The organism is Micromonospora sp. PRAS1 (genome assembly GCF_059553435.1).
This window is the reverse complement of record NZ_JCANNB010000024.1, coordinates 57,672-107,179: the sequence shown is the minus strand read 5'-3', so window position 1 is coordinate 107,179 and position 49,508 is coordinate 57,672. Positions and strand designations below refer to the sequence as shown.

At 72.6% G+C, this 49,508-nt stretch carries 44 protein-coding genes, 1 tRNA gene, 1 pseudogene and 1 riboswitch (1 of these 47 only partly in view); of the genes and pseudogenes, 24 read left to right on the top strand and 22 right to left on the bottom strand.

Annotated features, from left to right (window positions below; all coding sequences use genetic code 11):
- Positions 1–6: 6 nt before the first annotated feature.
- On the top strand, positions 7–768 hold the full coding sequence (locus AC507J_RS21795) for a sulfite exporter TauE/SafE family protein (RefSeq protein WP_496291028.1): 762 nt from the start codon (positions 7–9) through the stop codon (positions 766–768).
- 64 nt (positions 769–832) lie between these two features.
- Here the strand turns inward: AC507J_RS21795 and AC507J_RS21790 are convergent, their stop codons facing one another.
- The 5 genes from AC507J_RS21790 to AC507J_RS21770 all read right to left on the bottom strand — a co-directional run bounded on the left by AC507J_RS21790 (position 833) and on the right by AC507J_RS21770 (position 5,712).
- The gene (locus AC507J_RS21790) at positions 833–2,059 is read right to left on the bottom strand and encodes a bifunctional RNase H/acid phosphatase (RefSeq protein WP_496291023.1); all 1,227 of its coding nucleotides are present in this window, start codon (positions 2,057–2,059) and stop codon (positions 833–835) included.
- Positions 2,060–2,062: 3 nt separating this feature from the next.
- Positions 2,063–2,800 (bottom strand): zinc ribbon domain-containing protein, encoded by a 738-nt coding sequence (locus AC507J_RS21785; RefSeq protein ID WP_496291022.1) that lies wholly within the window; start codon positions 2,798–2,800, stop codon positions 2,063–2,065.
- Positions 2,790–3,740, bottom strand: coding sequence for a Nif3-like dinuclear metal center hexameric protein (locus AC507J_RS21780; RefSeq protein WP_496291021.1), 951 nt, complete (start codon positions 3,738–3,740; stop codon positions 2,790–2,792). Before AC507J_RS21780 ends, AC507J_RS21785 begins: the two co-directional genes overlap by 11 nt.
- A gap of 117 nt (positions 3,741–3,857) precedes the next feature.
- The gene (locus tag AC507J_RS21775; protein WP_496291020.1) at positions 3,858–4,466 is read right to left on the bottom strand and encodes a flavoprotein; all 609 of its coding nucleotides are present in this window, start codon (positions 4,464–4,466) and stop codon (positions 3,858–3,860) included.
- A 16-nt stretch (positions 4,467–4,482) separates the two neighbouring features.
- Positions 4,483–5,712, bottom strand: coding sequence for a helix-turn-helix domain-containing protein (locus tag AC507J_RS21770; RefSeq protein ID WP_496291019.1), 1,230 nt, complete (start codon positions 5,710–5,712; stop codon positions 4,483–4,485).
- Positions 5,713–5,959: 247 nt separating this feature from the next.
- Here AC507J_RS21770 and AC507J_RS21765 point away from each other — a divergent pair, with 247 nt between their 5' ends.
- On the top strand, positions 5,960–6,631 hold the full coding sequence (locus AC507J_RS21765; protein ID WP_496291018.1) for a bifunctional DNA primase/polymerase: 672 nt from the start codon (positions 5,960–5,962) through the stop codon (positions 6,629–6,631).
- A gap of 553 nt (positions 6,632–7,184) precedes the next feature.
- Positions 7,185–7,442 carry a DUF3040 domain-containing protein gene (locus tag AC507J_RS21760; RefSeq protein WP_341717056.1) on the top strand — a complete coding sequence of 86 codons (258 nt, stop codon included), beginning with the start codon at positions 7,185–7,187 and terminating at the stop codon, positions 7,440–7,442.
- Between the two features lie 7 nt (positions 7,443–7,449).
- On the opposite strand, the gene AC507J_RS21755 is transcribed toward AC507J_RS21760, so the two are convergent.
- Both AC507J_RS21755 and AC507J_RS21750 read right to left on the bottom strand, forming a co-directional pair.
- Positions 7,450–8,397, bottom strand: a complete 948-nt coding sequence (locus tag AC507J_RS21755) for an SWIM zinc finger family protein (protein WP_496291017.1) — start codon at positions 8,395–8,397, stop codon at positions 7,450–7,452.
- On the bottom strand, positions 8,394–11,672 hold the full coding sequence (locus tag AC507J_RS21750) for an SNF2-related protein (RefSeq protein ID WP_496291016.1): 3,279 nt from the start codon (positions 11,670–11,672) through the stop codon (positions 8,394–8,396). The genes AC507J_RS21755 and AC507J_RS21750 overlap by 4 nt, the downstream gene beginning before the upstream one ends.
- 112 nt (positions 11,673–11,784) lie before the next feature.
- Between AC507J_RS21750 and AC507J_RS21745 the strand changes: the two genes are divergently transcribed.
- Positions 11,785–12,654 carry a carbohydrate kinase family protein gene (locus AC507J_RS21745; RefSeq protein ID WP_496291015.1) on the top strand — a complete coding sequence of 290 codons (870 nt, stop codon included), beginning with the start codon at positions 11,785–11,787 and terminating at the stop codon, positions 12,652–12,654.
- Between the two features lie 128 nt (positions 12,655–12,782).
- On the opposite strand, the gene AC507J_RS21740 is transcribed toward AC507J_RS21745, so the two are convergent.
- On the bottom strand, positions 12,783–13,304 hold the full coding sequence (locus tag AC507J_RS21740; RefSeq protein WP_496291014.1) for a DinB family protein: 522 nt from the start codon (positions 13,302–13,304) through the stop codon (positions 12,783–12,785).
- 209 nt (positions 13,305–13,513) lie between these two features.
- On the opposite strand from AC507J_RS21740, the gene AC507J_RS21735 reads away from it, so the two are divergent.
- Positions 13,514–13,720, top strand: a complete 207-nt coding sequence (locus AC507J_RS21735) for a DUF8847 domain-containing protein (protein WP_496291013.1) — start codon at positions 13,514–13,516, stop codon at positions 13,718–13,720.
- 26 nt (positions 13,721–13,746) lie between these two features.
- Here AC507J_RS21735 and AC507J_RS21730 read toward each other — a convergent pair whose 3' ends face one another.
- Positions 13,747–14,892 (bottom strand): polysaccharide pyruvyl transferase family protein, encoded by a 1,146-nt coding sequence (locus AC507J_RS21730; RefSeq protein WP_496291012.1) that lies wholly within the window; start codon positions 14,890–14,892, stop codon positions 13,747–13,749.
- A 124-nt stretch (positions 14,893–15,016) separates the two neighbouring features.
- On the opposite strand from AC507J_RS21730, the gene AC507J_RS21725 reads away from it, so the two are divergent.
- Positions 15,017–15,955: a phosphotransferase gene (locus tag AC507J_RS21725; protein WP_496291011.1), complete on the top strand. Its 939-nt coding sequence runs from the start codon at positions 15,017–15,019 to the stop codon at positions 15,953–15,955.
- A 75-nt stretch (positions 15,956–16,030) separates the two neighbouring features.
- On the opposite strand, the gene AC507J_RS21720 is transcribed toward AC507J_RS21725, so the two are convergent.
- On the bottom strand, positions 16,031–16,612 hold the full coding sequence (locus tag AC507J_RS21720) for a TetR/AcrR family transcriptional regulator (protein WP_496291010.1): 582 nt from the start codon (positions 16,610–16,612) through the stop codon (positions 16,031–16,033).
- 77 nt (positions 16,613–16,689) lie between these two features.
- Between AC507J_RS21720 and AC507J_RS21715 the strand changes: the two genes are divergently transcribed.
- The gene (locus tag AC507J_RS21715) at positions 16,690–17,283 is read left to right on the top strand and encodes a dihydrofolate reductase family protein (RefSeq protein ID WP_496291009.1); all 594 of its coding nucleotides are present in this window, start codon (positions 16,690–16,692) and stop codon (positions 17,281–17,283) included.
- Between the two features lie 34 nt (positions 17,284–17,317).
- Here AC507J_RS21715 and AC507J_RS21710 read toward each other — a convergent pair whose 3' ends face one another.
- Positions 17,318–18,115, bottom strand: a complete 798-nt coding sequence (locus AC507J_RS21710) for an alpha/beta fold hydrolase (RefSeq protein ID WP_496291027.1) — start codon at positions 18,113–18,115, stop codon at positions 17,318–17,320.
- Between the two features lie 182 nt (positions 18,116–18,297).
- Between AC507J_RS21710 and AC507J_RS21705 the strand changes: the two genes are divergently transcribed.
- Positions 18,298–19,125 carry a pectate lyase gene (locus tag AC507J_RS21705; RefSeq protein WP_496291008.1) on the top strand — a complete coding sequence of 276 codons (828 nt, stop codon included), beginning with the start codon at positions 18,298–18,300 and terminating at the stop codon, positions 19,123–19,125.
- Between the two features lie 38 nt (positions 19,126–19,163).
- On the opposite strand, the gene AC507J_RS21700 is transcribed toward AC507J_RS21705, so the two are convergent.
- From AC507J_RS21700 to AC507J_RS21675, 6 genes and pseudogenes are all read right to left on the bottom strand, one after another.
- Positions 19,164–20,741, bottom strand: a complete 1,578-nt coding sequence (locus tag AC507J_RS21700; RefSeq protein ID WP_496291007.1) for an acetolactate synthase large subunit — start codon at positions 20,739–20,741, stop codon at positions 19,164–19,166.
- 205 nt (positions 20,742–20,946) lie between these two features.
- Positions 20,947–21,021 (bottom strand) — tRNA-Val (locus AC507J_RS21695).
- Positions 21,022–21,153: 132 nt separating this feature from the next.
- The gene (locus tag AC507J_RS21690; protein ID WP_496291006.1) at positions 21,154–21,618 is read right to left on the bottom strand and encodes a peroxiredoxin; all 465 of its coding nucleotides are present in this window, start codon (positions 21,616–21,618) and stop codon (positions 21,154–21,156) included.
- Positions 21,619–21,675: 57 nt separating this feature from the next.
- The gene (locus AC507J_RS21685; RefSeq protein WP_341717066.1) at positions 21,676–22,113 is read right to left on the bottom strand and encodes a DUF3052 domain-containing protein; all 438 of its coding nucleotides are present in this window, start codon (positions 22,111–22,113) and stop codon (positions 21,676–21,678) included.
- A 112-nt stretch (positions 22,114–22,225) separates the two neighbouring features.
- Positions 22,226–24,664, bottom strand: a pseudogene (locus tag AC507J_RS21680) (transketolase C-terminal domain-containing protein); the annotation flags it as partial.
- 381 nt (positions 24,665–25,045) lie between these two features.
- Complete coding sequence (locus tag AC507J_RS21675; protein WP_496291005.1) at positions 25,046–25,450, bottom strand: YjbQ family protein; 405 nt, start codon at positions 25,448–25,450, stop codon at positions 25,046–25,048.
- A 192-nt stretch (positions 25,451–25,642) separates the two neighbouring features.
- Between AC507J_RS21675 and aceE the strand changes: the two genes are divergently transcribed.
- A complete protein-coding gene (aceE, locus tag AC507J_RS21670) occupies positions 25,643–28,387 on the top strand; it encodes a pyruvate dehydrogenase (acetyl-transferring), homodimeric type (protein ID WP_496291004.1) in 2,745 nt (914 codons plus the stop codon).
- 166 nt (positions 28,388–28,553) lie between these two features.
- On the opposite strand, the gene AC507J_RS21665 is transcribed toward aceE, so the two are convergent.
- Positions 28,554–29,000 (bottom strand): SRPBCC family protein, encoded by a 447-nt coding sequence (locus AC507J_RS21665; RefSeq protein WP_496291003.1) that lies wholly within the window; start codon positions 28,998–29,000, stop codon positions 28,554–28,556.
- A 187-nt stretch (positions 29,001–29,187) separates the two neighbouring features.
- On the opposite strand from AC507J_RS21665, the gene AC507J_RS21660 reads away from it, so the two are divergent.
- The 4 genes from AC507J_RS21660 (at position 29,188) to AC507J_RS21645 (ending at position 34,128) form a co-directional block, all read left to right on the top strand.
- Positions 29,188–30,537 (top strand): GH1 family beta-glucosidase, encoded by a 1,350-nt coding sequence (locus AC507J_RS21660; protein WP_496291002.1) that lies wholly within the window; start codon positions 29,188–29,190, stop codon positions 30,535–30,537.
- The gene (locus AC507J_RS21655; RefSeq protein WP_496291001.1) at positions 30,534–31,805 is read left to right on the top strand and encodes an MFS transporter; all 1,272 of its coding nucleotides are present in this window, start codon (positions 30,534–30,536) and stop codon (positions 31,803–31,805) included. Before AC507J_RS21660 ends, AC507J_RS21655 begins: the two co-directional genes overlap by 4 nt.
- Before the next feature lie 15 nt (positions 31,806–31,820).
- Complete coding sequence (gltX, locus tag AC507J_RS21650) at positions 31,821–33,242, top strand: glutamate--tRNA ligase (protein ID WP_496291000.1); 1,422 nt, start codon at positions 31,821–31,823, stop codon at positions 33,240–33,242.
- A 241-nt stretch (positions 33,243–33,483) separates the two neighbouring features.
- Positions 33,484–34,128: a hypothetical protein gene (locus AC507J_RS21645; RefSeq protein WP_496290999.1), complete on the top strand. Its 645-nt coding sequence runs from the start codon at positions 33,484–33,486 to the stop codon at positions 34,126–34,128.
- Between the two features lie 42 nt (positions 34,129–34,170).
- Here AC507J_RS21645 and AC507J_RS21640 read toward each other — a convergent pair whose 3' ends face one another.
- Entirely contained in the window at positions 34,171–34,446 is a 276-nt protein-coding gene (locus AC507J_RS21640; RefSeq protein WP_496290998.1) for a hypothetical protein, read from the bottom strand.
- A gap of 167 nt (positions 34,447–34,613) precedes the next feature.
- On the opposite strand from AC507J_RS21640, the gene AC507J_RS21635 reads away from it, so the two are divergent.
- From AC507J_RS21635 to fabF, 5 genes are all read left to right on the top strand, one after another.
- Positions 34,614–35,858, top strand: a complete 1,245-nt coding sequence (locus tag AC507J_RS21635) for a PucR family transcriptional regulator (protein ID WP_496290997.1) — start codon at positions 34,614–34,616, stop codon at positions 35,856–35,858.
- A 78-nt stretch (positions 35,859–35,936) separates the two neighbouring features.
- A complete protein-coding gene (locus AC507J_RS21630) occupies positions 35,937–36,929 on the top strand; it encodes an ACP S-malonyltransferase (protein WP_496290996.1) in 993 nt (330 codons plus the stop codon).
- Positions 36,926–37,870 carry a beta-ketoacyl-ACP synthase III gene (locus AC507J_RS21625; protein ID WP_496290995.1) on the top strand — a complete coding sequence of 315 codons (945 nt, stop codon included), beginning with the start codon at positions 36,926–36,928 and terminating at the stop codon, positions 37,868–37,870. Before AC507J_RS21630 ends, AC507J_RS21625 begins: the two co-directional genes overlap by 4 nt.
- Positions 37,871–37,952: 82 nt before the next feature.
- The gene (locus tag AC507J_RS21620; RefSeq protein ID WP_111245448.1) at positions 37,953–38,192 is read left to right on the top strand and encodes an acyl carrier protein; all 240 of its coding nucleotides are present in this window, start codon (positions 37,953–37,955) and stop codon (positions 38,190–38,192) included.
- Between the two features lie 2 nt (positions 38,193–38,194).
- Positions 38,195–39,421, top strand: coding sequence for a beta-ketoacyl-ACP synthase II (gene fabF, locus AC507J_RS21615; protein ID WP_496290994.1), 1,227 nt, complete (start codon positions 38,195–38,197; stop codon positions 39,419–39,421).
- Between the two features lie 21 nt (positions 39,422–39,442).
- Here the strand turns inward: fabF and AC507J_RS21610 are convergent, their stop codons facing one another.
- Positions 39,443–41,173, bottom strand: coding sequence for a glycoside hydrolase family 3 protein (locus tag AC507J_RS21610; RefSeq protein ID WP_496290993.1), 1,731 nt, complete (start codon positions 41,171–41,173; stop codon positions 39,443–39,445).
- A gap of 116 nt (positions 41,174–41,289) precedes the next feature.
- Positions 41,290–41,781, bottom strand: coding sequence for a DUF3145 domain-containing protein (locus AC507J_RS21605; protein ID WP_496290992.1), 492 nt, complete (start codon positions 41,779–41,781; stop codon positions 41,290–41,292).
- A 308-nt stretch (positions 41,782–42,089) separates the two neighbouring features.
- On the opposite strand from AC507J_RS21605, the gene AC507J_RS21600 reads away from it, so the two are divergent.
- The gene (locus tag AC507J_RS21600; RefSeq protein ID WP_341717082.1) at positions 42,090–42,419 is read left to right on the top strand and encodes a hypothetical protein; all 330 of its coding nucleotides are present in this window, start codon (positions 42,090–42,092) and stop codon (positions 42,417–42,419) included.
- A gap of 132 nt (positions 42,420–42,551) precedes the next feature.
- Here AC507J_RS21600 and AC507J_RS21595 read toward each other — a convergent pair whose 3' ends face one another.
- A complete protein-coding gene (locus tag AC507J_RS21595; protein ID WP_496290991.1) occupies positions 42,552–43,193 on the bottom strand; it encodes a carbonic anhydrase in 642 nt (213 codons plus the stop codon).
- Between the two features lie 148 nt (positions 43,194–43,341).
- Between AC507J_RS21595 and AC507J_RS21590 the strand changes: the two genes are divergently transcribed.
- From AC507J_RS21590 to surE, 5 genes are all read left to right on the top strand, one after another.
- The gene (locus AC507J_RS21590; protein ID WP_496290990.1) at positions 43,342–44,277 is read left to right on the top strand and encodes an alpha/beta fold hydrolase; all 936 of its coding nucleotides are present in this window, start codon (positions 43,342–43,344) and stop codon (positions 44,275–44,277) included.
- A 111-nt stretch (positions 44,278–44,388) separates the two neighbouring features.
- Complete coding sequence (locus AC507J_RS21585) at positions 44,389–46,503, top strand: HelD family protein (RefSeq protein ID WP_496290989.1); 2,115 nt, start codon at positions 44,389–44,391, stop codon at positions 46,501–46,503.
- A gap of 149 nt (positions 46,504–46,652) precedes the next feature.
- Positions 46,653–46,784: riboswitch (cyclic di-AMP (ydaO/yuaA leader) on the top strand.
- 4 nt (positions 46,785–46,788) lie between these two features.
- On the top strand, positions 46,789–47,895 hold the full coding sequence (locus tag AC507J_RS21580; RefSeq protein WP_496290988.1) for a coiled-coil domain-containing protein: 1,107 nt from the start codon (positions 46,789–46,791) through the stop codon (positions 47,893–47,895).
- Positions 47,896–48,064: 169 nt separating this feature from the next.
- The gene (locus AC507J_RS21575; protein ID WP_496290987.1) at positions 48,065–49,045 is read left to right on the top strand and encodes a 1-phosphofructokinase family hexose kinase; all 981 of its coding nucleotides are present in this window, start codon (positions 48,065–48,067) and stop codon (positions 49,043–49,045) included.
- Positions 49,042–49,508, top strand: partial view of a 5'/3'-nucleotidase SurE gene (surE, locus tag AC507J_RS21570; protein ID WP_496290986.1) — the 5' portion only. 358 nt of this gene lie beyond the right edge of the window; 467 of the gene's 825 nt are visible here — the first part of the coding sequence; its start codon is at positions 49,042–49,044; its stop codon lies off the right edge, out of view. Before AC507J_RS21575 ends, surE begins: the two co-directional genes overlap by 4 nt.

The following is a 49,508-nucleotide window of genomic DNA, read 5'->3' as shown; positions in this document are numbered from 1 at the left end:
CGGGGTATGGATCTTGTTGACGGGGCGTTGCTGCTGGTCGCTGGGCTGGCGGCGGGCACCGTCAATGCGGTGGCCGGGGGCGGCTCGCTGATCACGTTTCCGGCGCTGCTGGCGGTTGGGCTGCCGCCGGTGGCGGCGAACGTCACCAACTCGCTGGCGGTCGCACCAGGGTACGGGGCTGCCGTGGCGGGCAGTTGGATGGATCTGCCGCGCGGGCGGCTGCTGCTCAGTCTGGTGCCGATCACGGTGCTCGGCGCGCTGGCCGGGGCGGCACTGCTGCTTGTCACGCCGGCCCGGGCGTTCGAGGTGGTCGTACCCTTCCTGGTGCTCGGGGCGACCGCGCTGCTGGCATTTCAGGGGTCGCTGCGCCGGCTGGTCGGCCATCCGCGCGATCTGGCGCCGGGCCGGCGGGCGGTGACCGTCCAGGTGGTGGTGGGGTTGGCCGCGGTGTACGGCGGCTACTTCGGCGCGGCGCTCGGGGTGATGCTTGTCGCGAGTCTGGCGCTGGTGCTGGATGCGACGCTGGCCCGGGTGAGCGCGATCAAGAATTTGCTCTCCGCCGTGGTGGGCGTGACCACGGTTCTGGTCTTCGCGGTCGCCGGCCCGGTCAACTGGGTGGGGGTCGCGCTGGTCGCGCCCGCGACGTTGGTCGGCGGGTACGCGGGTGCCCGGTTGGTCCGCCGGCTGCCGTCGGCGGTGCTCCGGAGTGTGATCGTGGTCTTCGGCACGGTCATCGGTGGCTACCTGCTCTGGCGCTCCTTCGCCTGATCCGCGTCGTGGGGTGCTGGGCTGGTCGGCGGGTTAAGAAGGGGCCCTTTTACTACACGAGGCGTTAATGGGGGGCCCTTCCTTGCACAGCGGCGAGGTGGGCGGTGTCGTTTACGGTGCGGACGGCCAGGCCGCCGTCGGGCCAGCGGTCGAAGATCGAGATGCCGGCGGCGTCGAGGTAGAGGCGGTGCAGGAAGGCGTCGCTGGCGGCGAGCGCGTCGCGCAGCAGCAGCTTGATCGGCGAGACGTGCGAGACCAGGATGACGGTCTGACCGGGGTACGCCTCGGCGAGCCGGCCGACCACCCGGGTGCAGCGCTCGGCGACCTGGGCGAAGGATTCACCCTCGGGTGGGGCGACCCGGGTGGAGGCGAGCCAGGCGTCGAGTTCGCCGGCCCAGCGCTCGCGTACCTCGGCGAAGGTGCGCCCCTCCCAGACACCGAAGTCGCATTCGATCAGGTCGTCGTCGTGGCGTACCGGCAAGTCGCCGATGGCTTCGGCGATCGCCGCCGCGGTCGCCGTACACCTGGACAGCGGTGAGCTGACCACGGCCGCAGCGTCCGGGGCGAGCGCGGCGACCCGGGCGGCGGTGGCCCGCACCTGGGCCTGGCCCTTCTCCGAGAGCGCGATGTCGCCGCGCCCGGAGTAGCGGCCCTGCTCGGTGTACTCGGTTTCGCCGTGCCGGACCAGGATCAGCCGGGTGGCGGTGAAGCTGGGTCGCGGCTCCCAGGAGACCGGGGCGGTGGTCAGGTCGGCACCGGGCGACTCGGCCCGCTCGGTGGGCTTCGCCGCGCCGCCGCCGGCCGGCTGCGGGCCGCTGAGCGTGCGCGGTGGTTCGACCAGGCGGGGCGGGGCGACGGCGGGGGCGGGGGTGCCGCCCGCCGCGGCGGCGTCCATTGCGGCGTTGGCGAGGGCGTCGGCGTGGGTGTTGCGGTCCCGGGGGATCCACTCGAAGCGGACGGCCGCGAAGCGCCCGACCAGCCGGGCGGCCTCGGCGGCCAGCGGGCGCAGCCCCGGGTGCTTGATCTGCCAGCGACCGCACATCTGCTCGACCACGAGCTTGGAGTCCATCCGGACCTCCACCTCGTCGGCGGCCAGTTCGGCGGCGGCGGCCAGGCCGGCGATCAGTCCCCGGTACTCGGCGACGTTGTTGGTGGCGGTGCCGATGGCCTCGCTGCGCTCGGCGAGCACGGCGCCGGTCGCCTGGTCGCGGACCACGGCACCGTAGCCGGCCGGGCCCGGGTTGCCCCGGGATCCGCCGTCGGCCTCGACCAGGAGGGTACGCGGTGCCACGGGCTACAGCCCGGACTCGTTGGTGCGGACCATGATCCGGCGGCACTCCTCGCAGCGGACCACCTCGTCCGGGTCGGCCTTGCGGATCCGGGCCAGGTCGGCACCGGAGAGTTCCAGCCGGCAGCCGCCGCAGCGGCCGGCGGTGAGCAGGGCCGCGCCGAGCCCGGTGTCGGTGCGGATCCGGTCGTAGAGCTGCACCAGGTCGGCGGGAAGGTCGTTGGCGAGCGGCTGCCGGGCGGAGCGTTTGAACTCCTCCTCGCGGCCGATCTCGCCGAGGCTCTCGTCCCGGCGCTGCTCGGTGGCGGCCCGCCGGTCGCGCGCCTCGGCAAGCCGCTGTTCCACCCCGTCCAGCACCGACTGGGCGGTCTCCCGCTGCTCCATCAACTCCAGCTCGGCATCTTCCAGGTCGTTCTGCCGGCGGTTGAGCGAGACCAGCTCGTGCTGGAGGGCCTCCAGTTCGCGGGCCGGGCCGGTGCCGGCGGCCAGCCGGGCCTCGTCCTTGGCCTTGCGCGCCCGCACCTGGTCGACGTCCTTCTCCATCCGGGCGATGTCCCGGTCCAGGTCGTCGACCGCCACCTGGGCGCGGACCCGCTCGTCCTCCAGGGCGGACAACTCCCGTGCCAGAGTCTCCAGCTCGGCCCGCTCGGGCAGCGTCCGCCGGCGGTGGGCGAGCTGGGCGAGCGCGGTGTCGATCGCCTGGAGGTCGAGCAGGCGGCGCTGGACCTGGGGGTCAGCCTTCACGGTCGGGCTCCTTGTCGTCCGCTGCGGGTTCGTCCGCCGTCCGGGTACGTCCGCTGCGGGGTTCGTCCGCCGCGGAGCTCTCCGCCGCGGTTTCGGCCGGTGGGGTTGAGCTGGCGTGTACGGTCCACGGGTCGGTGTCCAGGTCGGACACCAGGGTCTGCACGCCCGGCACGGTACGCAGCACCGTGGCCAGGTCGTCCAGCCAGGGCCGCTCGGTGGCCCAGTGGGTGGCGTCTAGCAGCGCCGGCCCGTCCGTGGCGAGGTGTTCGCCGGCCGGATGGTGGCGCAGGTCTGCGGTGAGGTAGGCGTCCACCCCGGCGGCGGTCGCGTCGGCCAGGAAGCTGTCTCCCGCGCCGCCGCAGACCGCAAGGGTACGCACGGCCCGGTTCGGGTCCCCGGCGGCGCGTACGCCGACGGCGGTGGCCGGCAGCACGGCGGCGGCGTGCCGGGCCAGTTCGGCCAGGGTCATCGGCTGCGGCAGCCGGCCGATCCGGCCGGCGCCGCGCCCCTCACCGGCGGCGGGCGTGCCGGGGCGGGCGGGTTGCAGCGGGCGCAGGTCGACCAGCCCGAGCCGGGTGGCGAGCGCGTCGGAAACCCCGGGCACGGCCACGTCGGCGTTGGTGTGCGCGACGTACAACGCCACGTCGGCCTTGATCAGCTGGTGGATGATCCGGCCCTTGTACGTGGTGGGCGCCACCGAGGAGACGCCGCGGAGCAGCAGCGGGTGATGCGCGATGATCATGTCGACGCCAGCGTCGAGCGCCTCCGCGACCGTCTCGGGGACCACGTCGACGACGCAGAGGATCCGGCGTACGGGGGCACACGGCTCGCCGAGCACCAGCCCGACCCGATCCCACTCCTCGGCCCAGGCCGGCGGATAGTGCCGCTCCAGCTCGGCCACGACCTCGGCGACCGTCGGCGCGGCTGCGGTTGTGCTCACGGCGGGCCAGCTTACCGGCGTCGGCGGCGTCGCGGGCGGTCACCTGGCCGACCCCGGAACACCTCGGTCCCGGACACCCAGCTGGGGTGCCCGGAGCCGAGGCGTTCGGTCGAGATGTTAGGAGGGGGCCCCTTTACTACCTGAGGCGTTAACAAGGGGCCCTTCCTTACACCCGGGGCGCAGGGCGGTGAGGGCGAGGGCCCAGGGGAAGGCGTGCTGGTGGCGTTCGCCGGTGCCGGGTGGGTGCAGCGGTACGACGTGGTCGCCGAAGAGCACGTGCACGCCCCATTCGGTGAGGCGGGCGAGGCCGGCCTGGAAGGCGGGGTGGGCGGCCATCGCCACGTTCGTGTACGGCACGGCGACCAGTGGTACGCCCCGGCCCTGCGCCTCGACCAGCAGTCCGAGGGCGAGGGTGTCGGTGATGCCGGCCGCCCACTTGTTTACCGTGTTGACCGTCGCCGGGCAGACGATCATCGCGTCGGCCGGCGGCAGCACGTCCGGATCGCCGGGGTTCTTGTAGTGCGTACGCACCGGGTGGCCGGTCTGCCGCGCCACCGCGGTCCGGTCGACGAACTTGGCACCGTCGGGCGTGGTGACCACGCAGACGTCCCAGCCGTCCTGCTGGGCCAGCTCGACGAGCCGACCCACGTCTCGGGCCAGCGGCGAGCCGCAGGCGATGAGGTAGAGCACCTCGCGGTGCCCGTCGTGGCGGTGCGAACCGGTCATCAGACCGGCCCCGTGGTCATACTCCTACTCCCATGTGCTCAGCCAACTCTGCGATCAGGGAAGGCGGCGCACCACGTGTGCGACGTAGCACGTCCGACATCACCACGTGGGCGATCGGCCGGCAGCGGATCTCGGAGGGGGCCAGCCGGTCGCCACGCAGCAGCATCTCGCCGGCGTGGGCCACGTCGCCGATCTGGGCGTAGCCCCGGGCCAGGTCGAGCAGGTGGTGCGCCCGCCGCTCGGGCAGCAGCGCGTCGAACTGCGCCGGCAGGATCCGCTGGTGCACCTCGATCGCCCGCCCGCCGTCGCCAAGTTCGACGGCGGCTGCCGCGCGGTGCAGTTGGACGTTTGTGGGACCGAAGGAGGTCCAGTAGTGGTTCTGGTCGGTGACGAGCACCCGGGCCGCCTCCTGGGCCTCGTCGAGCAGGTCGTCCACTGTGGAGGCATCGCCGATGCGGGCAGCGGCCATGGCGCCCTGCAACAGCAGCATCCCGTAGACGGAGAGGCGCTCCGGATCGTTGGCGTTGTCACCACCGGGGGCTAGCTGGTTGGCGATGTTGACGTTCAGCTCCAGCGCCGGACGGGCGCGGCCCATCGCCACCAGGGCGTTGCAGACCCGGGTGGTGGCGACCCCGGCGAGCAGCTGGTCGTTGGCGCGCTGGGCGACCGCGATGGAGCGGTCGGCGGCGAGCCAGGCCAGCTCGCACTCGCCGAGCTTGCGGAGCACCGAGGAGGCGATCTGGTAGACCTGCCCGAGCAGGTGGGCGGCGTGCCGCGCCTGGTCACCGCTGCCGTAGGCGGCGTCGGCCGCCTGGGCGTCACGCAACAGCTTGGGCAGCGCCCGGGTGAGCATCCCGTAGCGGCCGTACTGATAGGTCAGCCAGGCGTGGGTGACCGCCTTGCCGGTGTCGGCCAGCGGCGGCGGGCACGGCGCGGTGCTGAAGTACGCGCTCACCGAGTCGTACGTCTCCAGGGCCGACCGGATCTCCTCGACCTCGAACTGGTCGATGCAGTTCAGCGTGTCGGTGCGCCGCTCCGGGTCCTTGCCGAGCAGCAGTTGCACGTCCAGTTGAAGGATGTCGGCGATCTCGTAGAGCACGGAGAACTTGTCCAGCCGACGAACGCCCCGCTCGATTTTGTCGACCCAGCTTTTCGACTTGCCCAACCGGTCGGCGAAGACCTGTTGCGACATTCGTCGCCGGCCCCGCCAGTAGGCCACCCGCCGCCCGATGGGCAGTTCGTCCATCTGTTCAGTCCTCCCCTGTCGACGCTCCGGCCAGGTACCACCGGCCGTTCCGCGGGCGCGCCGATCCGTCCGTATCTCATGTTTCCGCTGGTCGCACAGGTTGTGCGTCAGCCGTACGGCTGACCCTCATACCTTTCGTGCAAGTTGCATCAGTCACTTTGCTCAGTTGAACGATCGCGAACCGAGGCAGTGACGGTGTTCTACATGTGAGCCGCACCGGGCGGTCCGGCGAGGGGAGATGGCGCCAATGTGGGGGAACGTCGGGCCGCGTGTGGCACCGCTGTCGCCGCTGGAACGGGTGCGGCTGCGCCGCGTCGCGGTGCGGTACGCGATGCACGGCTGGGAGGTGACCCCGGGTGCCTGCCTGGCGCGCAGCCGGTTCGTCTGCGGCCGGGCCGGTTGCCCGACGATCGGCTGCCATCCCGCGCTGGAGGACTGGGAGCAGGCCGCCAGCTCCGACCCGGCCCGGGTGGCCACCTGGTGGCGGTCGCGCCCGCACGGCGTACTGCTGCCCACCGGCCGCGCCTTCGACGTGCTGGAGATACCCGCCCACCTGGGCGAGCGGATGTTGGAAGCGGTGCGGGCCCATCCCGTCGGCCCGGGCGTACGCGGACCGGTCCTGGTCACGCCGACGGCGCGCTGGATGTTCCTGGTCCGCCCCGGCGACCCGCTGCGCCCCGAGTTGGAACACTGCCTACAGGTGGTGCGGCACGGGCCCGGTTCGTGGATTCCCGCCCCGCCCACCCGGCTGCCCGAGGGGCCGGTCCGCTGGGCGGTCGCGCCGGAGCAGGCCCGCTGGCAACTGCCGGACTCCTATCTGGTGCAGACCACCCTGATCGACGCGCTGCGCGACGCAGGTATCGCGCTTACCGCCGCGCTGGTGCCGGGTCACCTGCCGCTGCCCCGCCGGGCCAGGTGACCCGGGGCCGGCGTCGGCGACCGGGCCGAGGCGGCGCGGGCGACCGACGCCGGGGGAAGGTGGTCGCTCGGGGCAGCGACGCCCGGCGGCGGGTGCTCGTTGAGCACCACGACGGCGTGCCTGCGCCGGGAGCGGGGGGCCAGATGGCCACGGACGACACCATGCACCAGCCTGGCGGTGCCGAACCGCCCCGGCGGTACCGGCCGAGCCGGCGGTGGGCCGCCACCCGGCCACCCGGCGCCCGCCCCGGACGGTCCCGGCCGCCGGGCACCCGACCGGCGGGCACCCACCGCCCCGCCCGTTGAGCCTGAGCCGACCGCTGGTCCTTGGGCCGGTAAGCGCCGGCTGATCGCCCGCCGCCGACGAAGCGGACCCGGCGGCATCTCCGGACGAATCAGGTACGGACCGGGCGAACGGGACACTCGTCCGCGGCCACCGGTGTCCGGCGGAGATCCACTGCCCTGCTGCGGCAAGTACCAGCAGGAAGAGCGCGTTAGCCAGGACCCAGCGGGTATTCCGCCGCACCGTTGCTGAACGCGTGAGGGGAAGGCACATGCTCAGCAAAGAGGATCAGCGCAGATTCGAACAGATCACCCGTCACCTGCGGGAGAGTGATCCGGCGTTCTTCGCCCGGCTCGACAACCGGGCCCGGTTCCGGCGTGGCCGATGGCTGTTGCTGCTGACCATCGTGCTGTGGGCGTCGCTGCCGGCGACCACCGTGATGTTCGGCCGGTCGGCCGGGGCGGCCTGCGCCGTGGTGCTGCTGGCCAACGCGATGCTGATGTGGCGGTTCCGGCAACGCTGGCTGTAACCGCCGGTCACTCGCCGAGTTGCCCGTACGCCCGCCGTAGCCGCTCCACCAGGCCCGGCCCACCGATCGCCGGTGCCGGCGCACCGAGCTGCCGGAGTAGCAGGTCGGGCCGGCTGGCCAGCGTGGGTGGTCGGTCCGGCAGCGGCACCGGCGGCAGCCAGAACCGGTCGACCGTACCGGCGATCGGTACGGCCGGCAGGTCGGCGAGGGCCCGGACCGCGCCGACCGGCGCCACCTGCGGCCCGGCCGGACCGTCGACGGTGGGCCCGCCCGGGGCAGGATCGCCGGGTGCGGCGGAGTCGCCGCCACGTTGCGGGCCGACCACCCGGGCACCGGCCGACGACGGCCCGGGTGATGCGGTGCCGCGGAGCTGGCGGAGCCGTTCGAGCAGCTCGGCCCGGTTCCGTCCGCGCCAGTGCAGCAGGGCGAACGGGTCCGCGTCGAACGCCTCGGCCAGCAGGTAGAAGGTGGCCGCGAGGTGTTTGCAGGGCACCGCGAAATCCGGGCACGAACAGCTCTGCGCCAGCTCCGCCACGGTGGCCGGGAAGAGCGGCGCCCCGGCGGCGGCGAACAGCTCCTCCAACTCGGCCGGCAGGTCACCGGCGAGCAGCCGGGCGCTGAAGAACGCCTGGGCGGCCAGCTGCCCTTCGAGCCGGTGCCACAGCCGGGCCGGGAAGGGGCGCAGTCCGATCTGGACCCGGTACGGCTGGGTCCGCGAACCCTGCACCAGCGCACTCACCTTGCCGGGCGCGATGTCGAGGCTCAGCACCTGGCCGGCGCGGGCGTACGAGCGGCCCCGGGTCAGCCGGGTGCCGAGCGCGAACGATTCCAGCACCTCCAGGAAGCGACGCGACCACCAGGAGACCCCGATCGTGCCCCGGGTGCTGCGGGCCCGCAGCCCGCCGTCGACCCGACGCGGCGGGCCGTAGTCGGCGTACTGCCCCCAGTCGCTCACTCGGCCACCGCCCCGGCCTCCAGGGTGAACAGCTCACGCAGCTGGTCGGTGGAGAGTTCGGTGACCCACTGCTCGCCGGTGCCGACCACCGAGGCGGCCAGGCCGCGCTTCTCGGCGATCATGGCGGCGATCTTCTCCTCCACCGTGCCGGCGCAGACGAACTTGCGGACCTGCACCCGGCGACGCTGCCCGATCCGGAACGCCCGGTCGGTGGCCTGATCCTCCACCGCCGGATTCCACCACCTGTCGACGTGCACCACGTGGTTGGCGGCGGTCAGGGTCAGCCCGGTGCCGCCGGCCTTGAGGGAGAGCACGAAGAGGGCCGGACCGCCGTCGGACTGGAACCGGGCGACCAACTCGTCGCGGTCGGCCTTGCCGACCCCACCGTGCAGGAACAACACCTCCCGGCCGAAACGGGCCGCCAGGTGCCCGCGCAGCATCCCGCCGAACTCCGCGTACTGGGTGAAGAGCAGCGCCTTCTCCCCCGCCGCCAGGACCTCGTCGAGGATCTCCTCCAACCGGGCCAGTTTGCCGGAGCGCCCGGCCAGCGGGGAGTCGTCGCGCAGCAGCTGCGCGGGATGGTTGCAGACCTGCTTGAGTCGGGTCATGGTGGCCAGCACCAGGCCGCGCCGCTCGATGCCCTCGCTGGACTCGATCCGGGCCAGCATGTCGTCGACCACCGCCCGGTAGAGCGCCGCCTGCTCGGCGGTGAGGTTGCAGAAGACCTCCATCTCCAGCTTCTCCGGCAGATCGGAGATGATCGACGAGTCGGTCTTGAGCCGGCGCAGCACGAACGGGCCGGTGATCCGGCGCAACCGTTGCGCGGCCTCGGCGTCGGCGTGCCGCTCGATCGGTTCGGCGAAGCGCTTGCGGAAGGTCGCCGCCGGGCCGAGCAGCCCCGGGTTGACGAACTGCATGATGGACCAGAGGTCGGCCAACCGGTTCTCCACAGGCGTACCGGTCACCGCGATCCGGTGCCGGGCCGGCAGCGCCCGGACCGCCTCGGCCTGCCGGGTGGCGGCGTTCTTGATGGCCTGCGCCTCGTCCAGCACCACCCGGTACCAGTCGATGCCGGCCAGCACCACCGCGTCCCGGGCGGCCACGCTGTAGGTGGTGAGGACCAGGTCCGCGCCGTGCACGGCGGTGGCGAAGTCCTCGCCGCGGGCCCGCTGGGCGCCATGGTGCACGTGTACGCGCAGCTCCGGGGTGAACCGGGCGGCCTCCCGCTGCCAGTTGCCGACCAGCGACATCGGGCAGACCAGCAGGGTCGGCCCGGCCTGCGGCGGGTCGGCGGCGAGCAGGGCCAGCAGCTGCACCGTCTTGCCGAGCCCCATGTCGTCGGCGAGCACCCCGCCCAGTCCGAGGGACTGGAGGAACGCCAACCAGGCCAGCCCCCGTCGCTGGTACGGCCGCAGCGTGCCCTGAAAGGACGGCGGCTCGGTCAACGGGGCGAGCCGGCGCTCGACGGCGCCCGCGAGCAGATCGCCCAGCGCGCCGTCGGCGGTCACCTCCAGCACCGGCAGGGCGTCCGGCTGCTCGCCGTCGGCGAGGCCCAGCCGCAGCAGGTCGGCGACGGTCAGCTCGCCGGTGGAGCGCAGCAGGCGCAACCCAGCGGCGAGCCGCTTCGGGTCCAGCTCGACCCAGCGACCGCGCAGCCGCACCAGCGGGGTCTTCAACTCCACCAGCCGGCCCAGCTCGTCCTCCGTGAGCGCCTGCTCCCCGAGCGCCACCTCCCAGCGGTAGTCGACCAGGGCGTCCAGGCCGACCCGGTCACCGGAGCCGGTCACGGTGCCGGGCGCGGACCGGGAACTGGCCCGCAACCGCGCGCCGAGCCGCGCCGAGGGGCGTTGCCACCAGGACGGCAGCAGCACGGTGAAACCGGCCGCATGCAGCATCGGCGCGCCCTCGCGCAGGAACCGGTGGGCGCCCTCGGTGTCCAGCTCCAGCGCCTCAGGCGTGGCGGTACGCAGCGCCGTGTCCAGCTCGGGCCAGAGCCGGCTGGCCCGGCCCAGCTCGGCCAGGAGCGTCTCCTGTGGACTGTCCCCGACCACCGGCAGCCCCGCCCCGCGCCACACCTGACCGGCGTCGACGTGCAGGCCCGGCTCGTCGGCCGCGCGGAGCCCGAACTCCACCCGCCAGGCGTCCCCGGTCGCCACGGCGGCGTCGGGATCCACCGGCACCACGGTCAGCGGTTCGTCGACCTCCTCGGCCACCGGCTCGACCAGCCGGAAACTAGCCCGTACCGACCCGCCGGCGGCGTCGCGCTGCCAGGTGTCCAGTTCGTGCCGCAAGGTCTCCAGCGCCGCCGGGTCGGCGGTGAACTCGCGACCGGGTCCGGTCAGCGCGCCCAGCCAGGGCACCACCGCGCCGTTGGTGCGTACCCCTCGGGCCAGGGCGGCCGCCGGCAGGGCGGCCCGCACCGCCGCGTCGGTGAGCGCGTCGAGCGCATCGGCTACCAGCAGCCCCGGCGCGTCGACGACCGGCCGGGACGGTTCCCGGTGGCCCTGGCTGTTGCGGCGCGGCCGGGCGGACTCCGGTGCACCCTCGGCGGCCGACGTCCCGGACAGCTCCGCCTCGACCACCGCGCGGGTGGCCGGCGGCAGGGCCAGCGCCAGCGCCCGCGCCCAGGTGGCGTCGGTCCCGGTGAGCAGCGGCCGCCACACCGCGCGGGCGGGCACGCCCGTCTCGCCGGTCCGGCGGGCCGCCCCGGCCGAGGCAGCGTGGCGTGCCGGGCCGGCTCCGGCGTCGTGGCGCCGCCGCTTCCCCGCCGCTGCGCCGACGGCCTGGCCGGCGCGGTCGTGGTGCGCCGGGTCGGCCAGGCCGGGCAGGACCCGGCCGCGGCTGGCCAGGTCGGCGGCGAAGGCGCTCAGCTCGGCCAGGTGCCGCAGGCTGGCGCCGGCTGCGGCGGCCAGCCCGTCGAGGGCGCCGAGCAGCGACAACGCGGCGTCCGGGGCGTACGCCAGGACGGGCACCCGCCAGCCGGCCAGGGTGACCGCACCACGGGCCGGCGGCACGTCGGAGGTCCGGACCAGCTCCGGCGAGTCCAGCGGGGCGCCGGCGCGGGTGGGCAGGCTGAGCAGCGCGGTGCCCAGGTCCGTCGGTTCGGCGGCCTCGGCCAGCACGGCGACCAGCGTGGTCTGCTCGGCGGCGAACGGGTGTGGCCGTTCCCGGGGTGCCCGGCCGGGCCGGCGCACCACCTCCGTCGGCCGGGTGCTGTCCTCGGCCCAGACGGCCAGCCCTCGCCCGGCCAGCCACACCCCGTGCACGACGAGCACACACTCTCCCTGTCAGAAGGAAGGGCCCCTTGTTAACGCCTGCGGTAGAGGAGGGGCCCCCTATTAACACTCGGGTCAGGATAGGCGGCTCGTACCGGCTAGGGTCGGCGCCATGTACGACGTGTTGGTGCTCGGCGGCCTCGGGGTGGACGTGCGGGTACGCGTACCCGGCTTGCCGCTACCGGTGGTCGACTCCGTCACCGTCGAGCCGATCGACCTGCGGATCGGCAACACCGGCGCCGGTGTGGTGCTCGCCGCGCACGCGCTGGGGCTGCGGGTCGCGGTGGTCGACGCGATCGGCGCGGACCCGGCCGGTGACGTGGTCCGGGCCGCGCTGAGCCGCACCGGTGTCCGCGCCGTGCTGGCCGAGGAGCCCGCCGGCACCCGCCGCTCGGTGAACCTGGTCGATCCGGACGGCCGCCGGATGGCGCTGTACGACCCCCGGTCGGCGGGCGGGCCCGCGCCGTTCCCGGTCACCCAACTGGCGGCGCTGGCCCACGACTCGGCCCATGTCCACCTGTCGATCATGGCCTGGGTCCGGGATCTGCTGCCCGCCCTCGGCGAGGTGCTGGGCGAGGGAGTGGGCACCTCCACCGACCTGCACGACTGGGACGGCGAGAACCCGTACCATCGCCCCTTCGCCGAACTCGCCGAGCTGGTACTGGTCAGCGGCGCCGCGCTTGGCGACCGGGCGGGCGCAGTGGCCGCCGCGCTGGCGCCGCGGCCGGTGCTTGTGACCCGCGGCGCCGAGGGTGCGGACCTGCATCTGGGTGGCAGGGTCGGCCGGGTGCCGGCGGCCACGCCGCCCGGCCCGGTGGTCGACACCAACGGGGCCGGGGACGCGTTCGCCGCCGGGATCCTCGCGGCCCGGTTGCGCGGCGCGACGTGGCAGGAGGCCGCCGGGTACGCCGCCCGGGTCGCCGCTGCGGCCTGCACCCACGACGGCATGGAGTACCCGCCGGGGCTGCTGCCGACGGCCTGACGGCGCTGGTGCCCCCGCGCGCCCCGCGCCGCCGGCAAGGTGCCGCCGAACGTGTTCTGGCCGGTACCAGCGTCGACTCCGGCCTGGTCGCGGCCAGCCCGCCCGCTCGCTCTGCCGCCCGGCGTCGGTCAGAGGGCGCCGGTGGACCCGTCGGTGAGTTCGCGCAGGATGTCGGCGTGCCCGACGTGCCGGGCGGTCTCCTCGACCAGGTGCACCAGGATCCAGCGCAGCGACACCTCGCCGAGCTGCGGATGCGGCACCACGTGGTCGAGGTCGAAGCGCGCGGCCACCTCCCGGGATCGGGCACAGGCCCGTTCGTAGCCGGCTATCAGGCTCGCCACGGTGTCGCCCTCGGCCAGGGTGAAGCTGGCCAGCGCCGCCTCCTCGGTGGTGGGGAACGTCTCGCCCGGTGCCGGGTCGAGCAGGATGTGGAACCAGTTGCGCTCGATCTCGGTGAGGTGTTTGACCAGCCCGGCGAGGGTGGTGGCGGACGGCACCAGCCGGCGGGTCGCGTCGGCGTCGGAGACGCCGCGCAGCTTGCGCAGCAGCACCGCCCGGTGGAAGTCGAGGAAGGATTCGAGGACCGCCCGTTCGTCGGCCGCCCGGTTGACCACCGGCCCGAGCGTCGGATCAATCGCAATCTCCGCCATGCCGAGAGGCTAGTCAGGTTCGGCCCGCCCGGCCGCCCCGTGTGGCGCGACGGCGGGTGTGCCGGCTATCCGCTGCGGGCGCGACGGCCGGTGTGCCGGCTATCCGCTGCGGGCGCGACGGCGGGTGTGCCGGCTATCCGCTGCGGGCGCGACGGCCGGTGTGCCGGCTATCCGCTGCGGGCGCGACGGCGGGCGGGCAGGATGGGCGCATGGCAGGAACGGTTGAGATCCCTCTGGTGGGTGGTTCGGCGGACGGGCAGCGGGTCACCGTCGAGTTGGACCCGAACGGCCGGCCCCCGCTGACCCACCACCACCTGGGTCCGGCCGGCCTGGCCGAGGCGGACATCTACGAGTTGGAGTCGATCGACGGCGGCGCCCAGCAGTGGTGCTACCGCTGGCGGGGACCGGCCGTCTGAGCCCTGCCGGGGCAGCAGTCGGAAGGTCAGGCCCCTACCTCGGCGAGGGAGCGGCTGCGCAGGCTCTCCAGCACCGCCGCGGTCACCCGCGAGGTGCCCCGGGCCTCCTCGCAGACCTGCGCCACCCGCCGCGCGGTGTGCTCGGCCCGCTGGTCGCGCTCGTCCCACAGCTGGTCCACCTCGGCCAGTAGCGGGCCCTCCACCTCCCGCTCCACGCCGCGCAGCGCCGGTACCCCCAACCGCTGGGCCAGGTCGAAGACCTTGCCCGCGTACGGGAGGGGCAGGAACGGCGTACCCATCATCGCGGCGAAGATCAGGAAGTGCAGCCGCATGCCGACCGCCAGGTCGAAGTGGCGCATCAGCCCCAGCACCTGCTCCGGCGAGTAGGTGCCGTGCAGGATCCGCCCCCGCTCCGCCGCGATCATGTGCGACAGTACGCCGTGCGAGTGCCGGATGTCGTCGCGCTCCATCGGCACGAACAGCACGTGCGCGTCGATCCGGTGCACCAGGAAGTCGCCGATCTGGGCCAGCAGGCGGTGGTAGCCGTCCACGTCGAGCCGTTCGGCGGCCCGCCCCGGCTCCCGCACGCTCATCCCCACCAGCCGCTTGCCGTCCGGCACCCCCTCCTCACGCAGCAGACTCGCCGGGAACTCCGCCGGTTGCAGCAGGAACGCCGGGTCGGCGGTGACGGTGATCGGGTTGAGCAGCCCCGCCTCCTCCAGCACCATCCGTGACTCCTGGTCACGTACGGTGACCTGGGTGGCCCCGGCGAGGGTCTCGCGGACCATGCCGGTGTCCACCATCTCGCTGAGCGGTCCGACGCCTACGGCGTAGGTCAGCAGGGGCAGGCCGCGCTCCTGCGCGACCCGGACGACCCGCAGGTAGCGGCGGGCCTCCTTGTCGTAGAGGATGCCGCCACCGCCGAGGATGAGCAGATCCAACTGGGACAGTACGAGGGCCGAGTCGCTGCGGCTGACCCCCTCCCACGGCACCGCCTCCACATCCGGGTGGGCCTGCCGGGTGTGCTCGGGATTGCGCGAGAAGACGATGATCCGGCCGTTTGGCTCCTGCCGTCGCAGATCGGTCAGTAGACCGGTGAGGATCGCCTCGTCGCCGAGATTGCGCCCGCCGTACGAGCCGAGCACGCCGATGGTCAGTGCGGCACGCGTCATCCGTCGCTCCTCCCCAGGTGCGTCCGCTCCGACGTTTCCCGCTGCGGCCGGGAACACTCCTCCGCCCGGCCACAGCGGGAAACCGGGTTGCCGTGCTCGGGTTGGTCCCGGCACGGTGAACGGTGTGCAGGTGGCTACGAAGATTCGACTCCGCTGGGAGCAACTGCCCCGCGATGTCCGCTCCGCCGTCGAGGAGATCCTCGGTGACCGGGTGGTGACGGCCGTGTCGCAGCCCGGCGGCTATTCACCGGGCACCGCGGACCGGGTCCGCACGGCCGGTGGCCGGCGGGCCTTCGTCAAGGCGGTCAGCCCGGCACAGAACCCGGACAGCCCGGCGATGCACCGCGCCGAGGCGCGGATCACCGCCGCACTGCCGGCGTACGCGCCGACGCCCCGGCTGCTCGGCTGCCACGACGACGGTTACTGGGTGGCCCTCGTGTTCACCGATGTCGACGGGCGGCACCCGGCGACCCCGTGGCGGGCCGACGAGCTGACCGCCGCGCTGGCGGCATTGGAGTCGATGGCCACCGCGCTGACCCCGACGCCGGTGCCGGAGGTTCCGACCATCGCCGAGCACCTGGCGAAGGACTTCGCCGGCTGGCGCCTGATCGCCGAGGACCCGCCGCAGGACCTGGACCCGTGGGCCCGGGCGCACCTGGACGACCTCCTCGCGGCGACCGAGCACGGCCTGGCCACGCTGGTCGGCGACACCCTCTGCCACGTCGACGTACGCGCCGACAACCTGTTGGTCGACGCGGCGGGCCGGGTCTGCGTGGTCGACTGGCCGTGGGCGTCACGTGGCCCCGCCTGGCTGGATACCGCGATGTTGCTGCTTAACGTACGCCTGCACGGTGGCCACGACACCGAGGCCATGCTGCGCCGGCTGCCGGTCATCGCGGACGCCGACCCGGACGCGGTGACCGGCCTCTATGCCGGCCTGGCCGGCTTCTTCACCGACCGGGCCCGCCGGCCGCCACCGCCGGGCATCCCGACCCTCCGGGCCTTCCAACGGGCCCAGTCCGAGGCCACGCTCGGCTGGCTGGCCGAGCGGCTGGCGGCCTGACCACCCACGCCCGGTCTCGCAGCGCCCAGCACATGACCGGCGCGCTCACCGTCCCACGTCGCCGGAGCCGCCCGGTCAGCCGGTGCGGGGCGCGGTGGCGAGCCGCGACACCAGGGCCTCGACCACCCGGTCGGTGTCGAAGCCGGCATCGATCGAGGCGGTGAGCAGGTCGAGCAGCAGACCGTCGATCGCGTAGTGCAGCAGGGCCACCTCGAACGCGCCGCCGGGCAGTCCGGCGGCGGTGTGGAAGGCGACGTCGTCTCGGTAGCCGCGGCGCAGCGTGTCGCCCAGGATCCGGGCCAGGCCGGGCCGACGGGCGGCCTCCAGGCGTAACTCGATCAGGGCACGGGTCAGGTCGGGATGGCGGGTGGTCCGCTCGACGATGTAGCGGACGTAGTCGGTGAAGAGGTCCAGGGACGGCTCCCGGCCGGCCAGCCGGGCGAGCACCGCCTCGTCCGGGGCGAACCGCTCGAAGATCCGCTCGGCGAGCGCGCCGAGCAGGTCGTCGCGGGAGCGGAAGTAGTTGGAGGCGGTGCCGAGGGGTAGCCCCGCCTCGGCGTCGACCGCCCGGTGGGTGAGGCCGCGCGCGCCGGCGGCGGCGAGCACCCGCAGCCCGGCGTCCGCCAGGGCCGCCCGGCGTTGCGGGTTGCGTGCCACGGAAAAGACCCTAGCACCAACCACAACAGGTGTCGTACATTGGCAACCACGACATCCGTAGTGATTGGGGTATCCTTTTGCGCAAGCTCGTCTACTTCGTCGCCAGCAGCATCGACGGCTTCATCGCCGCGCCCGACGGCTCCTACGACTTTTTCGACCCCACCCCGGACACCCAGCGCCACCTCGTCACGCACTGGCCGCAGACCCTCCCGAGCTTCGCCCACGAACAACTCGGCATCGACCGCCCGCAGGGCCGCTTCGACGCGGTCGTGATGGGACGCGGCACCTACGAGCCGGCGCTGCGGCTCGGGGTCACCAGCCCGTACGCGCATCTCAAGCAGTACGTCTTCAGCCGCTCGCTGCCCCCGTCCCGGGATCGCGGCCCGGAGATCGTCTCGGGCGACCCGGTCGCCTTCGTCCGCGAGCTGAAGCGCCAGCCCGGCCGCGACATCTGGCTCTGCGGCGGCGGTCAGCTCGCCGGGCAGTTGCTGCCCGAGGTGGACGAGCTGCTGGTAAAGGTCAACCCGGTCGTGGTCGGCAGCGGGGTGCCGCTCGCCACCCGCGACTTCGACCCACGGAGGTTCACCCTGCTGGACACCACCGCGATCGGTCCCGGCGGCGTGGTCCTGCTGCACTACGCCAGCGGCGCCCCGACCGGTCAGGGCGCCTGAGGCCCGAGGCCCGGGACGAAGGGCTGGGCGAAGCTCAGACCGGCGGGGTGGCCGGGTGGGTGAGGAACGGCAGCACCACCGCCGGCAGGGCCGGCGAGTCGACGATGTCGTAGTGGGTCAGGCCGGGCAGCACCGCCAGCCGGGCGGCGGGGCGGTCCCGGCCGTCCCAGCCGACGTCCCGGTGCCCGCCGCCGAGCAGGCCGAAGCACTCCACCATGTGCGTCGTACGCACCGAGTCGGCGTCGGCGTAGACAAGCATTGTGGGCGTGGTCACCGCGGCCACCTCCGCCGACCAGTCGTACTCGCGGCGCAGCAGTTCGCCGGTCTTGGCCCAGAGCCTCGGCCAGTCCTGCGGACGCGGCGCGAGGCGCTGGTAGAGCTGGTGCGGCGGGGTGCCCCGCATCCGCTCGCCGGCCGCCTCGTCCGGCTCGGGCATCCCGGCGAGCACCTCGGGATACCAGCCCTGCCGCCGGCACGGCGCGGAGACCACCACCAGCCTGCGGAGCAGTTCCCGGTGCTGGATCGCCAGCCGCAGCGCCACCCCACCGCCGAGCGAGAAGCCCAGCACGTCGGCCGGGGCCAGGCCGAGCTTGACCATCAGCGCGGCCACGTCGTCGGCCATCGACTCGTAGCGCAACGGCCGGTCGATGTCGGCGGTGCGTCCGTGGCCCTGGAGGTCGACCCCGATCAGCCGCCGCCGCTCGGTGAAGGCTGGCCGGATCGCGGCGAACGTCTCCACCGCGCCGAAGCCACCGTGCAGCAGCACCAGCGGCCGGCCGCGCCCCTGCTCCTCGTACCAGAACCGAACGCCGTTGACCTCCACGTAGCCCATCCGGCCCCCGTCCGTTCGTGTCAGCACCGACATCCCACCGCCGCACGCTAGGCGACACGGCGACTCCGAGGCGTTACTTTTCGGCCAGGAATCCGCCAGGCCCCGTCCGCACGCCCACCCCGCACGTACTCCCCCGTGTCGTAACCGCGCCGCCCGGCGCGAGACCCAGAAGGGGCGTACCGATGAAAAGAGGTTCCCACCGTAGGTGGCTGGCGGCTGGCGTACTCGCGGCGGGGTTGGCCGCCACCGTCGCCGTCACCAGTCTCGCCGCCGCCGAGTCACCGCCCGGTGCGCCACCGGCCGCCGGCACGTCGCCGAGCGACAGCACGGCGCGCACACTGGCCGGGCCGCCGCCGGCGACCGGGCAGCAGTCGGTGACCGAGACGATCCGGGTCGATGGCACCTTCGACGGCGGTAACCGGCGCTTCGTCGGCAGCGGCAACCTCGGCGACGGCGGTCAGGACGAGAGCCAGGATCCGCTGTTCCGGCTGGCTGACGGGGCGGTGCTGGAGAACGTGATCCTCGGCGCGCCGGCCGCCGACGGGGTGCACTGCGCGGGCAGCTGCACGCTGCGCAACGTCCACTGGGAGGACGTCGGCGAGGACGCCGCCACCTTCCGGGGCAACAACGCGGTGGTGTTGATCGAGGGCGGCAGCGCGGCTAAGGCCGCGGACAAGATCTTCCAGGACAACCGGGGTGCCGGCGGATCGGTCACCATCACCGACTTCCAGGTCGACGACGACTTCGGCAAGCTCTACCGTTCCTGCGGCAACTGCCGTACCCAGGCCGCGCGCACCGTCACCCTGCGGAACATCACCGTCACCGGCACCGGCGACGTGCTGGTCGGCGTCAACGCCAACCTCGGCGACCGGGCCATCATCGAGGGCGTGACCTTCATCGGCGGCGGGCGTGCGGATCTCTGCGACCTCTTCGAGGGCAACAACACCGGTGCCGAGCCCCGCAAGATCGGTTCGGGACCGGACGGGCGGACGTGCATCGTCGCCGGCTGACCCCGGCTCTCTTGCCCTCCGCGCCGGCTGGCGCGAAGTCAGGCGGCGGGTGCAATCGTGGCGTCGATGAGATGGGGCCCGGGTTCCGCAAGCGCCCGGGAGAACTGCTCCGCGAGTTGCTCGGCGGTGCTTGCCCGGCTGGCGGGAACACCGAATGCCTCCGCGAGTCTCACGAAGTCGATCGCTGGGTTGGATATGTCGAGTAGTGGATTGCTGTCCGGCGACGCGGCGCCCGGAGGTCGACTGCTGAAGTACTGCCACTCCTGGCGCAGGATGGCGTAGGCGTGATTGCTGAGGATGATGGTTGTGACGTCCAACTGTTCGCGGGCCTGCGTCCAGAGGGCGGTGATGGTGTACATGGCGCAACCGTCGGCCTCCAAAGCCACGACCGGCCGGTCGGGTGCGGCGACGGCGGCGCCGACGGCCAACGGCATGCCGTCGCCCATCGCGCCGCCGGTCTGCATCAGGACGTCATGTCGGGCAGAACCTGCGGTGGCGGCTGCTAGGGCAGTGCCTGAGCTGACCGTCTCGTCAATGACGATCGCCTGGTCGGGTAGCAACGCCGCCACGACGTCGCACCAGTTCTGCAGGGTGAGCGGTCCGCTGGGCATCGATTGTCGATGAGGCTCCGTAACCCGGGGGCTCGTCTCGGGTGCCACCAGATCGGCAAGACGAACGAGCGCGGCGACGGCGTCCTGGCCGACCTCGGCGAGAGTGTGGGTTTGGGCGTCCTGCGGGACGAGGCAACTCGGGTGGTCGGGGTAGGCGAAGAAGGAGACGGGCGCTTTCGCGCCAGCAATGATCACATGGCGTACCCCGGCCAACTGTTTGAGGACCTGATCCGGGTAGAAACCGAGTCGGGGAAAGGCGGGCAGGCCCGCGCCGCGCTCGACTCTGTTGGAGTAGAGCTCCTGAAGGACGCGTACGCCACTCGCGACCGCGATGCGGCTGGCCGCGCAGAGGCCCACCGCCCGCAGCGCCGGCCCGCCGATAATCAGCGCGGTCGGCTCGCCGCCGCGGATCACGTCGGCGATCCGGGCGATCACGTCCTCGGTGACGGTCGGCGCCGGACGAGGCATGGCGGGCACGCCGAGCGTCCCCCCGTCGCTCCATGAGACATCGGCCGGCATGATCACTGTGGCGACCTGCCCGGGCGCTTGCACGGCCGCCTGCAGCGTCGCGGCTGCGTCGGTCCCGGCGCCGGCGGCGTTCTCCGGTCGGCGGACCGAGCCGCGCAGCCACCCCGCCAGCGCAGCGATGTCGGAGTTCAATGGCGGATCGAAGGTGTTGTGGTACGTGGCGTGGTCTCCGACGACGTTCACCACCGGGGAGTTGGCGCGGCGGCTGTTGTGCAGGTTCGTCAGGCCGTACGCGAGGCCCGGTCCGAGATGCAGCAGCGTGGCCGCCGGCTTGCCGGCGATGCGCGCGTAACCATCCGCAGCGCCAGTGGCCACCCCCTCAAAAAGGGTGAGCACCCCGCGCAGTTCCGGAACCGCATCGAGGGCACCGACCAGGTGCAGTTCGGTGGTGCCGGGATTGGTGAAGAGAACTTCCACGCCACCGTCTGCCAGCGTTCGAAGCAGTGATTCAGCCCCGTTCACCTGCGCCACCTCCATCAGACGCACGATCTGCCAACGTCTTGCGTGGACCACACTAACTTTCGCAATAGGTGCGAAATGCCAGTTTTGGTCAGGTTGCAGCCGGGAACACGTTGCAGTCGAGAAGATGAGGAGCTGTGCAATGAAGCCGATGACGGCCGGCTCTGGTAACCGCCGTTGCTGGCACGGCCCGGAGAACTGATCTCCGGGCCGTTGTTGGTCCTGGTGGGCGCGGCAGGTTTCGAACCTGCGACCCCTCGCTTGTAAGGCGAGTGCTCTCCCACTGAGCTACGCGCCCAGAAACGCCATTCGGCGGACCGGCGGTTGGCAGCTTACCCTGCCGCCCACCGGCCCGGCCGGACGCCTCACACCGGCCCTGCCGGACGCCGCACACCGAGGGGTCGGACGCCGCATGCCGGTCGGTGCCGGATCAGGCGCCGGCCTCCGCCAGCGCCTTGCGCCAGCCCTGCTGGTCGCGGGGCTCACCCGGCATGTTCATCTCGGCGAAGCGGACGATGCCGGCCTTGTCGATGACGAAGGTGCCCCGGTTGGCGATGCCGGCCACGTCATTGAAGACCCCGTACGCCTGGGCGACGGCACCGTGCGGCCAGAAGTCGGCGAGCAGCGGGAACTGGTAGCCCTCCCGGTCCGCCCAGATCTTGTGGGCGTAGACCGAGTCGACGCTTACGGTGAGTACCTGGACGTCGTCGTTGACGTACTCGTCGAGGTTGTCCCGCACCTCGCACAGCTCGCCCTGGCAGACGCCGGTGAAGGCCAGCGGGTAGAAGACCAGCAGGACCGTACGCCGGCCACGGAAGTCGGCGAGCCGGACCTCCTGGTTGTTCTGGTCCTTCAGCACGAAGTCCGGCGCTTCGGCGCCAACCTCGATCGGCATGTGCAACTCCTCGGTATCGAGACGGGACGGCTCAGCCTGTCACACCGGGCAGGCGGGTCACTTCCTACCCTTGGCACCTCGGCGCAGCACCAGACGGGCGCCGCTCCAGTCCTTGCCGGCGTTTACCGTCGAGGTCTGCTGAAGGCCGGCGGTGGGAGCGGACTCGGCGATCTCGCTCGGCTCGACGTGGCCCTCGCGGCCGGCCTTGGGCGTCAGCAACCACACGACCCCGTTGTCCGCCAGCGGGGCGAGGGTCTCGACGAGTAGCTCGAAGAGGTCACCGTCGCCGTCCCGATACCACACCAGAACCGCGTCGACCACCTCGTCGGTGTCCTCGTCGACGAGCTCCCCACAACGGTCGGTCAGGGCGTCCCGGAGATCCTGGTCGACGTCGTCGTCGTAGCCGATCTCCATGACGACCATCCCCGGCTCGATGCCGAACCGGTCCGCCAGGCTGCGTACCCCGTCGGCAGCCTGACCAGCGGTCGCGCTCACTGTCGCGTGCCTCCTCATCTCGGGCGAGTTCACCGGCGCCACTCGACGCCCTCAGGCAAAGTCCACACAGTCGCGGCCTCCTGCGCAAGTGGCGCACCGGGTGGAACGAAATTTACCGCGCCAGCAGCGTACGGGCACCCTGGGTGATGGCCTCCTCCGAGACCAGGACCTGACGGGCAGCCGGACCTAATGGTACAAAAGAGTCAACTGCGGCCACTCGACGTGCGGCACCGACATAACCGGCGTCGACCAGGGCGGCGAGCACGCCCTCACCCACCCCGCCGGAGCGCCGCGTCTCGTCCACCACCAGCACCCGGCCGGTCGCGGTGGCCTCCCGAATGAGATCCGCCACCGGCAGTGGCGCGAGCCACCGCAGGTCCACCACCCGGCACCCGATGCCCTCGTCGGCAAGCGTCGACGCGGCCCGCAGCGACATCCGTACGCCGTTACCGAAGGTCACGATGGTGACGTCCTCGGCCGAGCCCACGCCGTACACCCGGGCCCGGCCGACGGGGGCGTGCCGGCTCGCCCAGGCACCCGGTTCGAGATAGCCGGCCAGCCACTCACCGTCACCGTCGGTGTAGAGGTCGCGGGTGTGGTAGAGCGCGATCGGTTCGACGAACACGCAGACGCTGCCGTCCACCGCCGCGCTCGCCAGGCAGGTCCGCAGCATCGCCGCCGCGTCGTCCGGCCGGGCCGGCACGGCGATCACCAGGCCGGGCACGTCCCGCAGTACGGCCACCGAATTGTCGTTGTGGAAGTGCCCGCCGAAGCCCTCCTGGTACGCCAGGCCCGCCACCCGGACCACCATCGGGTTGCGCAACGTGCCCTGGGAGAAGAAGCCGATGCTCGCCGCCTCGCCGCGCAACTGGTCCTCGGCACCGTGCAGGTAGGCCAGGTACTGGATCTCCGGCACCGGCAGCATGCCGGCCAGCCCCGCGCCGAGCGCGAGCCCGAGGACCGAGGTCTCGTCGAGCAGCGTGTCGAAGACCCGGGCCGCGCCGAACCGATCGCGCAGACCCCTGGTCACCCCGTACGCCCCGCCCCGGGCGGCGACGTCGGAGCCGAAGACCGCCATCTGCGGCTGGTCGAGCAGCCCGTCGGTGAGCGCGGCGTTGATGCTCTGCGCGAGGGTGAGCGGGCCGGCCAACTCGGGCGGCTTGCCACCGAACGCCTCGGCCCGGGCCGCCGCACCCGCACCCGCCGCCCGGATGCCGGCGTCCGCCACCGCCCGGGCCACCCGGGCCGGCCGGCGCGGCGCCAGCGGGGCGACCACCTCGGCCGGGCTGCTCAGCTTCGGCTCATCGAGCACCTGCTCGGCGATCCGGCGGATCTGCCAGCCGATCTCGTCGTACCGGTCCAGCAGTTCCGCGCCACCGGCCAGGCCCGCCTCCACCAGCCGGCGCGCGGTGGCGACCACCGGATCGGCGGCCAGGTCGGCGGCAATCTCCTCGGCGCTGCGGTACGTGCTCTCGGCGTCCGCGCCGGCCTGGCCCATCAGCCGGACCGTGCTCAGGTGCAGCACCGCCGGGCGTCGGTGCCGGCGGACCCAGGCGACCGCCTCAGCCGCCGACCGGTACGCCTCGACCAGGTCGGCACCGTCGGCGGCGAAGTACCGGATGCCCGGCTTCGACCGCAGCGCGGTCGTCACCCAGCCCTGCGGCGACCGGACGCTGTCGCCCAGCCCGTTGTCCTCGCAGACGAAGAGCACCGGGATCCGCAGACCGGTGTGGTCGTACCAGCCGGCGGTGTTGAAGGCGGCGGTGGCGCTGGCATGGTTGATCGAGGCGTCGCCGAACGAGCAGACCACTATCGCGTCGGGCGCCCAGGGTGTCGGCACGGCCGGTTCGGGCCGGATCGGCACGCCACGGGCGTCGAGTCGGCGCAACCGTTCCACCGCCAGCCCCATCCCGACCGCCCGGGGCAGGTGCGAGGCGACGGTCGAGGTGGTCGGCAGCACGGCGAGATCGGCCCGGCCGAAGACCTTCTGCCGGCCACCGGCAATGGGCTCCTCTGCGGAGGCGACCATCCCGCGCAACACGTCCCGCGCGGCCTCGGCGTACGCCGGCGCCACCGGCCGCCGCACCGAGGCCATCCGCGCCCCGGCACCGGCCGCGCCACCGCCCCCGGCCTGATCGCCGGGACCCGACTGGTCGCCGGGACCCGACTGGTGATCGGCGGGACCGGACTGGTGATCGGCGGGACCGGACTGGTGATCGGCGGGAGCGGACTGGTGATCGGCGGGAGCGGACTGATCGGCGGCTTCGGTCTGGTCGGCGCGTCCGGGCGCGGTCTCGGTCACCGGCGCGGCGACCGCCGACGGCGCGGGGTCGACCGCCAGGGCCGGGGCCGCTGCGGGGGCCGAGGGAGCCGGCGGTACGGGGGCGGCCGGCTCGCCGTCCGCGCTCGCGGCGGCCCCGCCTTCCGGGCCCTGCGGTCCGTCGGCGTCGAAGCGCAGCCCGGCGGCCTGGGCGGCCCGGACGCAGTAGAACGCGCCGGAGCGGTAGTGCAGCAACGCGGGGTCGGTGGAGCGCAGGGCCGCCGCGAGCGCGGCGTTGCCCTCGTGCCCCGCAGAGCCGATTGTGTAGTAGCCCTCGCCGAAGCTGCGCAGCCAGCATCCGGCCAGGTCGAGCTGCCGGCTGGTGACCTGGGCGTCGAATAGGTCCAACAGTTGGGCACCGGTCAGCGCGGCACCCTCGGCCACCGGCTGCGTCGGGTCGGCGCGGTGCCGCGGCTCGGGCAGCGCGGCCAGCGACTCCCGGAACCGGTCATCGAGATCCTGCGGCGTGGTCACGTCGACAGCATTACCGACCGGAGCACACCTCGCCCACCGGAGCACCCTGGCGGCGCGGGCCGGTGGGTCCCTGTTCGACATAGGGCTGCCAGCCGACGCCAACCTCTTGATCGACACGGGTGTCGGGCGGGGTGGGTGTCAGGCGGGGAGGAACGAGAAGCGGACCTGGCGGGTGGTGTTGTCGCCGTTCGGGTCGACCAGGCAGATCGACTGCCAGGTGCCCAGGGCCAGGTGACCGTCGAGCACCGGCAGGGTCGCGTACGGGGCGACGAAGGCGGGCAGCACGTGATCACGGCCGTGCCCCGGTGAGCCGTGCCGGTGCCGCCACCGGTCGTCGGTGGGCAGCAGGTCGTCCAGGGCGGTGAGCAGGTCGTCGTCCGAGCCGGCGCCGGTTTCGATGATGGCCACCCCGGCGGTGGCGTGCGGCACGAAAACGTGCAGCAGCCCGTCGCCCTGCCCCGAGACGAACCGCTCCGCCTCTCGCGTGATGTCCCGGACCGTCGGCCGGGACCCGGTCCCGATGTTGATCACGTCACTGCGCATGCCCCGATTCTTCCGCAGGACCGTGCTGTCGAAACGCGGCTCGAGGGGCGTCCGGCGCGAGATCCACAGGATAGTTACTGGTCGGTACGTGTGTTGAGCGTCGCCCTTGGGTCGGGTGGACGTGACGGCGAGTGCCATGACGGGGCAGGATGGCGCTAGAGACCTATCCCACACACAACCGAGGGAACGCCTGTGGCTACGGAACGCAAGCGCCCGGTGATCACGGCCGGCCTGCCGAGCCAGCTTCCGGACATCGACCCTGAGGAAACCAGCGAATGGGTCGAGTCGCTCGACGGTGTCATCGACGAGCGCGGCACCAAGCGCGCCCGCTACGTGATGCTGCGTCTGCTGGAGCGCGCCCGTGAGCGCCAGGTCGGGGTGCCGTCGCTGACCACCACCGACTACATCAACACCATCCCGCCGGAGCGCGAACCGTGGTTCCCCGGCGACGAGCACGTCGAGCGGCGGATCCGGGCGTACGTGCGGTGGAACGCGGCGATGCTGGTGCACCGGGCGCAGCGCCCGGAGATCGGCGTCGGTGGTCACATCTCCACCTACGCCAGCTCCGCGTCGCTCTACGAGGTGGGCTTCAACCACTTCTTCCGGGGCAAGAACCACCCGGGCGGCGGCGACCAGATCTTCTACCAGGGCCACGCCTCCCCCGGCATGTACGCCCGGGCGTTCCTCGAGGGTCGGCTCAGCGAGAGCCAGCTCGACGGTTTCCGGCAGGAGCTGTCGCACCCGGGTGGCGGACTGCCGTCGTACCCGCACCCGCGGCTGATGTCCGACTTCTGGGAGTTTCCCACGGTCTCGATGGGTCTGGGCGGGCTGAACGCCATCTACCAGGCCCGGTTCAACCGCTACCTCCAGCACCGGGGCATCAAGGACACCTCCGACCAGCACGTCTGGGCGTTCCTGGGCGACGGCGAGATGGACGAGCCGGAGACCCTCGGCGCGATCGGGGTGGCCGCCCGCGAGGAGTTGGACAACCTCACCTTCGTGATCAACTGCAACCTCCAGCGACTGGACGGGCCGGTACGCGGCAACGGCAAGGTCATGCAGGAGCTGGAGGCGTTCTTCCGGGGCGCCGGCTGGAACGTGATCAAGGTGGTCTGGGGTCGGGAGTGGGACCCGCTGCTCGCCGCCGACACCGACGGCGCGCTTGTCAACCTCATGAACACCACCCCGGACGGCGACTACCAGACCTACAAGGCGGAGTCCGGGGCGTACGTGCGGGAGCACTTCTTCGGCCGGGACGCGCGGACCCGCAAGATGGTCGAGGGGCTCAGCGACGACGAGATCTGGAACCTCAAGCGCGGCGGGCACGACTACCGCAAGCTCTACGCGGCCTACAAGGCGGCGACGGAGCACACCGGCCAGCCGACGGTGATCCTGGCCAAGACGATCAAGGGCTGGACGCTCGGCTCGCACTTCGAGGGCCGCAACGCCACGCACCAGATGAAGAAGCTGACGCTTGAGGACCTGAAGACCTTCCGCGACCGGCTCTACCTGGACATCCCGGACTCGGCGCTGGAGGAGAACCCGTACCTGCCGCCGTACTTCCACCCGGGCGAGAAGTCCGAGGAGATGCAGTACCTGCACGAGCGGCGCCAGCATCTCGGCGGTTACCTGCCGACCCGGCGGACCAACGCGAAGTCGCTTGCCATTCCGGGCACCGAGCGCTTCGCCGACATCAAGCGCGGTTCGGGCAAGCAGAAGGTGGCCACCACGATGGCCTTCGTCCGGCTGCTCAAGGACCTGATGAAGGACAAGGAGTTCGGCAAGCGCTGGGTGCCGATCATCCCGGACGAGGCGCGTACCTTCGGTCTGGACTCGATCTTCCCGACCGCGAAGATCTACTCGCCGCACGGCCAGCGGTACACCTCGGTCGACCGGGAACTGTTCCTGTCGTACAAGGAGTCGACCGCCGGGCAGATCCTGCACGAGGGGATCAACGAGGCCGGCTCGGTCGCCTCGTTCACCGCCGCCGGCTCGTCGTACGCCACCCACGACGAGCCGATGATCCCGATGTACATCTTCTACTCGATGTTCGGGTTCCAGCGCACCGGCGACGGCTTCTGGGCGGCGGCGGACCAGATGGCCCGCGGCTTCGTACTCGGTGCCACCGCCGGGCGCACCACGCTCAACGGTGAGGGCCTCCAGCACGAGGACGGGCACTCCCTGCTGCTGGCCGCCACCAACCCGGCGGTAATCGCGTACGACCCGGCGTTCGCGTTCGAGATCGCACACATCGTCGAGAACGGCCTGCACCGGATGTACGGCGAGGAGCAGGAGAACATCTTCTACTACCTCACCGTCTACAACGAGCCGATCCACCAGCCGGCTGAGCCGGAGGGCGTGGACGCCGAGGGCATCGTCAAGGGCATCTACCGCTACTCCCCCGCCCCCTCGGTGGAGGGCGACGCGCCCCGGGCGAACCTGCTCGCCTCCGGCACCGGCATGCAGTGGGCGCTCAAGGCGCAGCAGCTGCTCGCCCAGGACTGGGGGGTGGCCGCCGACGTCTGGTCGGTGACCTCCTGGACCGAGCTGCGCCGCGACGCGGTGCAGTGCGAGGAGTACAACCTCCTGCACCCCGGCGCGGAGCAGCGGGTGCCGTACATCCAGCGCAAGCTGGCCGACGCCGACGGGCCGAAGGTCGCGGTAAGCGACTGGATGCGCGCGGTGCCGGACCTGATCTCCCGCTGGGTTCCCGGCGACTGGACCTCGCTGGGCACCGACGGCTTCGGCCTCTCGGACACCCGGCACGCGCTGCGCCGGCACTTCCACGTCGACGCCGAGTCGGTCGCGGTCGCGACGCTGCGCCAGCTCGCGCTGCGTGGCGCGGTACCGGCGCACGTACCGGCCGAGGCGGCCAAGAAGTACGCCATCGACGACATCGCCGCCGCCCCGGTCGGCGAGACCGGCGGCGACAGCTAGGAAGCGTAAGGAAGGGCCCCTTGTTAACGCCTCAGGTATAGGAAGGGCCCCTTCCTAACCGTCGACCGGCGGAGCGCCGAAGGCACGGGAAGCGGTGGCGGCCCGGGTGCACCTGGTAGGTGCACCCGGGCCGCCACCGTCGCGGGTGACGCCAGGACGCGACCGGTCAGCCGACGGCGGCCAGGTCGGTGAGCCGGGCCAGCGAGTCCTCCAGGTCGGCGCCGACCCGACGCAGCCCGAGGCGGAGCAGGGCGGCCTTGACCGGGCCGGCCGGCCAGCGTACGACGATGAGCCGCACGATCGTCCCGCCTTCGGCTTCGTCCGGGGTGAGCTGGACGTATATCTCGGTGCGCGCCTCCGCTCGGGCACCGGCGCCCTTGGCGCGTTCGCGCCAGCCGATCAGGGTCGGCTCCTGGTAGGCGATCACCTCGGCCTCATGCGCGGCACCGCGTCCGGCCTGGACCAGCTGCCGTCGACCGAAGCCCTCGCCCGAGAGGACCTCGGCCGCCCGGACCCCGGCCAGCCAGGCCGGCAACTGCTCGGCCCGCTGCACCACATCCCAGACCGCTTCCACCGGCGCCGCCACGTGCGCACTGCGTTCCACGAGGATCATTTCCGTCTTCCTCCAGTGAGGACATCCCACGATATCGGCACTGTATGCGCAAAAACGGACGTATACGGACGGGTTCCCCGAAGACACGCCGAAAGGTATTGATTCCGGCCACAGATCGGCCTATGGACCGGAGGCGAAACGCCCCCTAGAGTTCCGAACACGTTTCGCGTTTTCCTTGGGAGGGCGTATGCCGCATGCACCGATGCCCGACTTCCCCGCCGGATTCCGCTGGGGCGTCTCCACCTCGGCGTACCAGATCGAGGGTGCCGCCGACATCGACGGGCGTGGCGCGTCCATCTGGGACACCTTCGCCCACTCGCCGGGCCGGATCGCCGACGGCAGCAGCGGCGACGTGGCCTGCGACCACTACCACCGGTACGCCGAGGACATCGCCCTGATGGCCGGGCTCGGCGTCACCGCGTACCGTTTCTCGGTCGCCTGGCCCCGGGTGCTGCCGACCGGCACCGGCGCGGTCAACGCGAGTGGACTGGACTTCTACGAACGGCTGGTGGACGGACTGCTCGACCACGGCATCGATCCGGTCGCCACGCTGTTCCACTGGGACCTGCCACAGCGGTTGGAGGAGGCCGGCGGCTGGCTGAACCGGGACACCGCGTACCGCTTCGCCGAGTACGCCGACCTGGTCGCCGCCCGCCTCGGCGACCGGGTGAAGCTCTGGATCACCCTGAACGAGCCGTTCATCCACATGAGCCTCGGCTACGGCACGGGCGAGCACGCGCCGGGCCGGACGCTGCTCTTCGACGCCTTCCCGGTCGCCCACCACCAGTTGCTCGGCCACGGCCTCGCGGTCGGCGCGCTACGCGCCCGCAGCAGCAGCCCGGTCGCCATCGCCAACAACTACTCGCCGGTCCGGCCGATCGGCGACGACCCGGCCGACCTCGCCGCGGCGGTGGCCTACGAGGCGCTGCACAACCGGCTCTTCACCGACCCGCTGCTCGGCCACGGCTACCCGGCGGAACTGGGCTTCACCGACGCCGTGGTGCGCGACGGCGACCTCGACATGATCGCCGCCCCGATCGACGTGCTGGGGGTCAACTACTACAACCCGACCGGCGTACGCGCACCCGAGGCGGACTCGCCGCTGCCGTTCGAGCTGGTGCCGCTTGAGGGCTACCCGCGTACCGCCTTCGACTGGCCGGTGGCTCCGGACGGGCTGCGTGACCTGCTGGGCTGGCTGCACCGCCGGTACGGCGCGACGCTGCCGCCGATCCAGATCACCGAGAGCGGCTGCGCCTACGACGACGTGCCCGACGCGCAGGGCCGGGTGCCCGACCCGGACCGGATCGCCTACCTGGACGGCCACCTGCGGGCGGTGCACGCCGCGATGGCCGACGGAGTCGACGTGAACGGCTACTTCGTCTGGTCCCTGCTGGACAACTGGGAGTGGGCCGAGGGCTTCACCAAGCGCTTCGGCCTGGTGCACGTCGACTACGCCACCGGACGGCGTACGCCCAAGTCGTCGTACGCCTGGCTGCGTGAGGTGATCGCGACAGCCCGGCGGGAACCGGCGCGGTGACCACCGTCGACCCCACGCCGGCGTCGCTGCCGGCGGCGCTGGCCGAACCGACGGTGCCGGTGCGGCGGGGCTGGATCGCGCTGCTCTTCGCCGCGAACCTCGGCGTCTGGATGGCCTTCTTCACCCCGATCCAGGTGCTGCTGCCCCAGCAGATCGGGCAGCTCGCGCCGACGAACAAGGAGACCATGCTGGCGGTGGTCACCGGGTTCGGTGCGCTGGCCGCGGTGATCGCCAACCCGCTCGCCGGAGCGCTCTCCGACCGGACCTGCCTGCGGCTGGGCCGGTGGGAGTTCGGCCGCCGGCACGTCTGGACCCTCGGCGGCGCGGTGCTCGGCGCGCTGGCCCTGGCGCTGCTCGCGCAGGCGCGTACCGTGCCCGGGGTGGTGGTCGGCTGGGTCGCCGCGCAGGTCTGCTTCAACGCGATGCTGGCCAGCCTGACCGCCGCCGTACCGGACCGGGTTCCGGTGGTGCAGCGCGGCGCGGTCTCCGGCTGGGTCGGCATCCCGCAGACGCTGGGGCTGGTGCTCGGGGTCGTGCTGGTCACCGTCGTGGTCACCGGCAACACCGGCGGTTACCTCGCGGTCGCCGCGGCCGTGGTGCTGCTCGCGCTGCCGTTCGCCCTGCGTACGCGGGACGATCCGCTGCCGCGCGCACACCGCCCGACGCTGCGCGGCATGGTCGCCGGGATGTGGGTGTCGCCGCGCCGCCACCCCGACTTCGGCTGGGCCTGGATCACCCGCTTCCTGGTCCAGCTCGGCAACGCCTTCGGCACCCTCTACCTGCTCTACTTCCTCACCGACGAGGTACGGGTGGCCGACCCAGAGGGCGGCCTGCTGGTGCTGATCCTGCTCTACACCGCCGGGTTGATGGCCACCACGGTGGTCGCCGGCCGGCTCTCCGACCGGTCCGGCAAGCGGAAGGTCTTCGTGATCGCCGCGGGCGTGGTGATGGCGGTGGCGGCGCTGCTGCTGGCCGCCGCGCCCACCTGGCCGATGGCGGTGACCGCCGCGCTGATCCTCGGGGCCGGCTACGGGGTGTACCTGTCGGTCGACGCTGCCCTGATCACCCAGGTGCTGCCGAGGGCCACCGACCGGGCCAAGGACCTGGGCGTGATCAACATCGCCAACTCCGCGCCCCAGGTGCTCGGCCCGGCCATCTCCGCCCCGATCGTGGTGCATCTCGGCGGCTACCCGGCGTTGTACGCGACCACCGCGGCGGTGACGCTGCTCGGCAGCGTACTGGTCCTGAAGATCCGCTCCGTGCCGTGACGGTACGCTGAGGTCGTGACGGTACGTGTGCGCTTTGCCCCCTCCCCCACCGGTATGTTCCACGTCGGCGGTGCCCGCTCGGCGCTGCAGAACTGGATCTACGCCAAGCAGCAGGGCGGGGTGTTCGTGCTGCGCATCGAGGACACCGACGCGGCCCGCAACCGGCCGGAATGGACCGAGGGCATCCTGTCGGCGCTCGACTGGATCGGCATCGAGCGGGGCAGCTACGAGGGTCCCTACTTCCAGTCCTCGTACGCCGGTGAGCACCGGGCCGCCGCCGGTCGGCTCTACGAGTCGGGTCGGGCGTACTACTGCGACTGCACCCGGGAGGCGGTGCAGGCCCGCACCGGCAACCAGTACACCGGCTACGACGGTTACTGCCGCGACCGGGACCTGCCGCCCGGCGAGGGCCGGGCGCTGCGGTTCCGCACCCCGGACGAGGGTTCGACGGTGGTCACCGACCTGATCCGGGGCGAGCCGACCTTCGAGAACAAGCTCATCGAGGATTTCGTCATCGCCCGGGGCGACGGCTCCCCGGTCTTCCTGCTGGCCAACGTCGTGGACGACATGACCATGGGGATCACCCACGTGATCCGGGCCGAGGAGCACCTGCCCAACACCCCGAAGCAGCAGCTGCTCTGGGACGCCCTCGGCGTGAAGCCGCCGATCTGGGCGCACGTGCCGGTGGTGGTGAACGAGAAGCGGCAGAAGCTCTCCAAGCGCCGCGACAAGGTCGCCCTGGAGGCGTACCGGGACGAGGGCTACCTCGCCGACGCGATGCGCAACTACCTGATGCTGCTCGGCTGGGCGCCCTCGGGCGACCGGGAGATCGTGCCCTGGTCGGTGATCGAGGACGAGTTCCGGCTGACCGACGTCAACCCGTCGCCGGCGTTCTTCGACGAGAAGAAGCTGCGCGCGTTCAACGGGGAGTACATCCGGGCGCTGCCGATCGAGGAGTTCGTCGAGGCCTGCCAGCCGTGGCTGACCGGCACCGGCACGATCGCGCCGCCGCCGTGGCAGCTGGCGGAGTTCGATCCGGCGGCGTTCGCCGCGGTGGCGCCGCTGGCCCAGACCCGGATCGCCGTGCTCAGCGAGATCGTGCCGAACGTGGACTTCCTCTTCGTGGCCTCGCCGCTTATCGACGAGGCGGCCTGGGCCAAGGCGATGAAGGCGGGCTCGGCGGAGCTGCTGGACGACGCGATCGCCGCCTTCGAGGCGGCGCCGTCCTGGGACGCGGAGACGTTGAAGGCCACTCTGGAGGCGGTCGGGGCGCAGCGCGGCCTCAAGCTCGGCAAGGCGCAGGCACCGGTACGGGTCGCGGTAACCGGCCGCACCGTCGGGTTGCCGTTGTTCGAGTCGCTGGAGGTGCTCGGCGCCGAGCGCACCCTCGCCCGGCTGCGCGCCGCCCGCGTCCGGCTCTTCGCCGACCAGGGCTGACCCGTCCCGTGCCCTGGCGTTGCCTCCGCAGGGTAAGATCCGCCGCAGTTGGTCCACGGCCGCTCGTTGGTCGAGTCGCGATCGCAGATAGTTCCAATTAGTGTTCCACCAGCTGCAACCGATCGACGTTCAGCGGAGTCTTTGAGGTGGTACCTGTCCTGTGGGCACGGTCACTGCCGTCAATCTTCCGACGCGTGACCCGTGCAGCACAGCCACCCATCGAACGGGGCGAGGAGGCGGCATGGTCCGACGAGTGAGGCGACTGGCCGCGGTGCTGCTGGGTGGGCTGGCGGCCATGTTGATGGCACTGACCGTCGCCGAGCCGGCGAAGGCCGCCCCGAAGGCAGCGGCCGGGGTGGACATCACCGGGCACGGGCTGGCCGAGCCGTTGCGGCTACGGGAGGATTCCCACTCCGAGCACGTCAAGGCCCTCCTCGATCAGGTCAGCCTCCGGGAACTGGTCCGCCAGTCGGGCAAGCCGAAGGTGGAGCTCGGTCCTAAGTACACAATCGTGGTGCTGGCCGGCGACGTCGCGAAGCAGACGTACGACCTCTATCCGACGGCTGTGGGTGGGCCGCGGATCCACCGACCGGCCAAACAGCCGGACGGTCGCAAGACCAGCGCGGCCTGGTTCCTCGGCCGGATCAACATGTCCGAGACGCTGCGTACCGCAGGCGTGCCGTTGGAGCGCACGTTCGAGGCGATCAGCGGCGGGGCCGGCGGGGGTGAACGGATCATCCCCGAGGAGGCGCTCAACCCCGCCCAGGACATCAACGAGGCCTTCGGCGAGCTGCGCCGCCTGCTCCTGCTGAATGTCGCGGTGATGTTGGTGATCACCCTCGGGCTCGCCGGGATCGCCCTGCTGATCCGCCGCCGGACCCGCTGACCCGCCTGACCCGCTGACCCGCTGGACCCGCTGACCGGCTGATCAGCACCAACGGCGGGGCGGGCGTTCCTGACGGGTGTTCCGGTGCGCCGGACGGACCGGGCCGTGCCGATGGCCGCCGGCCCAGCCGGGCAACTGACTACGGCAGGCGGCGGGCTCCGGCTCCGCCGCCGGCGGCTCGGCGGCACGCGAACGCGGCACACCCGGCTCGGCGGCCCGCGAGCGTGGCACGCTCGGCTTGGCGGCCGGGTGCTCGTGCGGGCCCGGTCGACACGGCTCTCCCTGGGCGCAACCGTGCTCGGCCTCCCCGTACGCCATCGGCCCCTCCTCGCCTTCTCGCCCTCACCCGCCGGTGCCCACCCGACGTGCCCTGCCACCGTACTGGCCGGTTCCGACGCCGCGTGCAGCGCGTACCCCACTGCGGCGGCCGGGCGCCGCCGACGGCCGGCGTACAGGCCCAGGTCAGGACATGTCAGGCTAGGTGGGTGAGTGAGTCGGGCGGGACGGATCTGTCGGCCACGTTGCGCCGGATCGAACGCGCGGCCGGTGCGCTGGCCACCGCCAGCGTGAGCCGGATGGACGAGACCCTGCCCTGGTTCCGGGAACTGCCCGCCGACCAGCGGTCGTGGGTGATGCTCGTGGCCCAGGCCGGCGCCCGCTCGCTGGTCCAGTGGCTGCGATCCGACGGGGCCGCCGAGGGGACCCAGGAGGTCTCCGACGAGGTGTTCGCCACCGCGCCGCAGGCGCTCGCCCGGTCGATCACCCTCCAGCAGACCGTCGCGCTCATCAAGGTCACCATCGACGTGGTCGAGGAGCAGGTGCACGAACTCGCCGCCCCGGGCGAGGAGCCGCAACTGCGCGAGGCGGTGCTGCGGTACTCCCGGGAGATCGCCTTCGCCGCCGCCCGGGTCTACGCCCGGGCCGCCGAGTCGCGCGGCTCCTGGGACGCCCGGCTACAGGCGCTGCTGGTGGACGCGCTGCTGCGCGGCGACTCCCCGGACGTGCTGGCCAGTCGGGCCGCCGCGCTGGGCTGGACGGACGCACCACCGGTGGCGGTGGCCGTCGGCCCCTCGCCCGGGGGCGAGGTCTCCGCCGTGCTGCACACGGTCTACCGCCAGGCCCGGCGGATCGGCGTCGAGGTCATCGGCGGCGTGCACGGCGACCGGCTGGTGATCGTGCTCGGCGGAGCCGCCGATCCGGTCGCGGCCACCGGCAAGCTGCTGCCCGCCTTCGGCTCCGGACCGGTGGTGGTCGGCCCGGCGGTACCGAGCCTGGACGAGGCCACCGAGTCGGCCCGGGCGGCGCTGGCCGGCTACCGGGCAGCCCCGGCCTGGCCGGCGGCGCCGCGGCCGGTGCACGCCGGCGACCTGCTGCCGGAACGGGCGCTCGCCGGCGACGCCGAGGCCCGCCGGCGGCTGCGGCACGACGTGTACGCGACGCTCGTACGGGCCAGCGGTGAGCTGCTTGAGACGCTTGACGCCTTCTTCGCCGCCGGTGGCACGCTGGAGAGCGCCGCCCGGGCGCTCTTCGTGCATCCGAACACCGTGCGCTACCGGCTGCGGCGGATCGCCGAGGTGACCGGCTTCAGTCCGTTGGCACCCCGGGACGCCTTCGCCCTGCGGGTCGCGCTGACGGTCGGCCGACTCGACCCGGTGGTGCCGACCCAGACATTGGTCCCAGCCCCCGGCAAAAGGTCACAGCGGGATGACGAGCAGCACCAATCTTTGTAGGAAACCACCAAAGGTTCTAGTACGGTTTGGTGTCAGCCGGCACAGCGCGACCGGTGGGTATCCGGGAGAGTCATAGACGTGCTCGCCGTACTTTGCCCCGGCCAGGGTTCGCAGAAACCCGGCTTCCTGACCCCCTGGCTCGACCTTACCGGCGCCGAGGAACGGTTGCGTCGCTGGTCGACGCTGGCCGGCGTCGACCTGGTGTGGCTGGGCACCGAGGCCGACGCCGACGAGATCCGGGACACCGCCCGCACCCAGCCGCTGCTGGTCGCCGCGGCGCTGCTCGCCGCCGAGCACCTGCCGATGGCGGACGTACCCGTCACTGCGGGGCACAGCGTCGGCGAACTCGGCGCGGCGGCGCTGGCCGGTGTCCTGCCGGCCGAGACGGCGATCACCCTCGCCGGGGTACGCGGCCAGGAGATGGCGGCCGCCTGCGCGCTGGAGCCGACCGGCATGGCGGCCGTGCTCGGTGGCGACCCGGACGAAGTGATCGATGTGATCAACGGACACGGGCTGTACGCCGCGAACCGCAACGGCGCCGGCCAGTTCGTCGCCGCCGGTGCCGTCGCCGCGTTGGACAAGCTCGCCGCCGAGCCGCCGGCCCGGGCCCGGGTCATCCGGCTAAAGGTGGCCGGCGCGTTCCACACCCCGTACATGGCACCGGCGGAGGCGGCACTGGCCACGGTGGCGGCCGGGATCACCCCGAGCGACCCGAAGCGTCTCCTGCTCTCCAATCTCGACGGCACGGTGGTCGACGACGGCCGGGAACTGGTCGGGCGGCTGGTCCGCCAGGTCACCGCCCCGGTCCGCTGGGACCTCTGCATGGCCAGCCTCGCCGATCTCGGTGTCACCGGGGTGATCGAGCTGCCGCCCGCCGGGACGCTCGCCGGCCTGGTCAAGCGCGAGCTGAAGGCCACCGGAGCCCCGGAGATCGTCACCCTGAACACCCCGGACGACCTGCCCGCCGCGCGGGACCTGATCGCCCGCCTGGGCCGGCCCGGCGAACCAACAAGCAAGCTCAGTCCGAACGCGTCTCACGCCGAGACCGACCGTGGGGAAGGCTCGTCATGAGCGGTAGCAGGATCCTCTCCCTGGGGCACTACCAGCCGTCCCGGGTGGTGACCAACGACGAGATCGCCCAGTTGGTGGAGACCAACGACGAGTGGATCAGGGACCGGGTGGGCATCGCCACCCGACGCATCGCCGGTGACGAGACGGTCGCCGACATGGCCGCCGCAGCCGCCGACAAGGCCCTGGCCAACTCCGGTCTGACCGCCGCCGACATCGACCTGGTCGTGGTCGCCACCTGCACCTCGGTCGACCGCAGCCCGAACGTGGCCTGCCGGGTCGCCGCCAAGCTGGGCATCAGCGCACCCGGCGCGTTCGACGTCAACACCGCCTGCTCCGGCTTCGCGTACGCCCTCGGCACCGTGGATCACGCGGTCCGGGCCGGCGCGTCCCGCAACGCCATCGTGATCGGCGCGGAGAAGCTCTCCGAGTTCACGGACTGGACCGACCGCTCCACCTGCATAATCTTCGGCGACGGCGCGGGTGCCGCGGTGGTCACCGCCACGGCCGCGGACGAGGCTCCGGGCATCGGCCCGGTGATCTGGGGTTCGGTGCCCGAGCGCGGAGACGCGGTACGCATCGAGGGCTGGCGCCCGTACGTCGCGCAGGAGGGCCAGACGGTGTTCCGCTGGGCCACCACGGCGCTGGCGCCCCTGGCGTTGCAGGCGTGCGAGCGGGCCGGGGTCGACCCATCCGAGCTGGCCGCGTTCGTCCCGCACCAGGCCAACACCCGGATCATCGACGGGATCGCGAAGCGGCTGAACATCCCCCAGGCGATCATCGCGAAGGACATCGTCGAGTCCGGCAACACCTCCGCGGCCAGCATCCCGCTGGCCCTGTCGAAGCTGGTCGAGCGGCGCGAGGTGCCTTCGGGCGCGCCGGTGCTGCTGTTCGGCTTCGGCGGCGGCCTGACCTACGCCGGTCAGGTCGTCCGCTGCCCCTGAGACCCCCTCGGCGCCCCGGTGCCGAGGACCGACGGGCGGCGTCGCCGCCGTCGAGAAAACCCGATGAGAGGAACCCACCGCAATGACCCGTGACGAGATCACCACCGGCCTCGCCGAGATTCTCGAAGAGGTTGCCGGGGTGAGCCCGGACGACGTGGCCGAGGGGAAGTCCTTCACCGACGACCTGGACGTCGACTCGCTCTCCATGGTCGAGGTCGTGGTGGCGGCCGAGGAGAAGTTCGGCGTCAAGATCCCGGACAACGAGGTGCAGAACCTCAAGACGGTCGGGGACGCCGTGAGCTACATCGAGGCGCAGTCCTGATCATGAGTCGCACCGACGTCGTCGTCACCGGGCTCGGCGCGACCACCCCGCTGGGCGGGGACGTCGCGTCGACCTGGGACGCCATGCTCAACGGCCGCTCCGGGGTGAGTGCGCTCACCCAGGAGTGGGCCGGGCAACTCCCGGTCCGGATCGCCGCCCAACTGGCGGTGGATCCGGCCACCGTGCTGGACCGGGTCAAGCTGCGCCGACTGGACCGGTCGGAGGCGATCGCGTTGATCGCCGCCCATCAGGCCTGGGCGGATGCCGGCCTGGCCGACTCCGGGCTGGACCCGGAGCGGCTGGGCGTCAGCATCGGCTCCGGCATCGGTGGCGCGGTCACCCTGCTCGCCCAGGACGACATCCTGGAGGCCTCCGGCCCCCGCCGGGTCTCCCCGCACACCGTGCCGATGCTGATGCCCAACGGTCCGGCCGCCTGGGTGGGGTTGGAACTCGGCGCGCAGGCGGGCGTGCACTCGGTGGCCAGTGCCTGCGCGACCGGCGCGGAGGCGATCGCGCTGGGCCTGGACATGATCCGGGCCGGCCGGGCCGACGTGGTGGTGGCCGGCGGCACCGAAGCGGTGATCCACCCGCTGCCGATCGCCGGCTTCGCCTCGATGCGGGCCATGTCGACCCGCAACGACGAGCCGGAGCAGGCCTCCCGGCCGTGGGACAAGGGCCGGGACGGGTTCGTCCTCGGCGAGGGCGCCGGCATCGTGGTGCTGGAACGCGCCGAGCACGCCGCCGCCCGGGGTGCCCGGGTGTATGCGAGGCTGGCCGGCTCCGGCATCACCTCCGACGGCTTCGACATCGTCCAGCCACACCCGGAGGGGGCGGGCGCGGTCCGGGCCATCGCCAAGGCGATCGCCGACGCGGACGTGGCCAAGGGCGACATCGTGCACGTCAACGCGCACGCCACCTCGACCCCGGTGGGCGACTTGGCCGAGATCAAGGCGCTGCACAACGCGCTCGGTGACCACCCGGTGCTTACCGCCACCAAGTCGATGTCCGGGCACCTGCTCGGTGCGGCCGGCGCGCTGGAGTCGATCGCGACGATCCTGGCGATCCGCGACAGCGTGGTGCCGCCCACGATCAACCTGGACGACCCGGACGACGGCCTCGACCTCGACGTCGCCACCAACAAGGCCCGCCACCTGGACATCCCCGCCGCGCTGAACAACTCGTTCGGCTTCGGCGGGCACAACGTGGCACTCGTCTTCACCCGGGTCTGAGCGACCCCGCCACCGCCGGCGTCAGTTGTCGCAGGTGGTGGCGGGCAGTCCGGACACCTTGACCGGGGAGCGTCCGCGCGGGGCGGCCTTGCCGGCCAGCACGTCGGCGAGCGCGGTCATCGAGGCGCGGCTCGACGAGTACGTCGCCAGCAGCGTCGGCGAACTCGCCCGGGCCAGCACGTACGGGGTGTCCATGGCGACCGTGACGGCGGCGTCGGCGCGCAGGTCGCCGGCGCCGTCGCCGTACCCGACCAGGTGCACGATCGTGCCTCCGCTGGGCACCACCTTCACCCCCGCCTCGGTAAGCGCCTCGGTCAGCGCGGTCCGGGTGTGCGCCCGGCCGCCGGAGGAGGTGACGGTGACCGGGCCGCGCACCCCGCTGGTGTCGCACCGGCCACGCAGCACGGTCACCGCTGCGGCGGCAAGCGCGCCGACCGCCTCGCGGTGCTCCGGGGCGTTCAGCGTGGACAACTCCGGGTTCTGACCGCCGGCCAGGCTGAACTTCATGGTCAGCACGCGGGTGGCCGCCTCCACCAGGCGGTCCCGGGGCAGCGAGCCGTCCCGCAGCGCGGCGAGCAGCCCGTCGTACGCCTGACGCACGTTCGGCGGCATGAGGATCAGGTCGTTGCCGGCCTTGAGCGCGCGTACCGCGGCCTCACCCGGCCCCCAGCGGCGGGCCGGCGCCATGTTCATCCCGTCGGTGATCACCACGCCCTGGAAGCCGAGTTCCCCGCGCAGCACCTCGGTGAGCAGCTTGTGCGAGAAGGTCGCGGCCACCCCCGGGTCGACCGAGCGCACGTCGAGGTGGGCGGACATCACGGCCAGCGCGCCGGCCTCGATGCCGGCGGTGAAGGGCGGCCAGGCCTCGGCCGCCAGCTTCTTGCGGGACTGGCCGAGCACCGGCAGGTCCTCGTGCGAGTCGACGGCGCTGTGCCCGTGCCCCGGGAAGTGTTTGAGCGTGGCCGCCACGCCCGATGCCTGTAGGCCGCGTACCGCGCCACCGACCTGCTCCCCCGCCCGCTTCGGGTCGGCGCCGAAGGACCGGGAACCGATCACCGTGCTGCGGGTGACAAGTACGTCGGCGACCGGCGCGAAGTCGACGTTGATCCCCATCGCGGCCAGTTCGGTACCGGCGGCCCGCCAAGCGGCCTCGGTCAGCGCGGGATCACCTGCGGCACCGGCGCCGAGCGCGCTGGGCAGCAGGGTGACTCCGTCGGTGACCCGGGTGACCACGCCGTACTCCTGGTCGGTGCCGATCAGGAAGGGTGCCGGGCCGGCGGGCAGCTTCCCGGCGGCCTCCCGTAGTCCGGTGGTCAGCTCCCGGACCTGCTCCGGGTTGTCGACGTTTGTGGTCTCCTGGTTGCTCTGGGTGGGGTCGTCGGCGCTGAAGCCCACCAGGATCAGCCCACCGAGCCGGTACTTCTCCACCATCTCGGCCGGCGTGTCCACGCCGGCCAGGGCCTGGTTGCCGGCCGCCGAGCCGGCTGAGACCCGGGTCGCCCGGTCGCCGTACGCGTAGGGCATCAGCACCTGGCCGACCAGGTCCTCGTCGGCGAATCCGGCGACCAGGGCGGCGGCCCGGGTGGCCGGGTCGTCCGGCGCGGCGCTCGACGGCGGCACCGGATCCGGCGAGGCCGAACTCGGGGTCGGCTCCGCACGCGGCTCGGGGCCGGTGCAGCCGGAGACGAGCAGCGCGGACGCGGTGACGAGGGCGGCGGCGACCCGCCGGGTGGTGGTCGACACGCGGCCCATCCCACCAGCCCACCACGGATCGGGGCAACTCGACCTTGGGACGGCCGACCGGCACCGGGCGCACCGCCATCGACCGGCGCGAACACCGCGCTCGGCCGGTGAGACCGGCGGCCTGCTCAGCCCACCCGGGTGAGCAGGGTCACCGGAGCGCCGTCCCCGGCGTAGCGGTACGGCTCCAACTCGGCATCCCAGGCGGTGCCGAGCGCCTTGTCCAGGGCGTGCGCCAGCGCCTCGGGCGCCCGCGCGGCGGCCATGATGCTGCGCAGCCGGTCCTCGCCGAGCTGAATGTCACCGGCGGCGCCCACCGTGGCCCGGAACAGCCCGCGCCCCGGGACGTACATGAAGCGCTCACCGTCGGCGCCCGGACTGGGTTCCTCGGTGACCTCGAAACGGATCATGGGCCACTGCCGGAGGGCAGCAGCCAGTTCGGCGCCCGTCCCCGGACGACCGGACCACCCGCACTCGGCCCGGCGGGCGCCGGGATCGACGGGTTGAGCAGTCCACTCCAGGTTGACCGGCGCGGCGAGGACGCGCGCGATCGCCCACTCGACGTGTGAGCACACGGCGAGCGGGGTCGAGTGGACGTATACGACGCCACGCGTTGGCACGGAGACCTCCCGGAGAGCGAGGTGCGTCTTCCCCTACGACCTCACCCGACCGGGCTCTTGCTGGAACACATGATGACTGCTGTGACGGATGGTGCGCCAGGGAATCGGGAAATCCGCCGCTCGGAATACCCGGACAGGTGACTGCGGTTCCACCACGTGACGCCGCGGTGACCAGCCGGGATCGTGGGTCGTGTACAGTTCCATCGGCGGCCTGTGCCGCGTAAGCCTTCGCGGGGTCACCTCCTCCGGTGCCACCCGCACAGCCCCCGGACGTTCCGTCCTCCGTACGTCTTGCAAGGAGTACCTCCGTGGCGAGCAACACCTCTAAGACCGCGCGCGCGTCAGTCCGGGCCGGCCAGGCTGGCCAGGGTGGCGCCCTCAGCGTGCTGGGTGAGTTCAAGTACCTCATCCCGCTCAACGGCGGCAAGCACGCCTACGTCCGGAACCTGACCAACGGCAAGACCGCGCACCTGCGCACCGACTCCGAGGCCTTCGTCGAGGAGATCCGGGTGCTGGCCGCCGCCGGGCACGCCGCCAAGATCCGGGCCGAGATCAACAGCCTCAACGCCGCCCACCCGGGCGACGGCTGGGACGCCACCGAGAAGCGCCTGGTCGAGGCCGGCGTCTTCGAGGGCTGAGCCCCTCCAGGCAGTATCGCGAACGCCCGCCGGGTACGCCCGGCGGGCGTTCGTCGTCCCGGTTCAGGCGGCCGTCGTCCCGGATCAGGCGTTCGTCGTCGCGTCGGATCAGGCGTTCGTCGTCGCATCGGATCAGGGCGGGTCGAGGAGGGTGACCTCGCCGGTCGCCAGGTCGTAGAGGGCACCGCTCACGGCGACCCGACCGGCCCGCAGCGGTTCCGCCAGCAGCGGGTCACCACGCAGCGTGGCCACCGTACGGCGGACGTGCCTGCGGATCGCCAACGGCTGCACCTGCGGTTCGTCCAGCCCCACCTCGGCCACTGCCGGCGCGATCCGGTCCACCAGATGGGCCAGGGCGCCCTGCGGGCGGCGGTCGCTGCGCAGCGCATCGATCGCGGCGTCGATCGCGCCGCACCGCTCGTGGCCCAGCACCATGATCAACGGTACGCCCAACACCTCGACCACGTACTCGATCGAGCCGAGCACCACCCGGTCCAGCACATGCCCGCCGGTGCGGATGACGCAGATCGAGCCGAAGGTCTGGTCGAAGATCGCCTCCAGCGGCACCCGGGAGTCGATACAGCCGAGCAGGACCGCGTACGGCTGCTGGTCACCGGAGGCGCTCGCCGCCGCGGCGGTCACGTCGTGCCCGTGCACCGGCTGGCCGCTGACGAAGCGCCGGTTGCCGGCGAGCAGTTCGGCCAGGGCCGCCCGGGGCGTACCGCCGCGCGCCCGGCCCGACGTTCCGGTGCGTACCGCCCGCGACACCGCCATGGCTCCAGCTTGGTCGGGCCGGCCCGGGCGCGGAGACGGTTGGCGAATCTTCCGCTCGTCCCGGTTCGCGTGGTGTCATGACGGGTAGCCGGTGTTACCACCGGGTATCCCAGGTGTTACGCATCCGCGCGGCCGTGGGGAGGTGGCCATGCCAGAGCCCGTCGAGGTACGGCTCTCCGACGACGTACGCCTGCACGTGGAGGCCAGCGGACCGACCGATGCCGAGGTCACGGTGGTGCTGGTGCACGGCTGGACGTTGGACGGGCGGAGCTGGCACCGGCAGCTGAGCGCCCTGCGGGAGAGGTTCGACTCGGTCCGGGTGGTCGCATACGACGCGCGCGGACACGGCCGCTCCAGCTGCATGACGTTGCCCACCGCCACCCTGGCCCAGCTCGGCGACGACCTGGCGGCGGTGCTTGACGCGGCGGCGCCCACCGGCCGGGTGGTGCTGGCCGGCCATTCGATGGGCGGCATGACGATCATGGAGTACGCGCACCGCCACCCCGACCACTTCGCCCGCCGGGTGGCCGGACTGGTCTTCGTCTCCACCACCGCCGAGGGGCACACCCACACCGTCTACGGCCTGTCGCCACGGATCGCCCGGTTGATCCGGCTGGCCGAGACCACCGGGGCCGGGGTACTGGCCCGCTGTGGCGCCTGGCGACCGCCCCGGGCCCTGCTGCGGGCGCTGCGCCCCAGCATCCGCTGGATGCTCTTCGGCGAACGCTGCGATCCCGTCGACATCCGACTGGTCACCTCGGCTGTCGCCCGTGCCTCGCTGCGCTCGATCGGCGGCTTCCGGGCCTCGTTCGGCGCCCAGCACCGGTTGGCGACGCTGGCCGAGCTGGCCCACCTACCGGCCGCGGCCCTGGTCGGCGACCGGGACCGACTCACCCCGCCGCCGTGCGCGGAGTCGATCGCCGCCGCGCTGCCCGCCACCGAGCTGACCGTCTGCCCCGGTGCCGGCCACATGCTGATGATGGAGCGCCCCGAGGAGGTCAACGCCGCCCTGGGCGGCGTACTGCGCCAGGTCCTCGCCGCCGCACCGGCCCGCGTCGGCCCTCGCCGCCGACGCCGCCCCTGACCGGGGTCCTTCCGCCACCGCCGACGTTGCGAAGGTGCCCTTCCGGGCACCTGTTCGGCGGGGCGTAATCTCGTGCGGTTGGCCGGGCGGCGTCACGAGGAGAAGCGAGCGGTGGATCAGAGCACCCTGGATCAGGAGATCGCCGTCGAGCAACGGCATCTCGACCGGGTGTACGCGCGACTGGCCGAGCTGCGTCAGGCCGCGGTGCGGGCCGAACGGGACGGCTACCGGCTGGCCCGGGTCGGTAACTTCGGCGCCCTGGTCGAGCGGGACGCGATGGTCTTCCACGCCGCCCAGCGGCGTCATCTGCTCGACGCCGAATACGAGGGACTGGTCTTCGGCCGCCTCGACCTGCGCGACGGGCAGGTGCTCTACGTCGGGCGGCTCGGCATCCGCGACGAGGACGCCAGCACGCTTGTGGTGGACTGGCGGGCGCCGGCCGCTGCCGCCTTCTACCAGGCCACCCCCGCCGAGCCGCTCGGCGTGGTGCGCCGCCGGACGATCCAGTCCAGCGGCGAGCGGGTCACCCGGATCGAGGACGACCTGCTCGACCCGGACGCCGCGCCGCCGGAGATGCCGGTGGTGGGCGACGGTGCCCTGCTGGCCACCCTGTCCCGGACCACCGGCCGGGGCATGCGCGACATCGTGGCGACCATCCAGCGGGAGCAGGACGAGGCGATCCGTTCCCCCGGCTCGGGAGTCACAGTCGTTTCGGGCGGTCCGGGCACCGGCAAGACGGCTGTGGCGCTGCACCGGGCCGCGTACCTGCTCTACGCCGACCGCAGCCGGTACGCCGGCGGCGGCATCCTGGTGATCGGTCCCTCCTCGGTCTTCGTCGAGTACATCGCCTCGGTGCTGCCGTCACTTGGCGAGGAGACCGCCACCCTGCACTCGCTGGGCAGCCTCTTCCTCGGGGTGGCCGCCACCCGTACCGACAGGCCCGAGGTGGCGGCGATCAAGGGCTCGCTGCGGATGCGCAAGGTGCTGGAACGGGCCGCCCGGGACGCCGTGCCCGACTCGCCGGCCGAACTGCGCCTGCTCTACCGGGGGCAGCTGCTGCGGCTGGAGCGCAGCGAGCTGGACGCCATCCGGGACCGGGCGTTGCCCCGGGGCGCCCGCCGCAACGAGGTGCGCCGGGCCGGCTTCGACGGGGTGCTCGCCGCGCTCTGGACGCAGGCCCGCCGGCTGGGCATTTCCGGGCTGCCGGAGCAGCGTGCCTTCGAGGACGAGCTGATCGACCGGACCGACTTCCGGGACTTCCTCAAGGCCTGGTGGCCCCGGCTGCACCCCCGGCACGTGCTCGGCTGGCTGGCACATCCGGACCGACTGCGCCGCTACACCGCCGGGCTGCTCTCCGGTGCCGAGACCCGGCTGCTCGGTCAGGCGTACCGGGAGTCGGCCGAGCAGGGGCCGAGCGTGGCCGACGTGGCACTCCTCGACGAGTTGGACGCGCTGCTCGGCAAGCCGATGCGCCCGGCCCGCCCGAAGCGCGACCCGTACCAGCTGGCCGGCGGGGTACGCGAGCTGAGCACCTTCGCCGACCGGCAGCGGGCCGCCCGGCAGGCGGCCCGGGAACGCCCGGAAGACTACCGGGACTACGCCCACGTGGTGGTCGACGAGTCTCAGGACGTCTCGCCGATGCAGTGGCGGATGATCGGCCGACGCGGCCGGCTGGCCTCCTGGACCGTGGTCGGCGACCCGGCGCAGACCGCTTGGACCGGTGATCCGCAGGAGCTGGCCAGCGCCCGGGACCGGGCGCTGGGCCGGCGCCGCCGGCACCGGTTCACGCTCACCACCAACTACCGCAACTCGGCGGAGATCTTCGCGGTGGCGGCGGCCGAGATCCGCCGGGTGTACCCGGATCTCGCGCTGCCCACGGCGGTCCGCACCACCGGGGTCGACCCGGTGCAGCTGACGGTGCCGGCGGCAGAGCTGGCGAGCACCGTCGCGACGGCGACGAGCACCCTGCTCGACGAGGTCGAGGGCACCGTCGGGGTGATCACGCCGGTGCCGCGCCGGGACGAGGTCGCGGCCTGGCTCGATGGCCTCGGTGGGGAGCGCCTACAGGTGGTGACCAGCCTGGAGGCCAAGGGCATGGAGTACGACGGGGTGGTGCTTGTCGCGCCGGGCGAGATCCGGGCGGAGCCCGGTGCCGGGGTACGCACCCTCTACGTCGCCCTGTCCCGGGCCACCCAACGGCTCACCACGGTCGACCCGACCGGCTGACCAAGTCCGGGAAAATTGCCGCCTTAGTGGCGTTATGTCTGATTTACTGGTGAACGAGCCAGTACCAGGAGTCACAGTGGCTGCAACAGTCACACCAGCCCCGGTACGCTCGGACCCGGCCTCCGCCAGGCGGCACCCACCGGTGCCGGCGGTGGTCGCCGCCTAATCGCCCGCCAGGGCGAGCCGGGGAACCATGTTCCTGGGGTGCATCCGCACACGCGGTAGGGATCTTCCGTCCCGAACCCGTCAGCTAACCCGGTCGGCGGCTGACGGAAGGACATGTGCATGCCAGCAGTGGCAACCGTGAGACCGGCCGCCCGGATGGCGGCCCTGACCGCCGCGGGGCTCGCCCTCGTGTTGAGCGTCACGCTCGCACCGTTCAGCCCCGCGGCCGCCGCGCCACCACCGTTGCGCGCGGCAGCCCCCAGCGACGTGGACGACGAGGGTGGTACCCCGGCGCTGCGCGCCCAACTGGAGGCGGCCAGCAAGGGCTATCTCGACGCCAAGACCGCGCTGGACCGCTCGGTCAAGCGGCAGCAGGAACTGGCCAGACGGCTCGACGCCACCGAGGAGCAACTCGGCGACCGCACCGCCAAGGTGGCCGAGATCGCCGCGCAGGCGTACCGCACCGGTCGGCTCGGTGCCGCGTCGGCGCTGCTGAACAGCGGCACCCCGGCCGGCTTCATGGACCGGGCGGCGGCGCTGGACGTGGTCGCCGCCAACGAGGACCGCGCGGTGCGCGAGCTACAGGCGAGCTGGGACGAGATCCGCCAGACCAAGCGGGCGCTGGACATCGAGGTCCAGGAGGAACGCAAGCAGGTCGCCGTGATGGCCAAGCGCAAGGAACAGGCCGAGCGGGCGCTGACCGTCGCCAACGAGCGGGCCGAGGCGGCCGAGCGCGCCGCCGAGGCGGCCGAGCGGGCCACCCGGGCGCCGACGAGCACCCGGTCGTCCAGCCCCACCGCCAAGCCGGCGCCCCGCAACGCCAACGGCTCGTGGCCGAAGGAGTCGTGCAGCGTCAACGACCCCACCCCGGCCAACGGCTGCATCACCCCGCGTACGCTGCACGCGCTGAACCAGGCCAAGGCCGCCGGCTTCAAGCGGTACGTCTCCTGCTACCGCTCCGGCGGCTCGGGTGAACACCCGAAGGGTCGGGCCTGTGACTTCGCCGCACAGAAGAACGGCTTCGGCGGCGCGGCCACGGGTGGCGACCGGACGTACGGCAACAACCTGGCGGCGTACTTCGTGAACAACTCCGACCGGCTCGCTGTGCTCTACGTGATCTGGTACAAGCAGATCTGGCTGCCCAGCAGTGGGTGGAAGACGTACAGCGGCGCTCGCGGCGACCCGTCCAGCGACCACACCAACCACGTGCACCTCTCGGTCTACTGACGAAGGACCGGCACGCCGGGTGGGTCGCCTCGCAGGGGCGACCCACCCGGCGTCGTTTCCGCCTCCGCCCGTCGCCGTGCGCCGTCGCGTCACGTTGGTTACCGTCCTTGCAGTAAGCGGACATTTCGTCGTCGCCAGCGGGAGGAACGGTCATGGACAGGTGCCAGCTGTGAGCGGGCGGGTCATGGTGTTCGCACCGACGCCACTGCTCACCGTCACGATCGACCAGCCGAACGACAACCCCGAGCTGCACCTGCATCCCGGCGGCCAGGGCGTCTGGCAGGCCCGGATGGTGCTGTCGCACGGCGTCGACGTCGTGCTCTGCACGGCGCTCGGCGGCGAGATCGGGCAGGTGTTGAAACCGCTGCTGGTGAGCGAGGGCGTCGACCTCAAGGTGGTGACGCGCGACTCGGGCGGCAGCGGCGGGTACGTGCACGACCGCCGCGAGGGCACCCGGCAGGAGATCGTCGACGTGACCGGCCAGCCGTTGAGCCGGCACGAGCTGGACGAGCTGTACAACCTGGCCCTCGGCGAGGGGCTGCGCGCGGCGGTGAGCGTACTCAGTGGCCCGAACGATCCGTCACTGGTGCCCGCCGACCTCTACCGCCGCTTCGCCGCCGACCTCGGCGCCAACGGCAGCCGGGTGGTGGTCGACCTCTGTGGCGAGCACCTGAACGCCGTACTGGACAGCGGGGTCTTCTTCCTCAAGGTCAGCCACGAGGAACTGATCGCCGACGGGCGGGCGGCCGGCGACGAGGCGGAACAGCTAATCGCCGCGATGCACGAGCTGCACGCCTCCGGTGCCGAGAACGTGGTGGTCAGCCGGGCCGACCAGCCGGCGCTGGCGCTTGTCGAGGGCGAGGTGTTCGAGGTGCTGATGCCGCGCCTGGAGGCCGCCGATCCGCGCGGTGCGGGCGACTCGATGACCGCCAGCGTGGCGGCCGTGGTGGCCCGGGGCGGCGACGTACGCACCGCCATCCGCACCGGCGCGGCGGCCGGCGCGCTGAACGTCACCCGGCACGGGCTGGGCACCGGCCGGCTGGATTCGATCACCGGCCTGGTCGACCGGGTCCGGCTGGAGCCGGCCGGCACCCAGCCGCAGCAACGCACCACCCCGGACGAGCTGGCCCAGCGGGTGGCCGGGCGATGACGCTCCGGATCCTGATCACCAACGACGACGGCATCAGCGCGCCCGGCATCCAGGCGCTGGCCCGTGCGGCGGTCGAGCGCGGGCACGAGGTGGTGGTGGCCGCGCCGCTGGAGGAGGCGAGCGGCACCAGCGCCGCGATGAGCGCGGTGGAGCAGGACGGGCAGGTGGTGGTGCACGAGCACCCGCTGCCGGAACTGGACGGGGTGCCCGCGTTCGGGGTGGGCGGCACCCCCGGCTTCATCGCGCTCATCGCCGTACACGGTGCCTTCGGGCCGCCGCCGGCGGTGGTGCTCTCCGGGATCAACCGGGGCGCCAACGCGGGGCGCGCCGTGCTGCACTCCGGCACGGTGGGGGCCGCGTTCACGGCCGCCGCCAACGGCTGCCGGGCCATGGCCGTCTCGCTTGACGTGTTGTCGATTGGCGAGGCCACCGCGGCCAGCGGCGGCGCCGCGGTGGCTGCCGC

Excerpts from the sequence above, each read along its gene's own strand:
- AC507J_RS21795 (WP_496291028.1), top strand. The coding sequence starts at position 7 with ATGGATCTTGTTGACGGGGCGTTGCTGCTGGTCGCTGGGCTGGCGGCG.
- AC507J_RS21775 (WP_496291020.1), bottom strand. The coding sequence starts at position 4,466 with ATGACCGGTTCGCACCGCCACGACGGGCACCGCGAGGTGCTCTACCTC.
- AC507J_RS21770 (WP_496291019.1), bottom strand. The coding sequence starts at position 5,712 with ATGGACGAACTGCCCATCGGGCGGCGGGTGGCCTACTGGCGGGGCCGG.
- AC507J_RS21765 (WP_496291018.1), top strand. The coding sequence starts at position 5,960 with ATGTGGGGGAACGTCGGGCCGCGTGTGGCACCGCTGTCGCCGCTGGAA.
- AC507J_RS21760 (WP_341717056.1), top strand. The coding sequence starts at position 7,185 with ATGCTCAGCAAAGAGGATCAGCGCAGATTCGAACAGATCACCCGTCAC.
- AC507J_RS21745 (WP_496291015.1), top strand. The coding sequence starts at position 11,785 with ATGTACGACGTGTTGGTGCTCGGCGGCCTCGGGGTGGACGTGCGGGTA.
- AC507J_RS21740 (WP_496291014.1), bottom strand. The coding sequence starts at position 13,304 with ATGGCGGAGATTGCGATTGATCCGACGCTCGGGCCGGTGGTCAACCGG.
- AC507J_RS21735 (WP_496291013.1), top strand. The coding sequence starts at position 13,514 with ATGGCAGGAACGGTTGAGATCCCTCTGGTGGGTGGTTCGGCGGACGGG.
- AC507J_RS21730 (WP_496291012.1), bottom strand. The coding sequence starts at position 14,892 with ATGACGCGTGCCGCACTGACCATCGGCGTGCTCGGCTCGTACGGCGGG.
- AC507J_RS21710 (WP_496291027.1), bottom strand. The coding sequence starts at position 18,115 with ATGGGCTACGTGGAGGTCAACGGCGTTCGGTTCTGGTACGAGGAGCAG.
- AC507J_RS21705 (WP_496291008.1), top strand. The coding sequence starts at position 18,298 with ATGAAAAGAGGTTCCCACCGTAGGTGGCTGGCGGCTGGCGTACTCGCG.
- AC507J_RS21700 (WP_496291007.1), bottom strand. The coding sequence starts at position 20,741 with ATGGAGGTGGCGCAGGTGAACGGGGCTGAATCACTGCTTCGAACGCTG.
- AC507J_RS21690 (WP_496291006.1), bottom strand. The coding sequence starts at position 21,618 with ATGCCGATCGAGGTTGGCGCCGAAGCGCCGGACTTCGTGCTGAAGGAC.
- AC507J_RS21675 (WP_496291005.1), bottom strand. The coding sequence starts at position 25,450 with ATGCGCAGTGACGTGATCAACATCGGGACCGGGTCCCGGCCGACGGTC.
- AC507J_RS21665 (WP_496291003.1), bottom strand. The coding sequence starts at position 29,000 with ATGATCCTCGTGGAACGCAGTGCGCACGTGGCGGCGCCGGTGGAAGCG.
- AC507J_RS21660 (WP_496291002.1), top strand. The coding sequence starts at position 29,188 with ATGCCGCATGCACCGATGCCCGACTTCCCCGCCGGATTCCGCTGGGGC.
- AC507J_RS21645 (WP_496290999.1), top strand. The coding sequence starts at position 33,484 with ATGGTCCGACGAGTGAGGCGACTGGCCGCGGTGCTGCTGGGTGGGCTG.
- AC507J_RS21640 (WP_496290998.1), bottom strand. The coding sequence starts at position 34,446 with ATGGCGTACGGGGAGGCCGAGCACGGTTGCGCCCAGGGAGAGCCGTGT.
- AC507J_RS21625 (WP_496290995.1), top strand. The coding sequence starts at position 36,926 with ATGAGCGGTAGCAGGATCCTCTCCCTGGGGCACTACCAGCCGTCCCGG.
- AC507J_RS21620 (WP_111245448.1), top strand. The coding sequence starts at position 37,953 with ATGACCCGTGACGAGATCACCACCGGCCTCGCCGAGATTCTCGAAGAG.
- fabF (WP_496290994.1), top strand. The coding sequence starts at position 38,195 with ATGAGTCGCACCGACGTCGTCGTCACCGGGCTCGGCGCGACCACCCCG.
- AC507J_RS21610 (WP_496290993.1), bottom strand. The coding sequence starts at position 41,173 with ATGGGCCGCGTGTCGACCACCACCCGGCGGGTCGCCGCCGCCCTCGTC.
- AC507J_RS21595 (WP_496290991.1), bottom strand. The coding sequence starts at position 43,193 with ATGGCGGTGTCGCGGGCGGTACGCACCGGAACGTCGGGCCGGGCGCGC.
- AC507J_RS21590 (WP_496290990.1), top strand. The coding sequence starts at position 43,342 with ATGCCAGAGCCCGTCGAGGTACGGCTCTCCGACGACGTACGCCTGCAC.
- AC507J_RS21580 (WP_496290988.1), top strand. The coding sequence starts at position 46,789 with ATGCCAGCAGTGGCAACCGTGAGACCGGCCGCCCGGATGGCGGCCCTG.